The 57,671-nt window shown below is 52.5% G+C and carries 53 protein-coding genes and 3 riboswitches; of the genes, 14 read left to right on the forward strand and 39 right to left on the reverse strand.

Annotated elements, in window-relative coordinates; all coding sequences use genetic code 11:
* Positions 1–347: 347 nt before the first annotated feature.
* The 3 genes from WBG83_RS12695 to WBG83_RS12705 form a co-directional block, all read right to left on the reverse strand.
* Positions 348–1,235, reverse strand: coding sequence for a GIY-YIG nuclease family protein (locus WBG83_RS12695; RefSeq protein ID WP_336745439.1), 888 nt, complete (start codon positions 1,233–1,235; stop codon positions 348–350).
* A gap of 115 nt (positions 1,236–1,350) precedes the next feature.
* On the reverse strand, positions 1,351–1,803 hold the full coding sequence (locus WBG83_RS12700) for a hypothetical protein (RefSeq protein ID WP_336745440.1): 453 nt from the start codon (positions 1,801–1,803) through the stop codon (positions 1,351–1,353).
* Positions 1,804–1,974: 171 nt separating this feature from the next.
* Positions 1,975–2,208: a helix-turn-helix domain-containing protein gene (locus WBG83_RS12705; RefSeq protein WP_336745441.1), complete on the reverse strand. Its 234-nt coding sequence runs from the start codon at positions 2,206–2,208 to the stop codon at positions 1,975–1,977.
* Positions 2,209–2,368: 160 nt separating this feature from the next.
* Between WBG83_RS12705 and WBG83_RS12710 the strand changes: the two genes are divergently transcribed.
* Positions 2,369–2,647: a hypothetical protein gene (locus WBG83_RS12710; RefSeq protein ID WP_336745442.1), complete on the forward strand. Its 279-nt coding sequence runs from the start codon at positions 2,369–2,371 to the stop codon at positions 2,645–2,647.
* Between the two features lie 109 nt (positions 2,648–2,756).
* Here WBG83_RS12710 and WBG83_RS12715 read toward each other — a convergent pair whose 3' ends face one another.
* The 8 genes from WBG83_RS12715 to WBG83_RS12750 form a co-directional block, all read right to left on the reverse strand.
* Positions 2,757–3,125, reverse strand: coding sequence for a GNAT family N-acetyltransferase (locus WBG83_RS12715; RefSeq protein WP_336745443.1), 369 nt, complete (start codon positions 3,123–3,125; stop codon positions 2,757–2,759).
* Positions 3,126–3,236: 111 nt separating this feature from the next.
* Entirely contained in the window at positions 3,237–3,806 is a 570-nt protein-coding gene (locus WBG83_RS12720) for a hypothetical protein (protein ID WP_336745444.1), read from the reverse strand.
* Positions 3,807–4,061: 255 nt separating this feature from the next.
* Positions 4,062–4,769, reverse strand: a complete 708-nt coding sequence (locus tag WBG83_RS12725) for a class I SAM-dependent methyltransferase (protein ID WP_336745445.1) — start codon at positions 4,767–4,769, stop codon at positions 4,062–4,064.
* Positions 4,770–4,784: 15 nt separating this feature from the next.
* The gene (locus WBG83_RS12730; protein WP_336745446.1) at positions 4,785–5,567 is read right to left on the reverse strand and encodes an ABC transporter ATP-binding protein; all 783 of its coding nucleotides are present in this window, start codon (positions 5,565–5,567) and stop codon (positions 4,785–4,787) included.
* Complete coding sequence (locus WBG83_RS12735; protein ID WP_336745448.1) at positions 5,564–6,499, reverse strand: ABC transporter ATP-binding protein; 936 nt, start codon at positions 6,497–6,499, stop codon at positions 5,564–5,566. Before WBG83_RS12735 ends, WBG83_RS12730 begins: the two co-directional genes overlap by 4 nt.
* 27 nt (positions 6,500–6,526) lie before the next feature.
* On the reverse strand, positions 6,527–7,414 hold the full coding sequence (locus WBG83_RS12740; protein ID WP_336745449.1) for an ABC transporter permease: 888 nt from the start codon (positions 7,412–7,414) through the stop codon (positions 6,527–6,529).
* Complete coding sequence (gene nikB / locus WBG83_RS12745) at positions 7,411–8,352, reverse strand: nickel ABC transporter permease (RefSeq protein ID WP_336745450.1); 942 nt, start codon at positions 8,350–8,352, stop codon at positions 7,411–7,413. Before nikB ends, WBG83_RS12740 begins: the two co-directional genes overlap by 4 nt.
* A 1-nt stretch (position 8,353) precedes the next feature.
* Entirely contained in the window at positions 8,354–9,955 is a 1,602-nt protein-coding gene (locus WBG83_RS12750) for an ABC transporter substrate-binding protein (protein ID WP_336745451.1), read from the reverse strand.
* Between the two features lie 329 nt (positions 9,956–10,284).
* A riboswitch (cobalamin riboswitch) is annotated at positions 10,285–10,489 on the reverse strand.
* 222 nt (positions 10,490–10,711) lie between these two features.
* On the opposite strand from WBG83_RS12750, the gene WBG83_RS12755 reads away from it, so the two are divergent.
* The 7 genes from WBG83_RS12755 (at position 10,712) to WBG83_RS12785 (ending at position 16,232) form a co-directional block, all read left to right on the forward strand.
* Positions 10,712–11,962, forward strand: coding sequence for a DUF445 domain-containing protein (locus tag WBG83_RS12755; protein ID WP_336745452.1), 1,251 nt, complete (start codon positions 10,712–10,714; stop codon positions 11,960–11,962).
* Between the two features lie 418 nt (positions 11,963–12,380).
* Positions 12,381–12,950, forward strand: coding sequence for a sulfurtransferase TusA family protein (locus WBG83_RS12760; RefSeq protein ID WP_336745453.1), 570 nt, complete (start codon positions 12,381–12,383; stop codon positions 12,948–12,950).
* A gap of 58 nt (positions 12,951–13,008) precedes the next feature.
* Entirely contained in the window at positions 13,009–14,154 is a 1,146-nt protein-coding gene (locus WBG83_RS12765) for an MBL fold metallo-hydrolase (protein WP_336745454.1), read from the forward strand.
* A gap of 16 nt (positions 14,155–14,170) precedes the next feature.
* Positions 14,171–14,398, forward strand: coding sequence for a sulfurtransferase TusA family protein (locus tag WBG83_RS12770; protein WP_336745455.1), 228 nt, complete (start codon positions 14,171–14,173; stop codon positions 14,396–14,398).
* Between the two features lie 132 nt (positions 14,399–14,530).
* Positions 14,531–15,322 carry a sulfite exporter TauE/SafE family protein gene (locus tag WBG83_RS12775; RefSeq protein WP_336745456.1) on the forward strand — a complete coding sequence of 264 codons (792 nt, stop codon included), beginning with the start codon at positions 14,531–14,533 and terminating at the stop codon, positions 15,320–15,322.
* Positions 15,323–15,416: 94 nt separating this feature from the next.
* Positions 15,417–15,899 (forward strand): DsrE/DsrF/DrsH-like family protein, encoded by a 483-nt coding sequence (locus WBG83_RS12780; RefSeq protein ID WP_336745457.1) that lies wholly within the window; start codon positions 15,417–15,419, stop codon positions 15,897–15,899.
* A 66-nt stretch (positions 15,900–15,965) separates the two neighbouring features.
* Positions 15,966–16,232: a metal-sensitive transcriptional regulator gene (locus tag WBG83_RS12785; protein ID WP_336745458.1), complete on the forward strand. Its 267-nt coding sequence runs from the start codon at positions 15,966–15,968 to the stop codon at positions 16,230–16,232.
* 85 nt (positions 16,233–16,317) lie between these two features.
* Here the strand turns inward: WBG83_RS12785 and WBG83_RS12790 are convergent, their stop codons facing one another.
* On the reverse strand, positions 16,318–16,599 hold the full coding sequence (locus WBG83_RS12790) for a serine aminopeptidase domain-containing protein (RefSeq protein ID WP_336745546.1): 282 nt from the start codon (positions 16,597–16,599) through the stop codon (positions 16,318–16,320).
* A 399-nt stretch (positions 16,600–16,998) separates the two neighbouring features.
* On the opposite strand from WBG83_RS12790, the gene WBG83_RS12795 reads away from it, so the two are divergent.
* The gene (locus WBG83_RS12795; protein ID WP_336745459.1) at positions 16,999–18,876 is read left to right on the forward strand and encodes an ABC transporter ATP-binding protein; all 1,878 of its coding nucleotides are present in this window, start codon (positions 16,999–17,001) and stop codon (positions 18,874–18,876) included.
* A gap of 243 nt (positions 18,877–19,119) precedes the next feature.
* Here the strand turns inward: WBG83_RS12795 and WBG83_RS12800 are convergent, their stop codons facing one another.
* Complete coding sequence (locus WBG83_RS12800; RefSeq protein ID WP_336745460.1) at positions 19,120–19,908, reverse strand: DUF1836 domain-containing protein; 789 nt, start codon at positions 19,906–19,908, stop codon at positions 19,120–19,122.
* A gap of 236 nt (positions 19,909–20,144) precedes the next feature.
* Here WBG83_RS12800 and WBG83_RS12805 point away from each other — a divergent pair, with 236 nt between their 5' ends.
* Positions 20,145–21,464: a hemolysin family protein gene (locus WBG83_RS12805; protein WP_336745461.1), complete on the forward strand. Its 1,320-nt coding sequence runs from the start codon at positions 20,145–20,147 to the stop codon at positions 21,462–21,464.
* Between the two features lie 379 nt (positions 21,465–21,843).
* On the opposite strand, the gene lpdA is transcribed toward WBG83_RS12805, so the two are convergent.
* From lpdA to pdhA, 4 genes are read right to left on the reverse strand one after another with little or no spacing between them, the layout of a single operon-like run.
* The gene (lpdA, locus tag WBG83_RS12810; RefSeq protein WP_336745463.1) at positions 21,844–23,256 is read right to left on the reverse strand and encodes a dihydrolipoyl dehydrogenase; all 1,413 of its coding nucleotides are present in this window, start codon (positions 23,254–23,256) and stop codon (positions 21,844–21,846) included.
* A gap of 3 nt (positions 23,257–23,259) precedes the next feature.
* Positions 23,260–24,573, reverse strand: a complete 1,314-nt coding sequence (locus WBG83_RS12815) for a dihydrolipoamide acetyltransferase family protein (protein WP_336745464.1) — start codon at positions 24,571–24,573, stop codon at positions 23,260–23,262.
* Between the two features lie 18 nt (positions 24,574–24,591).
* A complete protein-coding gene (locus tag WBG83_RS12820) occupies positions 24,592–25,572 on the reverse strand; it encodes an alpha-ketoacid dehydrogenase subunit beta (protein ID WP_336745465.1) in 981 nt (326 codons plus the stop codon).
* 3 nt (positions 25,573–25,575) lie between these two features.
* Positions 25,576–26,661 carry a pyruvate dehydrogenase (acetyl-transferring) E1 component subunit alpha gene (gene pdhA / locus WBG83_RS12825; protein ID WP_336745548.1) on the reverse strand — a complete coding sequence of 362 codons (1,086 nt, stop codon included), beginning with the start codon at positions 26,659–26,661 and terminating at the stop codon, positions 25,576–25,578.
* A gap of 384 nt (positions 26,662–27,045) precedes the next feature.
* Between pdhA and WBG83_RS12830 the strand changes: the two genes are divergently transcribed.
* Positions 27,046–27,783, forward strand: coding sequence for an alpha/beta hydrolase (locus tag WBG83_RS12830; protein WP_336745467.1), 738 nt, complete (start codon positions 27,046–27,048; stop codon positions 27,781–27,783).
* A 142-nt stretch (positions 27,784–27,925) separates the two neighbouring features.
* Here the strand turns inward: WBG83_RS12830 and WBG83_RS12835 are convergent, their stop codons facing one another.
* From WBG83_RS12835 to WBG83_RS12870, 8 genes are all read right to left on the reverse strand, one after another.
* Entirely contained in the window at positions 27,926–28,960 is a 1,035-nt protein-coding gene (locus WBG83_RS12835; protein WP_336745468.1) for a lipoate--protein ligase family protein, read from the reverse strand.
* Positions 28,961–28,976: 16 nt separating this feature from the next.
* Complete coding sequence (locus WBG83_RS12840; RefSeq protein WP_336745469.1) at positions 28,977–30,383, reverse strand: molybdopterin-dependent oxidoreductase; 1,407 nt, start codon at positions 30,381–30,383, stop codon at positions 28,977–28,979.
* 202 nt (positions 30,384–30,585) lie between these two features.
* Complete coding sequence (locus WBG83_RS12845) at positions 30,586–31,491, reverse strand: AEC family transporter (RefSeq protein ID WP_336745470.1); 906 nt, start codon at positions 31,489–31,491, stop codon at positions 30,586–30,588.
* A 197-nt stretch (positions 31,492–31,688) separates the two neighbouring features.
* Positions 31,689–32,198, reverse strand: a complete 510-nt coding sequence (locus tag WBG83_RS12850; RefSeq protein WP_336745549.1) for a ferritin — start codon at positions 32,196–32,198, stop codon at positions 31,689–31,691.
* 91 nt (positions 32,199–32,289) lie between these two features.
* Positions 32,290–34,671, reverse strand: coding sequence for an S-layer homology domain-containing protein (locus WBG83_RS12855; protein ID WP_336745471.1), 2,382 nt, complete (start codon positions 34,669–34,671; stop codon positions 32,290–32,292).
* Between the two features lie 246 nt (positions 34,672–34,917).
* The gene (locus tag WBG83_RS12860) at positions 34,918–35,400 is read right to left on the reverse strand and encodes a glutathione peroxidase (RefSeq protein WP_336745472.1); all 483 of its coding nucleotides are present in this window, start codon (positions 35,398–35,400) and stop codon (positions 34,918–34,920) included.
* Positions 35,401–35,459: 59 nt separating this feature from the next.
* Positions 35,460–36,557, reverse strand: a complete 1,098-nt coding sequence (locus WBG83_RS12865) for a DNA alkylation repair protein (RefSeq protein ID WP_442955836.1) — start codon at positions 36,555–36,557, stop codon at positions 35,460–35,462.
* 61 nt (positions 36,558–36,618) lie between these two features.
* A complete protein-coding gene (locus tag WBG83_RS12870) occupies positions 36,619–37,083 on the reverse strand; it encodes a hypothetical protein (protein ID WP_336745474.1) in 465 nt (154 codons plus the stop codon).
* A gap of 180 nt (positions 37,084–37,263) precedes the next feature.
* Between WBG83_RS12870 and WBG83_RS12875 the strand changes: the two genes are divergently transcribed.
* Together WBG83_RS12875 and WBG83_RS12880 are read left to right on the forward strand one after the other, a co-directional pair.
* Entirely contained in the window at positions 37,264–39,396 is a 2,133-nt protein-coding gene (locus tag WBG83_RS12875; protein ID WP_336745476.1) for an ATP-binding protein, read from the forward strand.
* Between the two features lie 385 nt (positions 39,397–39,781).
* Positions 39,782–39,874: riboswitch (cyclic di-GMP riboswitch) on the reverse strand.
* A 294-nt stretch (positions 39,875–40,168) separates the two neighbouring features.
* Positions 40,169–40,543: a c-type cytochrome gene (locus WBG83_RS12880; RefSeq protein ID WP_336745477.1), complete on the forward strand. Its 375-nt coding sequence runs from the start codon at positions 40,169–40,171 to the stop codon at positions 40,541–40,543.
* Positions 40,544–40,831: 288 nt separating this feature from the next.
* On the opposite strand, the gene tenA is transcribed toward WBG83_RS12880, so the two are convergent.
* The 4 genes from tenA to WBG83_RS12900 are packed head-to-tail and all read right to left on the reverse strand — an operon-like array spanning position 40,832 to position 44,547.
* Complete coding sequence (tenA, locus tag WBG83_RS12885) at positions 40,832–41,530, reverse strand: thiaminase II (protein ID WP_336745478.1); 699 nt, start codon at positions 41,528–41,530, stop codon at positions 40,832–40,834.
* A 55-nt stretch (positions 41,531–41,585) separates the two neighbouring features.
* The gene (locus WBG83_RS12890; protein WP_336745479.1) at positions 41,586–42,383 is read right to left on the reverse strand and encodes an energy-coupling factor transporter transmembrane component T family protein; all 798 of its coding nucleotides are present in this window, start codon (positions 42,381–42,383) and stop codon (positions 41,586–41,588) included.
* A complete protein-coding gene (locus WBG83_RS12895) occupies positions 42,380–43,948 on the reverse strand; it encodes an ABC transporter ATP-binding protein (RefSeq protein ID WP_336745480.1) in 1,569 nt (522 codons plus the stop codon). The genes WBG83_RS12890 and WBG83_RS12895 overlap by 4 nt, the downstream gene beginning before the upstream one ends.
* Positions 43,949–43,968: 20 nt before the next feature.
* Positions 43,969–44,547: an ECF transporter S component gene (locus WBG83_RS12900; protein ID WP_336745481.1), complete on the reverse strand. Its 579-nt coding sequence runs from the start codon at positions 44,545–44,547 to the stop codon at positions 43,969–43,971.
* Between the two features lie 102 nt (positions 44,548–44,649).
* A riboswitch (TPP riboswitch) is annotated at positions 44,650–44,761 on the reverse strand.
* Positions 44,762–44,929: 168 nt separating this feature from the next.
* On the opposite strand from WBG83_RS12900, the gene asd reads away from it, so the two are divergent.
* Positions 44,930–45,715 carry an archaetidylserine decarboxylase gene (asd, locus tag WBG83_RS12905; RefSeq protein ID WP_336745482.1) on the forward strand — a complete coding sequence of 262 codons (786 nt, stop codon included), beginning with the start codon at positions 44,930–44,932 and terminating at the stop codon, positions 45,713–45,715.
* Positions 45,716–45,833: 118 nt separating this feature from the next.
* On the opposite strand, the gene WBG83_RS12910 is transcribed toward asd, so the two are convergent.
* The 10 genes from WBG83_RS12910 to WBG83_RS12955 form a co-directional block, all read right to left on the reverse strand.
* The gene (locus tag WBG83_RS12910; RefSeq protein ID WP_336745483.1) at positions 45,834–46,619 is read right to left on the reverse strand and encodes an AraC family transcriptional regulator; all 786 of its coding nucleotides are present in this window, start codon (positions 46,617–46,619) and stop codon (positions 45,834–45,836) included.
* A 142-nt stretch (positions 46,620–46,761) separates the two neighbouring features.
* Positions 46,762–47,148 (reverse strand): VOC family protein, encoded by a 387-nt coding sequence (locus WBG83_RS12915; protein ID WP_336745484.1) that lies wholly within the window; start codon positions 47,146–47,148, stop codon positions 46,762–46,764.
* 384 nt (positions 47,149–47,532) lie between these two features.
* Positions 47,533–48,258, reverse strand: coding sequence for a GntR family transcriptional regulator (locus tag WBG83_RS12920; protein ID WP_336745485.1), 726 nt, complete (start codon positions 48,256–48,258; stop codon positions 47,533–47,535).
* 376 nt (positions 48,259–48,634) lie between these two features.
* On the reverse strand, positions 48,635–49,804 hold the full coding sequence (locus WBG83_RS12925; RefSeq protein ID WP_336745486.1) for a mandelate racemase/muconate lactonizing enzyme family protein: 1,170 nt from the start codon (positions 49,802–49,804) through the stop codon (positions 48,635–48,637).
* An 80-nt stretch (positions 49,805–49,884) separates the two neighbouring features.
* Positions 49,885–50,799 carry a dihydrodipicolinate synthase family protein gene (locus tag WBG83_RS12930; protein WP_336745487.1) on the reverse strand — a complete coding sequence of 305 codons (915 nt, stop codon included), beginning with the start codon at positions 50,797–50,799 and terminating at the stop codon, positions 49,885–49,887.
* 79 nt (positions 50,800–50,878) lie between these two features.
* Entirely contained in the window at positions 50,879–52,330 is a 1,452-nt protein-coding gene (gene gucD, locus WBG83_RS12935) for an alpha-ketoglutaric semialdehyde dehydrogenase GucD (RefSeq protein ID WP_336745550.1), read from the reverse strand.
* Positions 52,331–52,680: 350 nt separating this feature from the next.
* Positions 52,681–54,459 carry a hypothetical protein gene (locus tag WBG83_RS12940; RefSeq protein WP_336745488.1) on the reverse strand — a complete coding sequence of 593 codons (1,779 nt, stop codon included), beginning with the start codon at positions 54,457–54,459 and terminating at the stop codon, positions 52,681–52,683.
* Between the two features lie 38 nt (positions 54,460–54,497).
* Positions 54,498–55,739 (reverse strand): ABC transporter permease, encoded by a 1,242-nt coding sequence (locus tag WBG83_RS12945; RefSeq protein WP_336745489.1) that lies wholly within the window; start codon positions 55,737–55,739, stop codon positions 54,498–54,500.
* Complete coding sequence (locus tag WBG83_RS12950; RefSeq protein ID WP_336745490.1) at positions 55,720–56,937, reverse strand: HlyD family secretion protein; 1,218 nt, start codon at positions 56,935–56,937, stop codon at positions 55,720–55,722. The genes WBG83_RS12945 and WBG83_RS12950 overlap by 20 nt, the downstream gene beginning before the upstream one ends.
* A gap of 103 nt (positions 56,938–57,040) precedes the next feature.
* Positions 57,041–57,661, reverse strand: coding sequence for a TetR/AcrR family transcriptional regulator (locus WBG83_RS12955; RefSeq protein WP_336745491.1), 621 nt, complete (start codon positions 57,659–57,661; stop codon positions 57,041–57,043).
* Between the last annotated feature and the right edge of the window lie 10 nt (positions 57,662–57,671).

Raw genomic sequence — 57,671 nt, forward strand, 5'->3', positions numbered from 1 at the left:
CAATTCGCCCGCCCCTTGAGTAAAGAGGAGAAGCGCGTGTTGGCCAGTCTCGGTTTGGATGAATCGGTTTACCTCGGTTTGGATGAATCGGTTTACCTCGGCTAACTGAATCGACTTGCCTCAGCGATGGTGTTGCTTCTGAAGCCATCGCTACACGCGTTTAACGGCTTGCTGACCCCCAAAAAAGCCATTCGCTACCACATGATCAGGGTGCGGAATGTGAGTTTTCATGTTTTCCTCTTTCGGGCGCTTGTCATCGTTATCAAAAACAAATATACCACTACCTGTAATTTTTGGCAGTGGCAAAGTAGTTTTTATTCATTTTCTCCTCGTCGTGTACATGTCAGTTATAATTTATTTTCATATTCATCAAGACTAGATCCATTTTTCAACTTCCATTCTTTTCTTCCATTCATGGAACTATTTCGTACAATTGCTGCAGCAGCTGACGGAGATTTAAAGTCAATATTTTTAACAAGTTCATAGAAACTTTCGCTATCAGTCGATTTAAAATAGTCAGCCTTTTCAAGTTCTTTTCTTAGCTTAGAATAATTATGAGAACTAAAACTAGTAACCTTTTCAGTTTTCACAAAAGAGCCTTCTAATAGTGTGTATACATTCTCTGTTATTGCTAATTTCGCTTCTCTACTTTTTTCTCCCTTCATTCCGGGGACACTTAAATAAAAAATATCTTGGTCATTTGTTACAGAAGAATGGTCTTGAGTTGTTCTCGTTTTAGTAAAATCGATAATACCTAGCTGATTTAACATAAAAATCATGTTATCCATAAAATCAAGCATGTCATCACGATCTGAAACGGGTAATTTAGAACCGGTTGGGGTCTGAAAATTATCTAAATCTATAGTGGTTTGATTTTTCTTTAATAATTCATACAGTCCTTTTTCAAGAAATCTAACATGCGACTTTGTTAAGTTTGAATCCTTACTGATAAAGATTACAAGATCGCTCCACCAGTCTTTTGTTTTTATATGTTCGGTTATTCGTTTATTAACTTCATCTGCCTCACCAACATATATTCGTTTTTGTAAAGAATCTTCAACTTCAGATATTAAGAAATATACTCCCGGAACCGATAGTTCTTCTATTTCTTGAATCAATTTTACATGCTTTCGTGTACCTATAAATGATTTTCCTGTCCAATTACTTAATTCTGCTGTCTTTAGATTCTTATACATTTCTCCCATTATGTATAACTTAATGGTTTTTCCCCTCATAATATCTCCTTTACTTGTAACAGTTAGATCTTTTATGACAAGAGGCTTAATAACTGGGGGCCTAAGTAAATATCGCTTATCTTTCCTATGTGTTACCAATACAACTCCAAGAAAATCATTCTAATGGTAAAGTGAAAGCATATAGCTCTCCTTGCTGGTCTAAATATTCCAAAGTCTTCGTAATATCAACTTCGCTTAGCGTTTGATTAATAATGAGATGACGTATATTCATTCCAGGCGGTTCCAAATTCGAACAGTTAAAATGGTGGACTAATTTCTCCGGGGTCGTTAGCAGACACCATCGTCTTTCATCATTGCTGAACGTAATGGTGATTTCCAATAAATCAAATTTCGCGGGATTTTCATCATCAAACTGCCATTTGACCATGACAGGCTCTACTTGACCGTCCAGATTAAACAACCGTTGGTTTACCCAGATGAGCCTTCCATGGTTTCCTTTTATCCTGATGTTATGGCCATTGTAATCCACAACTTCATATTGTTTTCCTCTGGATATTGCATGTCCATACACACCAACACTGGAACAAGTCACTATGGTTCCCTTCATGTGTTCTCCTGTTCATTTGAACAATAAACAATCTATCTTACTTTAATATTATTGGCAATAATCCCCAATAACACTTTCCGCACCGTGCGCAGCTCCCAGCGCGCGGTGTTTCGCTGCATGACGGCGGTCGGTCGACCAAAGCTGGGTCTTGTGTTATCTGGGCTTTTTCTTCTATGCGTTCTTCATTATTTTTTCATGATCAGGTTCATATTCAATCAAGTCAGAGAGCTTGCAGTTAAATGTATCGCAAAGTTTAAATAATGTTTCCAGCTTTGTCGTTTCTATATTCGTTTCTCGATATAACTTATTGATTGAATTTCTACTTAGTCCTGAGCGGTTCATTAGTTCTGTAATATCATCAATTCGATGTTGAGCCATCAATGTTCTGATATTGCATTTTAACAAATTGTTTCCCTCCTAAGGCTACTATACTATCCTGCAAACAGAAATATATTTCAAACATCCGTAAATTAACCCTATAAGGTTAAAAAAATAACTTTATAAATGAACTCAAGAAGGTATAAAATAACCCTGTAAGGTTAAATAAGGGGGTGAGTAAAAAATTATGATTAATTCTATTGAAGTCTTGATAGAACCTCTTGTTCGCACACGATTAAAATCACTTTATAATGAACTTTTGAAAAGCAACCCCCACTATGCACAACTAGCAATCGAACGTGACCAATATTTTAAACAATTACTTGATTCGATTCCCGGGGACCTGGAACATACTTTATTTCTACATAAAGATGCTCAAATATCCCTGCAAAATATCCAGGAAGTCAAACTATACTTACAAGGCTTTAAAGATGCTTTGTATCTTAATAGTGAAATAAATCTATGAAACACAATTTATAAGATCCAGATGGCTCTTTCTATCTAGCTCTTTTATATCAAGAGTATCGCATGATTGTCTACTATATGATGTTCGCGAATCGTATATAAGTAATAGCTCATTTCAACCTCTTTGCCATAAATACGATGTTATCGATTTCCTGAAATCCATTCTTCAGATAAAATTGCTCGGCTGGAATTCCCCGGCTTGTCAGTAGGGCAATGTTTTGAATCCCTTCCTCCGCTAAAATCTGATCCAAATAGGCAAACATATTTGTTCCGATTCCGGTCCGTTCTGTATCCGCTCGCACGCACATTTCATGGATAAAAAATTCAGTACCCTTCCACCACTGCCTGCTTGCTCCAAAAATAAACCCGTGAATGACGCTATCCTTTTCCGCTACAACACCTTTAAAGCCAGGGGTATGAATAAAGTCCTTCAAGTAGAATTCAGCCCAGCCCTCTCCTTCGTCCATTGATCGTGCCAAGGCGGGCCATTAAAAACATCAACAAACAAACTCAGGCACTGCTCCAAATTGTGAGGATGAAAAACTTTTATATCCATTTGAATCATCTCTTTCATTTGCCAGATGTATTCATTATCGGTCTATCTCTTGCAATGGACTTTTCTTCCATGGAAAATAGGTCAGTATTTTATGTTCATTCTCGTCCAGTCCCTCATGAAACATATGCATATGCGGGTCTGGCTGAATTAAAGGCTTGTCGTATTCCTCAAACCCAAGTGGGTGAAGCAGAGCTTTGAACGCGTCTACATTTCCATAAGCCAAAATAAAATTGTCTTCATCAAACAAAAAATACGTCAGCTTCTCATCCGACGAACGAATTACAAGTCTATGCCGGCTATCATATTCCAAAAAGGTTTGAAAGGACTCCAGAAACACTTGTAACTCATTAAAAGACAGGCCTTCCATTTTGTAACGCGCTTCTTCATGATTGCATCTGGAACTTCTCAAAATATAAAACATTGCATACGGGGCTGTGCTTGACTGCAACAGCACTTTCAATACTTCGATTGCCTGATCATTGGGCCAAATTACGAGTCTGGAGAACTTTTCGAAGTCCTGCTGGATATATACGAATTTCTCGGCATAATCGATAAATTCCCCGATACATTCAGAATCATCGAAAAAAACGAATTTTTGATTCATTGTTCCATCCCCTTCAAGCTTATTGCTTCCAACTCATGGATATATTGCTGCGTATTAAAATAAAACGGTCCGATATGAGTTAATTTCACATCATCATTAACCATACTAATGTGTTGACTGTCACCTTGAATGATCCAAATCTATCCCCCTATCTTATCACGCTCCTCCAAATCATGGTAAATAAAATAAAAAAGTCCGGCGAAGTTCATTACCTTCACCGGACTTTCAATCGTGCTCTGAATAGTTTGATTGAGTCTATCTCTCCTGCGGACACCAATGAATCAGAGCCACCGGATGGGTCATTCCGTTTTTGCGTGTTACCGGGAACGTCCGGAATTCATGGGCAATTCCCAGCTCATGCAAAATATCCGACATCACGACTGCGCGTTCCCGCTCCGTCGTAACCCCTTCAGTCGTAACCGACAGCGGGCCGGCAAAAGGCCGTTCCATCGATTGCACGAGAAAAATATGGCGCTTCGCGGCCCCGTTCATTTTCAGCAGGCTTTCCTTCATGTCCCGGATACGGTATACCGCATTGGCACTGAACAGAACGTCCGCCTGGGGCGGCTCAGCCGTCTCCCATTTGGAATGGATATGCGCCGGCAGCGGATACCCGGTTGCCGACCAATTGTGCCGGAATTCCTGGAACATGGCCGCCGACGGTTCGACGAGGGTAATCGTCTTCACATGCGGGGCAAGCAGCACAGTAAAGCCGCCGGTGCCCGGCCCCATCTCCAGAAGCCGATCCGCCGGATCCAGCTTCGATATCATTTGCTGCATTAATTCACCGGTGTACGGCGCCAGAGGATTACGCTCGTCGTAGAAGGATGCGTTCTCCTGCCAATAGTTCTCTTCCTCGGCATCGCTGCCGGTCCGTGCATCCCGCACCCCCGCCTGCTCCCAGGCTTGTATCCAGAACTCGGACGCTGTGAGCGCGGAGCCTGTCACAGGTTGACTGGTCATCGCCGATCCCTCCCTTCATTTGTTCGCTTCTAGCGGATACGCCCTGAAAGCCCGAACCAGCCGCTTCGTATAGGCATGCTTCGGCGCCTCCATTATCGCCTCACTGGAGCCAAGCTCCACAATTCGGCCCTGATGCATGACGGCGGTCTGCTGGCTGAAATGCCGTACCAGCTCCATATCGTGAGAAATTAGCAGAAACGAGATGCCCCGCTGCCGCTGAATTTGCTTGAGCACCTCCATCACCTGAGCCTGTACGGACACATCCAGCATGGAGGTCGGCTCATCCAGCACAAGCAATTTCGGATTCATCGTCAGCGCGCGGGCGATCACGACACGCTGTATTTGCCCCCCGCTAACCTGATGCGGATACCGGTGCAAAATATCCGTGCTCAGGCCCACCTGCTCCAGAAGCGCAGCCGCCAGCTCGGTCCCCGCTTCCTTATCCGCCAGTCGGTGCAGCAGAAGCGGCTCGATCAGGCTCTGAAGCATCGTCATCCGGGGATGCAATGCGGCATCGGGATGCTGGAATATAAGCTGCAGCTGTGGCCGAAGCGGGCGCAGCTGTGCGGTGGTGTAGGCGGTGATATCCTGACCGCCGAACCAGATTTTACCGGCATCGGCCGGGATCAGCTTCAGGACAAGCCGGGACAGCGTAGACTTCCCGCAGCCGCTCTCGCCTACCAAACCAAGCGTCCTGCCTTCCGGAATGGCAAACGAAACGTCCTGCACCGCCTCGGTCCGGCTGCGGTTCAGCCAGCCGCCGCGAAATGTTTTGCTCAAGCCCTCCACCCGAATCATGAAACGATGCACCTCACAGTCCGTTCGTCCGCTTGCTGCAGGGGCGGCTTCTGAACCGCGCATACCGCCTGCCGCTTCGTACAGCGGGGATAGAAGCTGCAGCCGGTCTGTTCCTCCAGCAGGCTTGGCGCTGAGCCTGGAATCGGGATCATTCCCGCCCCCGGCATAGAGCGCAGCAAGCCTTGGGTATACGGATGCTTCGGATCGCCCAGCACCAGGCTCGCCGGACCGAGCTCCACCAGCTGTCCCGCATACATGACACCGATTATATCGCACAGAGCCCGGGCAACATGGAGATCATGGGTAATCACGATCATGCCCGCTCCCGTCTGCTTGGCCGCCCGGTGCAGCAGCCCGATCACCTGATTGCGCACGAGAGCGTCAAGCCCCTTCGTCGGCTCATCGGCAATCAGCAGCGAAGGCGTTCCAGCAGTGCCGATGGCCGTCAAGATACGCTGCTTCATTCCGCCGCTCAGCTCGAAGGGATACTTGCGCAGCTTCTCTTCCGGCTCCGGCATATCCATCCGCCTGAGCAGCTCCGCCGCCTTGGCGCGCCTGGCCTTGGGCGAAACCAGCCCTTGAACGGCTTCAGCAATCTGATAGCCGACACGCAGCACCGGATTGAGCGATGTCGCCGGATTTTGCGGGATAAAGGCAATTTCCCGGCCGCGCAAGCGCCGCATCGCTTCGTCATCCAGTCCGGTCAGCTGCTCGCCCTTGAACAAAATAGATCCGGAAACCTTGGCATTGGAAGGCAGCAGCCGCGGAATAGACAGACCCAGTACGGATTTGCCGCTGCCCGTCTCTCCGATAAGGCCTGCAATTTGACCCTCCTCCACATCCAGAGCCGCATCGTCAACGGCCCGTACAACGCCGTTCCCGGTCCGAAACTGCACACTGACGTGCTGAATGGATAAAAGCTTGCCTGGCACAGGCTGTCCCTCCTTCCGTCTGCTTGGTCACGACAGCCAGGTTTTGTCCTGGGTCAGCTTGGAATCGAACGCGTCCCGCAGCGCATCCCCAAGTAAATTCATGGACAAGGCTACTGCAGCAATGCACAGCCCCGGCGCCACAATGAGATGAAGATGGCTTCGAAAATAAGATCGCGCATCGCTGACCATCACCCCCCAATCGGGTGCGGGCGGCTGCAAGCCGAGCCCGAGAAAGCTAAGAGAGGCGATAGACAAAATAACCCGGCCCAGCCGAATCGTAAACAAAACAAGAAGCGGTCCGATCATATTCGGGAGCACATATTTGCAAATAATATACGGATGCCCGGCACCGACAGCGCGAATGCCCTCGATATAGCTCTCCTCGCGAATTTTCATCGCTTCGCCGCGCACAACCCGGGAGAAATCCGCCCAGGAGGTGAAGATAAGCGCGATAAACAAGCTTTTGGTGCCCGGGCCAAGCGTGCCGGCAATCGCCAGCATCAAGCTTAAGCTCGGCAGGCCTTGAAACATGCTGATAAAGCTCTGCAGCCATTCATCGACTCGGCCGCCGAAATAACCGGCCGCCGTTCCAATAACGATGCCTATCAGCATCGTTGTCGCCGTTACAGCCGCCGCCAGTACAATGGATATACGGCCGCCGTACAGCAGCCTGCTGAACACATCTCGCCCGAGTGTATCTGTCCCCAGCAGATGGGTAGCCGACATCGGGGCAAGCCGCTCGGACATCTTCACCTGCACCGGATCATAGGGAGCAAGCCATGGTGCCAGCAGGCTGCAGAATAGAACAACCGCCAGCACTCCCACAGCAATACAGCCCGAAATATTCAGCGCCCGCCCCAGTCCTCTCAGCCGATCGGTGAGGGGAAGCCGTTCTCCCGTACGACGCACGATCATTTCAGCTTCCCTCCCAGCTTCATCTGCGGATGTATAAAACGGTAGGAGATGTCTGTCAGCAGATTAAACAGCACATACACCGCTCCTGTAAAAACAACGTAGCCTTGAATCACCGGATAATCCCGGCGGTAAATGCCTTCCACGGCGAATCTGCCAATCCCCGGCAGCGCAAAAATAACCTCGACAATTACAGAACCGCCGAGAATCGAACCGAAATACGTCCCGATCACTGTTACAAGCGGAATAAGCGCATTACGGATCGCATGGCGCAGCACAATGCTCCGCTCTCGCAGGCCTTTGGCTTTGGCGGTCAACATATAGCTCTGGTTCATGACCTCCAGCAGGGATGCCCGGGTCAAGCGCATCAGAATCGCGCTCGTTCCGGCGGCCAGCACGATAGCGGGCATAATCAGATGCTTCCAGGTGCCGTAGCCGCTCGTGGGCAGCAGTTGGAGCTTCTCCGAGAACAGCGTAATCAGCATAATAGCCAGCCAGAAGCCGGGAATGGAGACAACGGTCAATGCTATGGCCCTGCCCGCATGATCCAGCCAGCTGCTGCGCCTCAGCGCCATCAGCATCCCGAGCGGAATGCCCGTCCCTGCAGCGAAAACAACCGCCAATACCGCCACCGAAAGTGTAACCGGCAGGCGGCGGGCAATCTCGCCGCTTACCGAGTCCTTTGTCATATAAGAGGTGCCAAGGTCACCCTGTACCGCCCGGAGAAGCCAGCGGCCGTATTGAACCGGCAGCGGATCGTTCAGGCCGAGCTCGGCCCGCTTGGCATCAATCTCTTCCTGCGTCGGCTCTCTGACCCCGCTCATGCTTAGCGACTCTACCGCCGGATCGCCTGGGGAGATGACGCTTAAAACAAATGCAATCATCGAGATGCCCAGCAGAACCGGAATCGCAGCGGCAATTCTGCGGAGGAGGTACGCCATTTTACTTCGCCCACTCCAGCTGCGAAAGGGTTGTTCCGTAAATCGTCGCCTGATAGCCTTTAATTTTTTTGTTATACGCAATCAGGCTGGCATCGTTAAACAGTGCAATTGTCGGCAAATCGTCGGCCGAAATTTGCTGCAGCTCATCGTACAGTTTCTTGCGCTCGTCCATGTCCAGCACGCCCGCAAGCTGCTTCACCAGCTCATCGGCATGCGGATTGCTATAGCCAAGGCCGTACGTTTTGTTGCTGGAGCCTTCACTGGACAAATAGTTGGTCAAAATCGTGTACGGATCGCCGTTCGGCAAGCCTTGAGTGCTCAGCGCCAGATTGTAATGGCCCTTGGCCTGCGCGTCCTTGAAGGCGGCGCTGTCCAAAATCCGAATCTCTACATCCAGACCAAGCTCCTTGAATTCCGCCTGCAGCAGCTCAGCCTGCGCCTTGTACGGATAACGGTCCAGACCATAGGTAGGCACGAGCAGATCGACCTTTTCCCGTTTGCCGCCCAGCACCTCGGCCGCCAGACGCTTCGCCTCCGTCACATTGTATTCGACCGGAATATCTTTATAAAAAGGCGACGTAACGTTCAGCAGATTCACTGTCGGCGTCGGATAACCAAGATACAGCTCCTTCACCAGCTGCTGGCGGTCAATAGCGAGACTGAGTGCTCTGCGCATCCTCACATCGTCAAAAGGAGCTTTTCGCCCGTTAACCTGAATATAGTGGGAAATCGTAGATTTGGTCGCTGACAGCTCAAAGCTCGGGTCCTTAACCAGCTCCTTGGCCAGAGCCGGAGGAATAGCCCCAATATCCATAACCCCCATAATTTCACCGGATTTCAGCGCAGACAAGCGGGTATCCGGATCAGGAATGACACGGACGCGGATACGCTTCGTTTTCGCTTTTTCCCCGTAATAGCCGTCGTAGGCTTCCAGCAAGGAATATTGGTCCTTTTGGTGCTCGATCAGCTTGAACGGTCCCGTGCCCTGCGGCAGCCCGTTGAAGTCGCCTTGGGCGTCAAAGTTTTTCGGGCTGTACATCGGGCTTGCAAAATTGACCATCGAATACGGCAGCGTCGGCTGCGGATTATCGAATACAAGCTGGAACGTCAAATCATCGACCTTCACCACATCCTTCAGGCTCGGATAGGTGCTTTTCATGTTCAATGTATAAAAAGGCGAGGTTTTCGGGCTGACCTGCTTGTACCGGTTGAAGTTCGCAAGGACCGCGTCCGCGTTGAATTTCTCCCCGTCATGGAACGTGACATGTTCCTGCAGCTTGAAGGTCCAGGTTTTGCCGTCCTCCGACATGCTCCAGGACTTGGCCAGCTTCGGCGCCGGCTTGCCGTCTTCGCCGGATGTAATCAGCGGCTCCCATACGTACAGAATCGAGCTTGTATAATAAGCGTCCTTCGGCCCTGGGGCGAGATCGCGGTGAGCAGCCAGAACAACCTCCTCCGGCTGCCGGGACGCCGTTCCCGTCTGCTGCGGATCACCCGCCTGCGGAGCAGCGCTGCTGCAGCCGAAGACAATCATCATTATGCACGTCCATAGAACAACCAGCGCCGCCGGTTTCAAAATGTGTGACATGACCAGATTTCTCATGTTTCCCTCTCTCTTGTCCGTTGCTCGAACATATTATTCGTAATTATTACGATTAACAATATACCAAATTGGGCTTGCTTTGAAAAGCACCTTTGCTCTTATTGCTCTTATTGCTCTATTGCTTATTGCTCTCTTTCTTTATTTCAATTCGTTTGATTCGTGCCGCGTTCATCTCTTCCGCTTAATCCCCGTCAAATTGCAGGACAGCTTCGCTTCTGGCGGCAGCAAAAAAGACATCTCTCCCCCTCCGCATGAAAAAGGTAAAGATGCCCATAGGTTTACTATGCCCCTGTGGCCGTCCTAACACCTCCCTATCTCCCGTAGGTAACGCAGTGCTGTCGAAACAGGCAGGTCTCCTGACTTAAGCGTCATCATTGCAGGCTGTCTTCCCGGCCGCTCAGGCCAGTGACGTCTATTGCTGCAACTCTGCTAATACAGTGGCGGGACCGTGTCGGCATTGCACCGAGCTTCCCTTTTAAGCTTGTGCCGAAGCAGCCCTTCGGCGAAACAAGCACCTGTTTCCGTTATTCGATTGTCCTACATCCTTCGTTAATCATAAACGAACCTCCAGGATTCGGCAAGAAATTACAGCCGAAAATGTGATTTTCGGTGGAATTCGGCAAAATAACAAGATATTATTTACCTGAATGTACTAATTTGACCCTCGAACGAGCTATACTAGAGCTGGACACTTTTTTTTGCAGAAGCAGCATTGCTGCTCTAACCATTACTTGTATGATTAAAGGTGGAACTGTCATGGCCAAAAAAGAAACAAAGCATATCGCCACCCTGTCCTTAGGTGTCATGGCCGCGGGGTTCGCGGCAACCATTCCGCTGCAGGATGCAGCTTGGGGAAGGCTGCTGCAGAGCGGCTTTGAGGCCGGACTGGTCGGCGGGCTGGCCGACTGGTTCGCCGTCACCGCCCTGTTCCGCCACCCGCTGAACATTCCGATCCCGCATACCCGCCTGCTGCCCAAGAACCGGGACAAGCTCACGGATGCGCTCGTCTCCGCGCTGGAGACCCATCTGCTCAACAAGACAAGCATCGAGGACAAAATCCGCCAGCTTCAGCTTACGTCCCGCTTGCTGGATACAGCCGAGACGGAGCTGCAGAAGGACAGCGTGAAGGCCGGTATCCGGTCTTTTCTGAAGCATACTGTGGACAGCATCTCAGCGGATGCTTGTGCGGGCTGGCTGCAGAAAGAGCTCGCGGCGCTTATCCGGTCTGTAGAGCTGAGCGGCACCGTCGATTGGATGGCCAGGGAGCTGGTGAACCGCCGGGTCGAGGAATCCGTCCTGGACTTTGCAGCCGATAAGGCGGCGCAGTGGGTGCTTCGCGAGCAGGTTCGCTTGTCGCTGGGCCGGATGGCGATCCAGGCCATTGAGCGGCTGGAGCTGAGCGGGATGATGGCATTTGCCGTGAACGCGTTTGTCGGCTTTATGAACGAGGAGAAGCTGGGCGGCATCCTGCAAAATCTGATTCTCTCCACCCTGAATGATCTCCGAACACCCGGTCATCCCGGGAGAACCCACATGCTGGATGCGATTCGGACCGAGCTTGCGGCGCTGGGCTCCAATCCGAACGTAAACAGCCACCTGGAGCAATGGCGGGAGAAGCTGATTGAGAGCTTCATTACGGAAGAGAAGCTTGCCCGTGTTCTAAACGTGATCAAGGAACTGCTGATGGAGTGGATTGAGCAGCCGGAATTTGCGGACACAATCATCGTCCCTTTCTTATCCGGGCTTATCGAGAAGGCTAGAAACAACCCGGAACGGCTGCAAGCCGCGGATCAATGGCTCGTCGCCAAAATCATGGGCTTTATGGAGCGCAATTATTCCAAAATCGGCGATTTGGCCCGCGAGAACATTTCCAAGCTGGATGATGAAGCATTAATCGAGCTGATTGAAGACAAGGCCGGCAAGGATTTGCAGTGGATTCGGGTAAACGGAGCGATCTGCGGCTTCCTGATTGGTCTGGTGCTCTACGGGGTGAAGGCGCTCTTCTAGGAACCGGTTGCATCCGGGATTTCGAGCTCGCTCCATTCATAAGTAAATGAAACGCACAGCTTCCCTTCTTTGGGTCAGCTGTGCGTTTTATTGTTACTGAAGCGCGTGCGCGCGCCAACTCTAACAGCGATTCGCCTAAGCAACATTGGCGCTTGACGTTTAATCAACATTGATTTATATTATTTACATACCCATACGGGTATATGTACAATGAGGCTGATTGGAGGTCTATGGATGGAAATTGGCAGCAGCTACTGCCGTATGAAGCAAAAGAGTTGATGAATACTAGTTACTGAGCGAAATAATGAGCTGGATTACAATAATTCTTACATTCAACAGGATACGTAAAAACATTAATTTGGCGGAATGAATCATCGGGCTGAAGAACTGAAGAAATTGCTCAAGGAGGGGTTAGTTCATGGCTATCAAAGTAGACAAAGTGTTGGACGCAAAGGGTCTTGCTTGTCCGATGCCCATTGTCAAGACAAAGAAAGCTCTAGAAGAACTTGCAGCTGGTCAAGTTCTTGAAGTTGAGGCTACGGACAAAGGCTCGTTAGCCGACATTCAAAGCTGGGCCAAAACAACGGGGCATCAATATCTTGGCTCCAATCAAGAGGGAAACGTGCTTCATCATTTTGTACGGAAATCCGATCCTTCCGAGGTTAAAGAGGAGCGCAAATACCCTCATACGATAACAAATGAAGAGCTGGAGCAACAAATAAAGGAAAATCCTGCTATGAAGCTTCTTGATGTGCGGGAACCCGCGGAATTTGCCTTTTCTAGAATACCAGGTGCTGTTTCTATACCGCTTGGAGAGCTGGAGCAACGTGTAAATGAACTGAATCACGAAGATGATATTCACGTTATTTGCCGTACTGGAAATAGAAGTGATATGGCTGCTCAGCTTTTAAGCCGCAAAGGCTTTAAGAATGTTAAAAACGTTGTCGCCGGAATGTCCGAATGGAAAGGTCCCATTGAAAAAGAATAAAAGTTTTTGTTGAGGGTTCAGATTCTGAAGCATCTACTATCCGGGGAGGGAAATCCTAATGACAGCAGCCGAACTAAAGGGAATTACTGCAGGGGAATTAACCAAAAAAATAATTAATAAGAATGAACTGTTTATCCTGGATGTGCGCAATGACAGCGATTTTCAAGATTGGAGGATTGAAGGTACGAATATTGAGATGATCAATGCTCCTTATTTTGACCTTATTGACGGTGTAGATGCCATTATAGATAAAATCCCGGATGATAAAGAAGTAGTGGTTGTTTGTGCAAAAGAAGGTTCATCCCTATTTGTAGCAGAACAGCTGGTTGAACAGGGAAAGCATCATGTTTCCTACCTTGTCGGAGGCATGAAGGCCTGGAGCGAGCATTTGGAGCCAGTTCTGGCGGGCGATTTAAAGGACAGCGGCGCGATTTACCAATTTGTACGCATTGGCAAAGGTTGTCTGTCTTATATGATAGTCTCCGGCGGTGAAGCCGCCGTTATTGATACATTGCGTATGACAGAAGTCATGGAGGATTTTGCAAGAGAGAAAAACGCGGTTATTAAGCACACACTCGATACCCATCTTCACGCTGATCATATATCTGGTGGTTTAAAATTAGCCCAACGCACAGGTGCAGCGTATTGGCTTCCACCAAAAGACGCTGATGAAGTTGTCTTTAGCTATAACAAGCTGGAGGAACATGCAGAGATTACTGTTGGCAATACCAGTATTCATATTCAACCGATTTATTCACCAGGACACACAATCGGCAGTACTTCATTGCTTGTAGACAATCAGTATTTGCTCTCTGGCGATATTCTGTTTGTTCAGTCCATTGGAAGACCCGATTTAGCTGGAAAAGCCGAGGACTGGGTAAGCGACCTTCGCGATACGTTATACAACCGGTATAAGCAATTGCCTGAAGATTTAATTGTCCTTCCTGCTCACTTTGGCAAAGCGACAGAATTAGGGGAAGGCGGTAAAGTGTCTGCACGATTGGGTGATTTGTTTAAAGAAAATCCAGGCTTGAATATGGAGAATGAGCTGGAGTTTAGAAAAGCTGTAACCGAGAATTTGCCTCCTCAGCCAAATGCATATCAGGAAATAAGACAAGTGAATATGGGCAAAATGACACCAACCGATGAGGAGCAGCGTGATATGGAAATAGGTCCTAACCGTTGTGCCATTCACGATAAATAATAAGGGGGTTTCTTAAATGCAAAGCCATATTACTGTAGATACCAAGGGAATGGCATGTCCTATGCCAATTGTAAAAGCAAAGAAGGCGCTGGATTCATTGGAATCAGGCCAACTGATGGAGGTTTTATCAACCGATAAAGGCTCGGTGAACGACTTTCAAGCATGGGTAAAGCAAACAAACCACGAGCTTATTAAGCACGAAGAAGACAATGGCGTATACAAATTTTTAGTAAGAAAGAAATAATGCATAGGAGCGAACACTTCGCGTGTTCGCTTAGTAATTTTGTGTATAGATTATTCCGGCACCAAGATCACAGCAGGCTTCTTCTTCATGATTTGCTTCAATTGGAATTCTGCCAAGGAGGAGGAGGATTTTATGGAGGCATTACTAGAGGTAACAATGCTTGTTCTTGGATTAACCGGCTCATTCTTTTCGGGTTTACTCGGAATTGGAGGAGCAATCATAAATTACCCGCTATTATTATTCGTACCGTCTAATCTTGGGGTTGCTTCGTTCACAGCGCAAGAAGTGTCAGCGATAAGTATGTTTCAAGTATTTTTTGCATCCCTGGCGGGAATGCTAGCCTATCGTAAGAAACAGCAATCGGGCTCCTCTTCCATTCATAAAGGACTCGTTATCTATATGGGCAGCAGTATTTTGTTCGGCAGCTTGATTGGCGGTATCGGTTCAAACTATATTTCAAGCCAGGCCATTAATATATTGTACGGTGTTCTAGCTATTGCTGCAGTCATTTTGATGCTTATACCGAATCGTGAAGAAAAGAAAGAAGAGCGTGGAGAGCTTCATTTTAATAGATGGATCGCTGTTTCATCCTCGTTTGTTGTTGGAATTGTATCGGGTATTGTCGGTGCTGGCGGTGCTTTCATTTTAATTCCATTGATGTTGACAGTTTTGAAAATACCGATAAGAACAACGATTGCCTCGTCTCTTGCCATCGTTTTTATATCCGCCGTTGGCGGTGTGGCCGGCAAGGTATCTGCAGGACCGATTCCTCTCGTACCTACGCTATTTGTCATTCTGGGCAGCCTGATCGGCGCGCCATTAGGCTCAAACATAAGTTCAAGAATCCATACAGGCGTATTACGTTATGGTTTAGTGATCCTCATTGCAGCAACAGCAGTGAAGATTTGGTCTTCCGTATTGTAAGAAATGGATGAATTTGAATCATTGTCGTATATATTTTTTTGTCTTATGATATACCCATACACGTATGGGTAAAAAAGATGGGAGAGATGATCCTATGGAAAATCAAAAGCAAAAAACAACAATCGTTTTATTTAGCGGTGAGATGGATAAAGCAATAGCTGCTTTTATTATTGCAAACGGGGCAGCTGCTTATGACCACGAAGTAACCATTTTCTTTACGTTCTGGGGTCTGAATACCATGAGAAAGGATGAAGTGGTTAAAGTAAAAAAAGGATTCCTCGAAAAAGCGTTTGGTTGGATGATGCCGCGGGGACCTAAAAAGCTAGGCTTATCCAAGATGAATTTTATGGGAATGGGTCCTAAAATGATTCAGCACGTAATGAAAAAGCACAATGCGCTTACCTTGCCGCAACTGATCGAGTTAGCCCAAGAGCAAGGAGTAAAGCTTGTCGCCTGCACAATGACAATGGACTTATTGGGATTACAGCAGGAAGAGCTTATAGATGGTCTCGAATATGCAGGGGTAGCTGGATATTTGGGCGATGCTACAGATGCAAAAGTTAATTTATTTATCTAATATCGGTTTTTGTCTATAATACCTGTATACTGTATAGGTAATCAAAATGAAAGGACGTCGATTTCAATGGGATACCATTACAATGATGATATAAAAAAACGTTTGAAACGTATTGAAGGACAAGCCCGTGGAGTTCTCCGATTAATGGATGAAGAGAAGCCGTGTAAGGAAGTTATTGCTCAACTCTCGGCAATCCGCAATGCAGCTGATAAGGCCATTGCTCAAATTGTGGCAGAAAATCTTCAACAATGTATTATCGAAGCGCAGGCATCTGGCGAAGATTCAAATAAACTTGTTCAAGAAGCCATCGAATTGTTAGTCAAAAGCCGTTAATCATAAGGAAAATGATAACAATGGCTTCAAAGCTGGATTGCAAGGTTTCCCTTCCAGCGAGCAAGATAGCCGGATTTGTTCCCCATTACTTCACATAACGGGAAACAAATCCGGCTACCTCTCGATCGTACCCCTCCCGGTCAACCCTACGGGCCAAGCCGTGCCCCGCCCCCGGCACGATAAATAGCTGCTTGTGGCGGGGACCGTTCTCGAGCAGCTCATACACCATACTCGTCGGCACGAACGTATCTGCGCCGCCATGAATAAACAGCATGGGAAGCTTCGTTTTCCTCACCTGCTTCAGCGCCGAAGCTTCTCCAAAGAAATACCCCGCGCGAATTTTGGCGAGCAGGCTTGTAACTTGAATGAGCGGAAACGGCGGAAAACGGGGGAAATCATGGTGCTGACGACAATTATGCTGCTGCTTGCTGCTGTGCTAATCCTGGCGATAATCTCAGCCAGCTTTTATTTCTATTGCTATTGCAAAGCCCCCTGACTTCCAAATGAATCCGCCCCTTTTAAGCTTCGCTGTCGCTTAATAAATTTTACAAGATCTGTATTCTTATCGTTCCGCATCGAGCCGGTATCTATCCGAAAAACGGTCTATGAAGGCGCGAATCGAAGCATTTCGCCCATGATAAAATGTGCTGCTATACCTGCATTTCCGGTGTGTAAAAGGTTGCGCTTGATTTAAATACGATATATCGTTTATATTAACGATATATCGTATTTGTATTTTTTATCAATCATTACAGGGGTGAGGCTTATGAAATTTAATGGAGGCACCAACCCGCTCCGCTCGGAAGTTCCTCCGCTGCGCAAGGACAGCATGAAGGCGATGTATGCCCATCTGTTCTCGCTGGTCCGTTCCCGCTGGCTGCTGATGGCGGCGGCGGTTGCAAGCATGTCTGTCATTTCCCTTTTGGAATTCGCCATTCCCCAGCTGACGCAATATACCATTGACCAGGTCATTCCCCAGAAGCAGTATTCCAGCCTGGTTTGGATCGGACTCGGCATTATCGGCGTAGCCGGGCTGCTCGGGCTGTTTAATTTCATCAGCGGCTATTGCATGACCTGGCTGGGGCAGAGCGCTATCTTCACCCTGCGCAACGATTTGTTCCGTCATATTCAATCGCTGGATATGAAATTTTTCGATCGGAACCGGACCGGCGATTTAATGTCCCGGGTCACCAATGACGTCAATATGCTCCAGCAGCTCGTGACCTCGGGTATGGTGCAAATCGTGACCGAGCTGTTCACTTTTTTAGCGATTGCCTCCTACATGCTCTATGTAGATTGGCAAATGACACTGCTCCTGCTGTGTACGCTGCCGGTGACGTACTATGTATCCCGTTCCTTCGGCAAAAGGATGCGTTCCAATTTCAAGGCTGTGCAGGAATCCGTCGCGGAGGTCAGTAATCACCTTCAGGATTCCCTCTCCGGAATCCGCCTTATCAAGTCCTTCGGGAACGAGGAAGGCTCCAGCGAGCAGTTCCTGACCCGCAGCCGCAAAAATATGCGCGCCAGTCTCAAAGCCTTCCGGCTGCGTTCGATTTTTGAGCCCGTTGTCGATTTGCTGAACTATTTGGGCATGGTCATTGTGCTCGTATTCGGCGCATGGAAGGCCATTCAGGGGGAATTCACGGTCGGGGCGATTGCCGCCTTTCTTGCCTATCTGCGTCTATTGCAAAGCCCAATCCGCCAGTTCAGCCGCACGATGACGTTAATCCAGCAGTCCTCGGCCGCCTACGAACGGATTAGTGAAATTCTCCATACGAAGCCGGAAATTACAGAGCACCCGGATGCAGTTGAGCTTTCATCGGTTCAAGGGCATTTGAAGTTTCACGGTGTCGATTTTGCCTATCAGGACGATGCCCCCGTACTGCGAAACCTTGATTTGGACATCAGCCCGGGGAAAATTACCGCTCTTGTCGGCTCCTCCGGCGCGGGCAAATCGACCGTCACGCATCTGATTGCCCGGTTTTATGAGCCGCAGGCGGGACATATTACACTCGACGGCATTGATGTAAGGGATATTTCGTTCGCTTCCCTGCGCGGGAATATGGGAATCGTCTCGCAGGATGTCATTCTGCTGAACGGCACCATTCGTGAAAATATCGCTTTCGGCAAGCCCGAAGCCACGGAGGCGGAAATCGAGGCGGCTGCAAGGGCCGCGAACGCCCACAGCTTCATCCTCCAGCTTCCGGACAGCTACGATGCCCAAGTCGGCGAGCGGGGTGTCAAGCTGTCCGGCGGGCAAAAGCAGCGGCTGTCCATTGCCCGCGCCCTGCTATGCAGCCCCCGGATCATCATTCTGGATGAGGCCACCTCAGCCCTGGATACCGAATCCGAGCATCTCATTCAGGAAGCGCTTTCCGCTCTGCTGACCGGACGGACCTGTATCGTGATTGCCCATCGCCTCTCCACTATCCAGAAAGCCGACCGGATTGTCGTTATGGAGCAGGGCACGGTGCTGGAGCAGGGCACGCATGAACAGCTGCTGGCGATTAACGGCCGCTACAAGCAGCTTCATGACCTGCAGTTCCCTCAATCCGGGCCAAGCGAAGCATCGGAGCCGCCGCAGCGGCAGGCAGCGGGCGTCCGGCACAAGCCCGGAGCCGGGCGGATGATGGAGCTGACTTAAAACACTTAACAGGCAAGCTTAAGTGGCGGCTGTAATTCGTAACCCGCATCGGTTCAAAAACTATTCACGCCAGCTGACTGATGAACCGGCGATATGGCGCCATTCACACACGAGCCCCCGCTGCCGCGGAGCAACCGCGGAACAGCAGGGGCTTATTTTTACAAAACCTATACTGCCTGCCGGCACCGGACCACCCGCTTGTGAGATAATGCTTCATCAAGAATAAAGCATCACACAGCCGCTTCATGAATCCGTCGTCTGGGGGATCGGCTTAAAAAACAACGTGGCATTGAAGTATTTTTTGGCCAGTGCATGGAAAAAGGCGGTCTGAATCGAAATCGTGGCGATTACAAGCACATTCCGCAGCGCTTCGGCCTGCTCCTTCGACAAATGCGGCAGCTTCTCCGCAGCCCGGTCGGCGAACGCCCGAATCACATTCTCCGTCACATTATCCTGCTTCCGGCCGCCGATGACATGGCCGACCGTATCCATCAGCTGGTCGTTATTTGCATCCAGCTCCTCGAACATGAAGGAATACGATGCATACAGCTCCATCGGCCCAATCAGATCATCGTGATCGGTTTCCGGCTTGTTGAACAAAATTTCAAACAGCTTCCCAATTGAATGGAAATCCAGGTTGGATTTCAAATCATTTATAATGTACAGCAGGGCCGCTTGATTCAGCGAATACTTCTTCCCCAGCTTCGGACAATCGAAATACGGCTTGAAATCCCGTTTGACCCAGTTCTGCATCGAAGTAATAGACAGGTTGGAATATTCAATCAGCTGTCCCAAAGCGGCAATCTCCTGTAAGGAGAAGCCCTTGACTTCAATGCCCTTCATCAATTTCTCCAGTATCGGCGGCACATCGGTAGCCAAAAATACCGGCAGCGTCGTCCCGGCCTCACACGCCTGGCGATGCGATTTGTTCCAGGCTTCCTGCAAAACCTGCAGCGGCTTCTGGCTGTGGCGCCCATCCAGGGCCAGCAGCAGACAGGCCATTTCCTTACGGGTAAGTGTAAAAGATTCCATACACGCTACCTCCTTCCAACACAAGACCAATTCATATGAACACATCATACGCTCTCGATATGACGTTGTAAAGACAAGATATCCGGTAATAACAGGCTTCCAGCGTTCATTTTCCCGTCATAATCGCGCTTGTCAGCCGCTATGCTTAGAATAGGAGCATTGCAATTCATCAGTCAGGTTCATTATAATAGTTCATAAGAACTTAAAATCCAAAAAGAAGGATCGTGAGATGCCCAATGGGTATAGGCTTAAGTCTGTTTATGATTGCTGTATTAATTGCATTAACCGCTTTTTTCGTGGCGACGGAGTTTGCCATTATCCGGCTTCGTTCCAGCCGTGTCGATCAGTTAGTGCTCGAAGGCAGGAAGAACGCTCTGGCCGTTCAAAAAGTAACCAGCAATCTGGACGGATATTTGTCTGCATGTCAGCTTGGAATTACCATCACCGCGCTCGGACTCGGTTGGCTTGGCGAACCGACGGTAGAGCTGCTGCTTTTGCCCTTATTTGAGAAATTCGGCGTAAACAGCGACATCAGTCATATTTTATCCTTTGTGCTTGCCTTTGTTTCCGTTACTTTTCTACATGTCGTCGTAGGTGAGCTGGCCCCGAAATCATGGGCAATTCAAAAAGCGGAATTTCTCAGCTTCCTGACTGCCAAACCGATTATCGCGTTTTACAAAATCATGTATCCGTTCATCTGGCTGTTAAACGGGTCGGCCAATGCCTTAATCCGGCTGTTCGGCCTGAAGCCCGCTACTGAGCATGAAGAAGCCCACTCGGAGGAAGAAATCCGCATTATTCTGAATGAAAGCTACCAGAGCGGAAAAATCAACAACACGGAATATGGCTACGTGAGCCGGATTTTTGCCTTTGACGAGATGCATGCAAAGGAAATCATGGTTCCCCGGACAGATATGATTTGCTTATATACAACGAAATCACTGCAAGAAAACATGGACATTATCCGTAAAGAACAATATACACGCTTCCCGGTCGCCGCTGACAGCAAAGACAACATCGTCGGCATGATCAACACGAAGCAGCTATTTCTGGAATACCAGGACAACCGCGAGTTTGACTTCAAAAAGCTGATCCACCCGGTATTGACGGTCCCTGAAGGAATGCCAGTCAAGTCCTTGCTCAAGCGGATGCAGCAGGAACGGGTTCATATCGCCATTCTGGTCGATGAATACGGCGGTACGTCCGGTCTGTTGACCATCGAGGATATTCTTGAAGAGATTGTCGGTGAAATCCGTGACGAATTCGATGCCGATGAACGCAAAGACGTCGAGAAGCTGGCGGAAAACTGCTATCTGCTTAACGGTAAGGTTTCCCTGCATGAAGTCAGTGACTTAACCGGTATCGATTTCCAAGACATTGAAGTGGATACGGTTGGAGGCTGGTTATACAGCCAAATCCAGGAACCGAAGAACGGCAAGGAATTCGTTCATGAGAATTTACGCTTCATCGTGCGCGATGTCAGCAAGCACCGGATTAAATCGGTTGAATTGATTTTAGAAACACAGGAGCAAGCCTTAGAGATTGAAAGTGCGTAGCTCCCCTTCAGGCTCCACGTGGCACGTGGCGCCTGAATTTTTTGTTTCGTCGGCAAGTGCTCGTCTGCCTTCTGCACTGCGGCCCGATGGCGACATGCCTGCGCATGTGGCCATCGGGCCGCCGTCATGCAGTGAACCACCGCGCGCTGGAGCTGCGCGCGGTGCGGAAAGGAGGCGTCGTCTGCCAGCGCGCGAATCCCAAGCGCGCGTGGCGACACTGCGTGGCGGGCGGTCGAACCTCAACACTTCAACTGCTGCCGCTGACAATCCTGCATCATCCCGCTAAGGGTAACTGGACATTAAAAGCCGCCGGACGCGCTATTCAAGCGCAGCCGGCGGCTTTGTTGTTTTTAGATATAGGGGAAAGACGTGTCTTTCCTTATTTCACGATGCTGTGTACAGGGTGGCCGAGCGCCACTTCAGCAGCTTCCATGACGATTTCGCCCAAGGTCGGATGACCGTGAATAGTCAATGCGATATCTTCCAGCGTTGCGCCCATCTCGATACCAAGACCAAGCTCCGCGATCAGGTTCGATGCTTCCGCGCCAACGATTTGGCAGCCGATAACCAGGTTCGTCTCTTTGTCCGCAACAAGCTTCACGAACCCGTCTCCGGCGTTCAGGGAAACCGCACGGCCGTTCACCGCATAGTTGAACTTGCCTGTAACGACCTCGCGGCCTTGTGCTTTCGCTTCTGTCTCGCTGAGGCCTACGCTTGCGATCTCCGGATCGGAGAATACGACAGCCGGCATCACTTTGTAATCGACAGCGCTAGGCAGGCCCGCGATTGCTTCTGCAGCAACCTTACCTTCGTACGAAGCCTTGTGCGCGAGCGCAAGACCTGGAACAATGTCGCCGATAGCATAAATGTTCGGTACGCTTGTGCGTCCTTGATGATCCACTTCGATCAGGCCGCGATCCGTCATTTTGACTCCGGCTGCTTCCAGTCCCAGCTCATCCGTATTCGGACGGCGTCCGACGGTTACAAGCACATAATCGGCTGTAACCTTCTTCTCTTCGCCTTTGACGGTGTAAGTGACAGTTACGCTGTCTTCGGTTTGCTCAGCGCCTTGAGCCAGTGCCTCTGTCTCGATATCAACATCCGTTTTCTTCAGGTTGCGTGTTACGAAACGGGTCAGTTCCGCCTCAAAGCCCGGCAGGATGGAAGCCGAACCTTCGAGAATTGTAACCTTGGTACCGAATTTGGAGAACGTTTGACCAAGCTCGACACCGATGTAGCCGCCGCCGATAACGACCATGCTCTTCGGAATTTCCTGCAGCGCCAGCGCGCCGGTCGAAGAAATGATACGTTTGCCGAACGGGAATGCTTTCAGCTCAATCGGACGGGAGCCTGTAGCGATAATGCAGTGATTGAATTTGTAGCCAACGCCTTCTGTTTCCGTCATGACGCGGACTTCGTTCTCCGAGGTGAAAATCGCCTCGCCCACTGCGCGGGTTACTTTATTGCCTTTGAGCAGCTGGGCCACGCCGCCGGACATTTTGCTGACGACGGTGCCTTTCCACTCTTGAACCTTGCTGAAATCAACCGAAACATTGTCAGCGGAAATCCCGATAGCGGAAGCATGCTGAACCGTTTCATATTGATGCGCGGCCGAGATCAGGGCTTTGGACGGGATGCAGCCTACGTTCAAGCATACGCCGCCGATGTCGCCCTTCTCTACGATAACGACCGATTTGCCGAGCTGTGCGGCCCGGATAGCGGCAACGTAGCCGCCGGGACCGGAGCCGATAACGATAACATCAACCTCTTGCGTCAAACTTCCTACGACCATGTGTTACACCTCCATGACGAGAAGCTGCGGGTCAGCCAGCAGTTCTTTGATGTAGTTCAGGGCGTTTTGTGCTGTTGCTCCGTCGATGAGACGGTGATCGAAGCTGAGAGACAGGCTCATTACGTTGCCAATTACGATTTCGCCGTTTTTGACAACCGGCTTTTGTGTGATGCGGCCAGTTCCGAGAATCGCAACTTCCGGGAAGTTGATGACCGGAGTGAAGAACATACCGCCGGCGGAACCGATGTTGGTAATGGAAATCGTGCTGCCCTTCAGCTCGTTAGGCGCCAGCTTGCCGTCGCGGCCGCGGGTAGCCAGGTCTTTAATTTCCGAAGCGATGCTCCAGATGCTCTTGCGGTCTGCGTCGAACACAACCGGCACGATGAGGCCGTTATCTGTGTCGGCAGCGATACCGATATTGTAGTACTTTTTGTACACGATTTCGTTGTTTGCTTCATCCAGCATTGCGTTGAGAATCGGGTATTGACGAACCGCTGCGATCAGCGCTTTTACGATGAACGGCAGGTAGGTCAGCTTGATGCCCTTTTTGTCCATCATCGGCTTGGACTTCTCGCGCAGCTTGATGAGGTCAGTAACGTCCACTTCGTCCATCAAGGTCACGTGCGGTGCAGTGTAGACCGATTTAACCATCGCATTGGCAATCGCTTTGCGGATGCCTTTGAACGGCACGCGCTCTTCTACGCGGTCGCCGGAAACGACGGCCTTCGCTGCAGGAGCTGCAGTTGCAGCCGGTGCTGCCGCTTCAGCCGGAGCCGCTGCTTGTCCGCCGCCAGCCAGGAATGCCAGCACGTCATCACGGGTAACCTGACCATGACGGCCGGTTCCAGACACGAGCGAGATGGCAACGCCTTTGTCGCGGGCCAGCTTGCGCACGCTTGGCGTAGCAAGCACCTTGCGGTCTGCTGCTGCAGTCGACGCGCTTGCGCCTGCCGCTTCAGCGGCAGGCTGTGCCGCCGGGGCCGCTTGCGCCGCTGCAGGCGCAGCTTGCGCAGGAGCGGCCGGCGCTGCGGCCGGTGCTTCCGCATGGCCATGCGAAGCCTGCTCCGGCATGTCGCCTTCCACTTCGAAGCTGACGAGCGGCTGGTCCACGTGACATACGGTTCCTTCCGCTACAGCAAGCTCCAATACTTTGCCGTTGACCGGAGATGGAATCTCCACGACGGCTTTATCATTTTGAACCTCCATGATGATTTGGTCTTCCTTGACCACATCACCCGGTTTAATATGCCATTTGACGACTTCCCCTTCGTGCATGCCCTCGCCAAGCTCGGGGAGTCCGAATACGAATTTGCCCACGCTGTTCACGCTCCTCGATTAAAAGTCCAGCACTTTGTTCAGTGCGGCAACGATTTTGGTCGTGTTCGGAATCCACTCATGCTCGATGAGCGGGAATGCAACGACGGTATCCGGTCCGGTTACGCGCAGCACCGGCGCTTCCAGGCTAAGAATCGCGTGCTCGTTGATTTGAGCGATGACTTCCGCGGCAACGCCTGCGGATTTTTGCGCTTCTTGTACGACAATTGCACGGTTTGTTTTCTCAACCGAAGCGACAACGGTGTTGATATCAATCGGGCTGATGGTACGCAGGTCAATCACTTCAACCTGTACGCCGCGTGCTTTCTCAAGCTCTTCGGCAGCTTTCAGGGACGCATGAACCATAGCGCCGTAAGTAATAATCGTGACATCTTTACCTTCGCGGACGACGTTGGCTTTGCCCAGCGGAATCGTATAGTCGCCTTCCGGTACTTCTTGACGGAATGCACGGTATAAATTCAGGTGTTCCATGAAGAACACAGGGTCATTATCACGAATGGAGGACAACAGCAGGCCCTTTGCATCGTATGGATTGGACGGAACGACAACCTTGATCCCCGGAGTTTGGCACATCAGGCCCTCCAGCGGGTCAGAGTGAAGCTCGGGCGCTTTTACGCCGCCGCCGAACGGGGTGCGGAACGTAATCGGGCTGTTGTAGCGCCCGCCGGAACGCCAGCGCATACGAGGCGCTTGAATGGCGATGGAATCAAGTGCTTCAAAGATGAAGCCGACGAATTGAATCTCTGCAATCGGACGGTAGCCTGTCAGGCCAAGACCAATTGCCAAACCGCCGATACCGGACTCCGCCAGCGGTGTATCGAATACGCGGTCAACGCCGAATTCCTTTTGCAGTCCTTCGGTAATCCGGAATACCCCGCCGTTGTTACCTACGTCTTCACCAAAAATAAGAACGTTCTCGTCACGCTTGAGCTCCAGACGCATTGCGTCGGTCAGCGCTTGAGCCATGGTCCACTGTGCCATCGTTTATTTCCCCTCCTGGTTCAGGTACGCTTGTTTTTGCTCTTCCAAATGATGAGGCGTAACCTCAAACATGCTGTCGATCAGCTCCGGAATCGTCATCTTCTGATACGTGTCCGCTTTTTTAATCGCGTCAGCAACGTGCTGCTTCGCTTCTTCAACCACTTTCTCTTCCTCTGCCTCACTCCAAAGCTTCTTCTTCACGAGATAATTGCGGAAACGGGTCAGCGGATCTTTTTCCAGCCACTGTGCTTCCTCATCCTTCGTACGGTAACGGGTCGGATCGTCGCCGGACATGGAATGCGGGTTGAAGCGGTAGGTCAAAGCCTCGATGAGTGTTGCGCCTTCTCCGTTACGGCCGCGCTCAGCAGCATCGGATACAGCTTTGTAAACAGCCAGAATATCATTGCCGTCCACTTGCACGCAGCGGATACCGGCTGCAATCCCTTTTTGTGCAATGGTCTCTGCGGCAGTTTGCAGCTCGACTGGTGTGGAAATGGCATAACGGTTATTTTGAACAACGAAAATATTCGGAAGCTTGAATGCTCCGGCAAAGTTCATCGCTTCGTAGAAGTCCCCTTGGGAAGAGCCGCCGTCTCCGGTGTAGGTGATTGCGACATTTTTCTTGCCGCGTTTTTTTAGACCCATGGCTACGCCTGTTGCCTGCACATATTGCGCGCCGATGATGATTTGCGGCATCAATACGTTTACGCCCTCAGGAATTTGACCGCCATGCTGGTGACCACGCGAGTAAAGAAAGCCTTGGTACATCGGATAACCATGCCAAAAAATTTGCGGAATATCACGGTAGCCCGGCAAAATCCAGTCTTCCTTATCCAGTGCGGACTGACTTCCGATCATCGTTGCTTCTTGTCCGGATACCGGAGCGTAGAAGCCCAGGCGTCCTTGACGGCCGAGACTCACGGCACGTTGGTCCCATGCGCGGGTAAATACCATTTTGTACATGAGCTCTTTCAGCTTCTCATCGGAAATGGCCGGCATTTCTTTCTCATTGACGACTGTGCCGTCGAGAGCGAGAATCGTCAATGGCTCCACTTTTTCAACACGAACCTCGTACAGCGGCTTGCTCATTTCTTTCACCTCGTTGGTCATTATCTTCACCTCGTGAATGAATGTAGTGCTCTTCCACATGGGACAGCAAGTGCATCTGTTATAGTATATCTAAACCTCTGTATCATAACATCCAAAACGCTCTTCGCTTGCTCCATATGGACTTTCAATAAACATGAGTATATAACAGGATGACTTTATTATATAGTACAGTTCACAAAAAATCCATATTCATGTTAGTATTATTTTGTTCAAATAAATAGAAAATCATCCTGTAAACCATGATATAGGCGGTTTTCCCTCTTTCGACAAAGGAATGCCGTCCGGGGCTTGAAACCGATTCCATTCAAACAGCCGGATTATCGGGTTTCAGGACAACGATTTTGCTGCGGGAGTGACGAAGCGATGACAACAGGCGACGCCCAATATTATCAACGAACCGTGCTGAAAGAATGTGTGGTGTCAGATTTTCTGGGCGAATCCCGGAACCTGCGTGTTTTTTTGCCGCCGGGCTATAATGAGCTGCTGTCCTATCCGGTGTTATACTGCCAGGATGGCGAGGATTTCTTCAACTTCGGACGGGCGGCGACGACCGCTACAAGGCTGATATTAGATGAAAATATGTCTCCCTTCCTTATCGTCGGGGTGGATGTGGACAAAAAGGTCCGCACGGAAGAGTATGCTCCCGACGGCAGCCGCTTTCAGGCGTACTGCGGCTTCTTCGCGGAGGAGCTGATTCCGTGGGTGGAGCAGCGCTTTGCCGCGCGGCCGTCAAGGGATGAACGGCTGCTGGCCGGAGATTCGCTGGGCGGCACCGTCTCCCTTCATCTGGCGCTGGATTATCCGGAGCTGTTCAATCAGGTCATTGCGCTGTCCGGCGCGTTCCTGCCCTCCTCCTCTGCCCGGGTAGCCCGGGAAACAGATTTGTCCTGGCTCAAGCTGTATCAGCTGATCGGCCTGGATGAAGACGAGGTCAAAACAGACCGCGGGAGGTTTGACTTCTTGTCCCTCAACCGGGAAATGAAGGTGCTGCTTGAAGCGCGCGGCACGCAGCTTGTGTATGAAGAGAAGCCGGGCAAGCACGTCTGGGGGCTGTGGCAGGCCGCGCTGCCTGAGGCGCTGAAGAAATTTTGGGAAATCTAACCGGAGGATGCAGCAGCCGCAAGGGATGAATCCCTGGAGAAAAACAAAAACCAGTCGGGCTCTGCGCTCGACTGGTTTTGCTTTTCAATACATAGACCATGGGACGATTCAGGCTTACGCCGCTTTCTTGCTGGCGCAGGCCTTATCTCCGATCATAGCGCTGATGAAGCTGCCTGACCATCTCCTGCACTTCAGCAGCCGGCAGCTCCTGGCTGCCGCCATTCTGTCTCTCCGGCTGTGATTTCCCTCCAAGCTGCTCCAGAAAGCTAACAATCCGTCTGGACAGGTCCGCCGCGGTAAGCGGTACACCCAGCTCTGTCAAGCTTGCCATTTGCTGTGGGCTCACACGCGGATAATGAGCCTCCTTGTGCAAGGCAGCTTCCTTCTCGGGAGTCGCAGCCCGCACAGTGCCGCCCGCTTGCGGGTGACTGCCGTCCTGCTTCTCGGCACCGCTGGCAAGCAGCGGCTGGACTTGAGAGCCTGATCCTGATCCTGCGCCCGTCCCGGAAGCTGCAGCCGTCCGGGATTGCGGACCGCCCTCCCGTGCATCTTCTCCGCTGCTACAGGCCTGCGCGGCCTGATCGTAGAAGCGCCGGGCAGTACGCCCGCGCTGCTCCCCGCTGCCTTCGGTCACGATAAAAGCCTGGACCACGAAGGCGCGAATTTGACGGCGCTGGGCAATCCCGCAAAACTTGCGGCCCCCGATGCTAAGGTCATAGTCTCCCGGGCAGTAAGAGCCCGCGATTTCCCCAGCCTTCACCGCACCGGTATAGGGAGCCAGCACTTCCCCTAGCAGTGCCGCCATAAGCGCGAAATCCTGATGGTGCTCCATCCGGCCCGCCGGATTCGGCAAAATGAGCGAAACATTCAGCACGCCGGAATCCAGCGGAACCGCCGCGCCGCCTGAATTGCGCACCGCCACCGCCCAGCCTTCCTCACGCAGCGCGGCCATCGCCGCTTCCGCCTGCGGCAGGCGCCGATCCCGAAGACCGACCACCAGCGCCTTCTCATGACGCCACAGGTGCACAATCGGGGTCATGCCTTGACCAACCTGTCTGCACCACAGTTCTTCCTGTGCGAATGGCTGCAGCACATCTCCGGTCCACATGGCTGCGCTGTTGTCGATAATATGAAATGCTTGAGGCAACGCCGAACGAATCCTGCTGCCTTGGTTCATGTCGGTTCCATTCCTTTCACTGCCATTCCGTCGGCTTTTTGCCCGGCACCCACGCGTCCACATCATAGCCGCGTACCTGCCAGTAGCCGTTGTGAGGCGTGTCGATTAGCTCTATGCGCTGAAGCCATTTCACCGATTTGTAAGCGTACATTCGCGGTACAATAAGCCGGACCGGTCCGCCCAGCTGCTGCGGAAGCGGCCTCCCGTCCAGCAGCACAGCTACCAGCACATCGTCCAGCTGCGCCTGATCCAAGCTAAGCGCATCCGTATACACGCCGTCACCGGAATAAAATTTGACATACCCTGCCGACCGCTTCACACCGGCTGCTGCCAGCAGCGTCGACAACGGGATGCCTTCCCATGTACATTGAAACACAGTCCAGCCGGTCACACAATAGAAATCGCTCACCTGAACAACGCGGGGCAGCGCCAGCAACTGCCCCCACGTCAGCCGGAGCCGCTGCTCCACAAGCCCGTCGACCTGGAATTCCCAATCGTCAGAATGAAAGACTGGCATTTCCGTCACGGTATACACCCTGAACCGGCCGTCGATTCCGCCCCCAACCGGAGGAAGTGAATCGGGCAGCGGTTGGGGGGACGGAAGCATCCGGTTTTGGTCGCTGGCGGCATACTGCTCCAGCAGCTCGCCGCCGGTATCTCCAAGCTGCTTGACCCACCGGTAAAAATATGGACCGACCGCCAGCAGCAGACCGGCTCCAATAGCTCCCCGCAAAAAACGGCGCCGGGTGTAGAATGGACCGCTGCCGGCAGGAAGCCGTTCAGCAGGCCGCTCGCTTGCCGTGGGGCTGTCCGAAGGGCTCTGGCCCGCTTCACCCGGCCCGGCCTCCCGGTCTGCCGCTGAGAGCAGGCCGGGAGGTCCACCGCTTGCCGCTCCGCCTGCGGGCTGCTGCGCCGGCCCTTGACGGCCAGACTGCCGGGCATGGACGCCGCCGGCCTCACGGCGCAGCCAGCGGCTGCGTGACAGCGAATGATACAGCAGCCACGGAACACCGAGCCATGTCAGCAAATCATGGACAATGAGCATCGCATTGCTTAGCTCCTGAGGCATGTCCCGCTGCAGCCAAAGCACGGCGCCGGACCCGATCCAGCCCGCAAGCAGCGTAAGCACAAGGCCCAGATTCCAGCGCTGCCCCCTCTTGGCCGGTCCGCGCAGCTGCTTGAGGTGCTTGCGCACCCGCGGCAGGTACAAGACCAACACGACGGCAGAGAGCAGCCCCAAAATAACATGCAGCTGCTTAAGCCCAACCCGCACATTCAACCCGGCCAAATCGCCCCGCAGCCACGGCCAATACAGCAGCAGGCCCGTACAGGCAAGCAGCAGCACAAGCCATCCGTTCCAGGCGTGCAGACGTTTTAACGCTTTGCCAAGCGGCTCTTTAAGCCAAGCACCAACCCGGTTCATTCGTCCCCCTCCATTCGTTCCAGGCTTCCGGTAAATACGCTTATTTTACCATAAGAAGCTTAAAATCCGATGAAGAGACGCACCTCACAGCGACCGGAGGCCAGAAATGTCATCCATCCGGCTCAAACAGGGTGGAAGCCGAATTACAACCCGCCTGACCAATCAATCAGCAGCGGCAAATATAGGAAGCTGGCAGCCGTTGTCACCGCGACGTTGACGGCCACCAAATCTTGGTCGCGCCGTATTTTTCCATCAACATAACCGAGTTAATGGCGGACGGCATGCTGGATTGCACAAACAGCACCGAAGCCGTCAAGCCGTGCAGCCCGATAAGCCGAATCGTAATCCATGACAGCAGCGGGACGATCACGATCCGCAGCCCGAGCGAAATCCAGATTTCTTTGCGCCAGCTATGGCGCCAATTTGTTTTTCGAAGCTGCATCCCCAGGATTAGCAGCACAAGAGCGGGATAGGCCGATCCAACCAGCTTCAGCCCTTCCATCAGATCGGAAGGCAGCCGTATCTGCAGCACAAAAATGATCACGCCGGCAATCGAAGCATAGAGAAGCGGCGTTTTGGCAATTTGCCGGATCGCCTGCTTCGGCTGAAAAGCGGTGCGTGAAGCCAAATACATGCCCAGCGTGTTGACCAGCACGATATGAAGCACCACGTTGGTCACCCCGATAGCAAGCCCGGTCGTACCAAAGGCCAGCAGCAGCAGCGGCAAACCGTAATTATTGGAGTTGGCGAATAGGGTTGTTAAATCCATGGCTCGCCTCGACGCCAGGTCAAACCGGAACAAACGCCCTATCCCCGCAGATGCGGCCCAGCACAAAGCAGTCTGAATAAGTGTAAACACCAGAATATCAAGAAATATCGAGCCCTGCAGCTCACTTTCAGCCAGAGCCGAGACGATAAGGCAGGGCGACAGCACGAACAGGCTAACATCTGCCATAGTGCGGGCATCGGGCTTTTTATAATGCTGATACAGAAATCCGAGCAGGCAGGCAAGTAATATCGGCGCACTGACCTGCCCGAATAAAGACACATAAGAACCCATAGCTATCCTTCCTTCCGTCCGTTCAATAAACGTTATCCGGATCATCATACAAGCACACATCCGGTTGACCGTATACTCATCATACTCGCCCCGCACTCATTACTGAAATATATAAATTCTATGAATTTAATAGTTAATACCTATAACACCAAGACATAGCTCCTACTGGAAAAAGAAAAAAGCCGTCCTGAAAGCACAAGCTCTGCTTTCAGGACAGCTCCCGTATGATGCGTCAATACTCCGAATTATTCGTTCGCAGGGGGCGTGAAGACACGGGTCAACAGCTCATTATCCAGCATGAAGAAGGCGTTGCTGTCCGTGTCGATACGCTTCAATTTTTGAATCAGGCTGTCAAACAAGTCTTCTTCTTCGACCTGCTCGTCAATAAACCATTTCAGGAAGCCGATGGTTGCGTGCTCCCGTTCAGCGATGGCAATATCCATCAAGTCGTAGAAGCGGCGGGTTACAAACTGCTCGTGGTTATAACCGGCTTCGAACGTTTCCAGAATCGATTTAAATTCATTGCGCGGCGATTCAAAGCCGGTAATCGTAGCGCGTTTCCCCATTGTATTAATAAAGTTGAAAATTTTCATCGCATGGAACCGTTCTTCTTCGGCTTGAACAATAAAGAAGTTTGCAAAGCCATCCAGGTTTTCCGCTTTGCAGTAAGCTCCCATCGCCAGATACATTTGGGCCGAGAAAAATTCTAGGTTGATTTGTTTGTTAAGTTCTGCAAGCAGATTGTCGCTCAGCATCATGAACAGCCCCTTTCAATTTAGAATGATTATAATTATAACAGAAAGGACCTGTCAAATGCTATATTGCGACAAAATTGTTTGGCATATTTTAGTATCTGTAGTAATTAGTCAAGGAATTCTCCAGCAGCTCGGAGCGAACTTGCAGGAAGTGATAGAAGGTGGTCGCCGCCTGAGCACGGGTAATCGATTGCTCCGGACCGAAGTTTCCGTCCGCGTCCACATTCAGCAAGCCCAGTCCGACGGTAATGGCCGCGTCGCCTTTTTGCTTCAGCTTATCCGCATCGTTAAAGCTGATTGCGAACAATTTATCTACAGATGCCAGCTTATGGTAACCCAGCGCGCGCACCAGCAGCTCCGCCATATCTTCGCGGGTCATCAGAGCTTCCGGATTAAATACCGCCGAGTTCCGGTCGATCAAATTATTTTGGGCCGCAAACTCAACATAAGAGAAATACGCATTGTCCGTAGCCACGTCTCTAAACGATGATTTAGCCGCCCCTGCTGCAAACATCGGATAAATCGGCCCGCCGCCGTTTAAGGAAATAACAAGCATCTTGATCATTTCGCCGCGGGTCATTTGCTGCTCCGGATTAACCTTGCCGTCCTTCACGTCCAGCGCCTTGTAATCAACCATAAGCTGAAGCTCGTTTTGAGCGGCATGGCCGACAATATCCGTAACGACAACTTTCTCAAGCGATACTGGCGCACCGGTCTCACGGCTTTGCCATGTTCCATGCTCCGCGTCCAGATAGTAGCCCTCGTTGCTCGTATATTTCGGCACCAGCTGGTAAACCAGCTTCGCCTTCGGTGTTGCCGTGGCCGCCGGCGCCTCCTCGGTCGGCGCAATTTCTCCGGACGCAACCATCAGCCGGTATTTCTCAATCGGAATACCGCCGTAATATTGCTGGCTCTCAAGCACATAACGCTGCTCCACATTGTAGGTGCCAAGCAGCAAATCCAGCGCCTTGCTATCCCCAATAGTTTGCGGCAGGGAAGCAGGATAGTCATAGTCGGAAATGCTGGACCAGTAGCTTGTCACTTCTCCGGTCTTCCGGTCAACATTGACAGTGACACGGTCGTTTTCCGTTTCCACCCCGTTCACTTGACGGCTGAATATATACGACCATCCCGAAACATAGGCAAGCTTCTGCTGGCCTAAATCGGTTTGCGGCTGCAGCACCAGCTCATGCGCATAATGAGGCAGCAGCTGTTTCACAAGAGCAACGGCAGTATTTTTCCCTTCATCATAGCTGACCTTGTACTCGCTGGCCTGCTTCTCGGCGTCTTTGGCCGAATAATAAATGTTGTGCTCATTGCGGCTAAAGCTGCGAACCTCGCCGGTGTGACTGTTAACCGCGGCGTACGCGCTGGACGGATTCTCCTCATCCGTGCTGTTCCAGCTCAAATTCCAGCTTGCATCGACGGTACCGTCAGCAGCTGTGTTCTCATAGTAGGACGCATCCTGCAGCTTGTTCGAAGCCGGGATCGTGAAGTTCTTTGTAATGAGCTCCAGTGCCTGCTCTTTGGTCAGGTTTTGGTTAGCGGAAGGCTTGGCGGCAAGCGGCTGCGAAGCCAATGGCTCGCCTCCCTGCACAACCGGAGCGGAGTTCCACGATTTCCCTGTCTTCGCATCCAGCTGAAGCGTGTTCATTTGGTACGAAAGAGCAATTTGCTTCGTTTTGGTATTATAAGGAACCAGGTATTTCAGCTGCGGCTTCAGCTGATCGCGGAATGCCGCTACAGCCGCTTCCTTGCTGATGGCGCCGTCTGCAGCTTCGAACTCAAGCTTGTCGTCCCAGCGGAAATTGTAGCCGACGACGTGGCCTTCCCCGTCTACCTGAACCGAGATGGCATTGCTAGTGAATACAGCGCCGTTCACGACACGGTAATAGTTGAAGCTGTATTGTACGTAGCCGTTTAGCGGCGTTCTAAACGCTTTTTCAAAGGAATCGTCATACTGGATTTGGCCTGCTTCACCTGAATTCAAATCCCCGATGAAGCTGTCTGCTACGGTTTTGGCTTGAGACAAATCATACTTCGGCGGATAAGACGGCTTCTTGTCCGGATCGTTCTCGCTGAAATAATAACCGGTCAGCCGTCCATTCTCGGCATCAATGCTCACGGAAATCGTATTGATGGCACGCTCGGTTACCTTTTTCTCAAAATACATGGACCATGCGCCGCGTCCGCCGGACAATTCGTAATAGGCTTTGTTGTAGCTAATATTGCGCAGCTCGTAGCCGTCCGGGATTTTAACCAGCTGCTTGGCCAGGCTGACCGCCTGATCCTTGGAAATTTTGGCGTCCGCCGGCGCTTCCGTCTGCCCGACGGCCGAATCCACCGCTATACTGGTTGCGGCTATCGCCCTGGTTGCATCTACCGTCTCCATCGCCCATGCCGGAGCCGAAGCGGACAGCAGCAGCACCGATGAAATTCCCCCAATTGCTACCTGTTTCAAAAACCTTTTCACCGTAAGTTCCTCCTTCATTTAGATGGTACGACCTTTAGACGGAGCCCTTATGGAAAATGTTGCAGGTTTTAGCAGCAATCTAAATGATTCGAGTGATGATGCCTGTTCGTGGGGGCCGGGCATAAAAAAAAGCGTACCTCCCATCAGGAAAGCGTACGCTTCTTCCTTTCATTCCTCCGCAAGCCAAGCGGCCTACAGTAAGCTGAACAACGTCAGCAAGTTTCAGCAAGGGCCGTAAGCGGCACTTTATTTGTTCAGCAGCGCTTGAATATCCGCTTCAAGCGCAGACGGCTCGGTGCGGGCGCCAAACTGCTTCACGACCTGGCCTTCCCGGTCAACGAGGAACTTCACAAAGTTCCACTCTATATCTCCCGTCCGGTAGGGGGCAGGAACATGCTCCACCAGGTACGTATAAAGCGGATGCGCATTCTCGCCTTTTACATCGATCTTAGCAAACATGGGGAAAGAAACGCTGTAATTCAGCTCGCAAAACTGCTTAATGTCTTCCTCTGTGCCCGGCTCCTGCGCGCCGAATTGGTTGCATGGAAAGCCCAGCACTGTTAATCCTTCGCTGCGGTATTTCTGGTACAGCTCCTCCAGCCCCTTATAATGCGGAGTGAGACCGCAAGCGCTGGCCGTATTCACGATAAGCAGCACCTGTCCCTTGTAATCCGCCAGCGACTTCTCGGCACCGTCAATCGTTGCCGCTTGGAATGAATAAACCGACATGTCTATACCTCCTATATGCGTGAGTAACTTGCGCTTTCTCTTCTATTATACCTTGTCCGTCACCGTAATGAAAAACGTTCCTCCGCAGCCGGCTGCCCGTTGACCAATAGCGTAATCCGGTGCGCTCCGGGATAATGCTTCCGAGTCGACAGGTCGGCAAAAGCATGCTTCCGGCTTACATGCAGCGACCTGCCGGGAGCGCAGATCGTTTCGGAGATACGAAACTGCTTCCTTGACGTCTTGCCGCTTAACCGGGCGAATTCGACCGCGTACTCCAGCCGCAGCTTCAGCGGCTCCTCCGTACGGTTCGTCAGCTGAAACGAAAAGCCAAGCGTTCCTCCAAGCTCCAGCTCCTTGGCAGAGATGTCCCAATTCCGCACTTCCCAGCCGCCCTCGGCGCCGAAGCCGAACAGCGTCAGCACCTCCGGGTGCGCCTGCTTCAGAAGGGTGCGGCAGCCATGCTTCAGGAGCTTGTCCGTCAGCGGATGCCGCCCATGCCAGGCACGGGCCAGCTCCAACACCAGGTCAGGGTGATCTTTGGAAATATCGTTTAAATTGTTGGCCACGCTGCGCCTCACATACTCGGACGGGTCCTCCTTCAGCCGTTCCAGAACAGGAACAATCGGCTGCGGGTTCCGCTTCAAAGAAGGCAGTCCCATTGCCCAAGGCAGACGCGGCCGGCAGCCCTCGCTGGCCAAACGTCGGACATGCTCGCTATCATGCTCCGCCCACCTCGACATCTGCGCCATCATCCGATCCTGATCCTGCACAAAGAAAGGCCGTACCGCGAACTCCGCCGTGGAGCTGCGGGTAAAGGTCTCTAACGCGGGCAGAGACGCTTCCCAATCCTCCAGCCCGTACAGCTCTACAAACTCGGGAAACACGACATATTCCAGACTCGTTTCCTTGATCGCGCCGAAGGCCGCCAGCAGAACAGCCAGCGCCTCCCGGTAATCGGGCGGCAAGCAGCCGCGTAAGCAAACCGCGATATGGCGGATGCGCTCCTTCAGCTCCCGGCCCTCCCACTGCGCATCAAACACAGCACGAACAAACGGCTGCACAGGAAAAGCGGCATATTCCCGCCTGCAGCCATTTGCAATAAATTCAACCAGCGCTTCGTTCATCATTTTTTTTAACGGCTCAGCCAATCCGGACACCTGCTCTCGTGGACGTCGTTCGCATTTTGTTCGCATGTCCATTATACCACGAGACCGGCAATTATACCAAAACAGCGCCCCCCGGCTGCGCAGGCTCCGCCCTGCCTCTTCGCGGGAGAAGGTCCGACGGCTCCCCGGCCATGACCGCGCGCAGCCAGGCAAGGTATATATCAAGCTCATGCAGCATCTCATTTATGGCTTCGTCCGGCTCCGTCTTCCCCCCTAATGCGCACTGCTTATCCGTCCGGTTGACCAGATGCTCCCGCAGCAGCTGCAGCATAAAAGCCCGGAACTGCCGCGTGGTCTCGAAGGCCAGCAGATTCAACTGGCTCATGGCGCTTGCGCTAAGCCCCCGCTTCGCCTGCTCCAGCAATCCGCCGTACACCATACTGAAATGCCCTGCAGTATCGCGCTCCACACTATCCTGATCCAGCAGGCCAAGGATACACCGCGCCTGGCCCTCCGCCATCTCAAGCCATTCCCGCTGACGAATCAGCGCTCCATTCACCGCTTGTTCCCGGTTCAAATTTTGTTCCTCCTTTCGCCCGTATACAGGCACCTCCTACTAAAATATGTGCATCCGCCCATTTTAGTGCTTGTCCTGAATAAAAGGACGTTGTATTTTTAAAAAGAGGTAAATTTTCACATCCCCATTTTCCGATATATGGAATAAACAGGTTATTGAAGCCGGACAGGAGATGACAGCTTGGACGAGTTCTGGATTGGTCCCCCCATTCACAATATGGTCTTACAATCCTTATTCGTTTTGTTTAGTGTGGTTCTGTATCAATTCTGGGCCAAAGAGCCGGGGCGGCTTCATTCCTCCGGCGCCAAATTACGGCTGGCCGCCATTTTCGCGTTCTCCATGACCCTGTGCATGCTGTTCAGCTACCCGTTTGATGACTGGAGCATGAGTCTCCGGCTTGTGCCCTACATCATCGGAACGCTGTATGGAGGCTACCTCATCGGAGCCGGGCTCGGACTGCTCTATATCTTGCTTCGCATTACGGTGTCCGGGCTGGACAATATCGAATATTTCCTATTGTCGTACCTGCTGGTTACCCCCTTCCTATTCCTCTGCATCAAGAAATTTCAACGTGCCGGTATGAAGGGACGCTTGAAGCTGATTCTGTTGCTGTATTCCCAAATTACACTGGCCGCCATGGCTGTGTACGGGGCCATTCATTTTATCAACCCGCCGCAATTTAGCCTGGTCTCGCTCCATACCCTGCTCGTAAATGTCCTTCTATTCACTGCCAAAATGCTCTGTCTGCTGCTCGTGGTTTACCTGCTTGAAGCTCTTCATGAAAAATCGCTGCTGCATGAGAAGCTGGCACGCAAAAGCAATATTTTCCACTGGATGATTGATAAAATCCCGGGCGGCTTCATCTTGATCGACAAGGATGAAACGATTACCATGAGCAACCCGAACGGGCTTCGGTTTCTCAAATCCTCCCTGTCTGCAGGCGAAGAAGAGAGCGCAAATCCCGACCACCGTCACGGCGAGCAAGCTCCGCAGCAGCATCCGCTGATGCATGCGCTGCAAACAGGGAAGGTTACAAGCAAAGGGAAGCTGTTTATGGACGGGAGCGTCTACCAGTGTGACGCGGCACCGATTAAATCGCCGGAGACACGGGAAATCATCGGGGCCGTGGCATATGTGCTGGACATGACAGAGGAAGAGCAGAATAACCTCCGTTTGCAGGAAATGACGGGGCAGTATTTGAACGAGTGGAAAAAGCAGCAGCAGCTCATAGACGCAATGCCCATGTTGTTCGTTGCCTATGACCGTTACGGGAGAGTCACGCAGGTTAACCGGACCTTCAAAAAGTTTTTCAATCTGGAGGAAGAAGGAGAAATGATCGGCAAGCCCATCAAAGAGATGATGAGCCGGTTTGTTACATCAATCGACAGTGACCTGTTTGAACGAGCCCTGCGGGGAGAGTCTATCGATAAAGCCGTCATTCAGGCAGGCCCTTACGTGCTGGTCTACAGCACATATCCGATCCGTGACGTGCAGTCCGACCATATTATCGGCGCAGTTGCCATCGGGCAGGATTTGACGGAGCTTCATCAGCTGCGCCTCGAAATCGTGAATATGGAGCGGCTTAATCTGGTTGGGCAAATGGCGGCAAGCATCACGCACGAAATCCGTAATCCGATCGCCGTTATCCGCGGCTTCATCCAATTGCTGATGAAACAAAACGACGGGGAGGATCTGACGTATTACCGCATTATATTAGAGGAGATTGACCGGGCAAACGACATTATCAATGATTTCTTATCGCTGGCCCAGAACCGGATTGTGAAAAAAGAAGAACGGAACCTGAACGACATCATCCGGCTGTTGATGCCGCTATTGCTGGCAGACGCCAATTTACGGGGGCTTACGGTGGAGCTGAGGCTGGCCGACGAGCTGCCGAACCTGATTGTGAATGAAAAAGAAATCAAACAGCTCATCCTGAACCTCGCCCGCAACGGAATGGAGGCGATGAAGGATTACGGCGTGCTGACGATCTCCACCCGCTGGGAGGAGAATCAGGTCATCATGTCCTTTCAAGACACCGGCTGCGGCATTGCCCCAAGCCATCTGGAAAAGCTGTTTGCGCCATTTTTCACAACCAAAAATAAAGGAACGGGACTCGGTCTCCCTGTCTGCCTCAGTATTGTCGAGCAGCATGACGGCAAAATTACAGTGGAGTCCGAACTAGATCAAGGCACTGTCTTTATTTGCTCCTTCCGCATCTCTAGCGCGCAGCTAGACCGCGGTGAGCCGGCAGCAGCCGGTGGAGCCACAAAAAGAAATCCAGATGCTGCTCCGAGCGGAGCCGAACCTTGACCTCACCTTTCCAGTAAAAAATAAACAAGCTTTCCTTCTTGCCGATGACGAGCTCGATATCCCAGCTCGATTCATTGAGGCAGTACCGATCCTTGTTGCAGAAAAAAGTCCACCCCTCCGAGGAAGGATATGCGCCGACAACGTGCTGACCCAGCTTGCAAGAAAAGCCTTGGCGCTCCGCATCAGTATTCGTCGGAATCGAAAGCGGGCTTTGCATTGTAAATCCCCCCTTACCACTGTGAAGCTTTCGGTATGCGCTGCATCGCTTACACCCTACAGGGCCTTGTAATCCTGAACCAGGGACCCGGCCCGTTTACTGCTGGTTCCGAATAAGACGGACAGACACAGCGGTGTGACTGCATCTCAGCAAAAAAACCTTAACACGTTCGGCAGCTGGCTGGCGTGGCAGGCGGATTCCGCGGCTGTAGCCCCTGTAGCTTTGCGTCGCCGGCTTTCGCCGGTTTTGCCCTATGCGAGTGTAGAAGGTATGTTTGTCGAAGAAAGTCCTCTACCAATAAGAATAATGGAAAAGAATGTCGCTTTCATATCAAACTTTAGACCTATTTTTAAATGACAAACCAGTGCTTGAACAACCAAGTTGCTGATTGCGCCTTTCACCCGCATTCCCCCCTTGTAAAAGGTTGTTTTTGTGCGGACAAATGCCTATAATCAGTAATGATAGCTTGGATGCTGATTGTCAAACATCTGACACAAGTCAGATGCGCCACTTACGAGCTGTAATGTTACAATCACAGGGAAAGGGGGGACAGAAATGCATAAATGGGCGATGTCTTTTTTGGTATCGATTGCATGTATCGTCGGCCTTGTTTATCTGTTCGTCCAAGTCGAACCGGGCAAGGAAAAAGGCGGAGAGGGCGAGAAGGTCGAGGTAGCGGCACCGGCAACCATTGATGCTGCAGCAGCCGAGGCAGCCTTCAAAACCTCCTGCGTAGCCTGCCACGGCGGTAACCTGGAAGGCGGAATGGGCGGTAAAGCCCCGGCACTGAAGCAAGTCGGCGGCAAATTGAGCTATGCGCAAATCCACAAGAAGCTGGAGAATGGCGGCGGCGGGATGCCTGGCTTTAAGGGCACCTTGAAGGATGATGAGCTGGCCAACCTATCCGGATGGCTCTCAACCTTGAAATAGCTCCCGTATTCCCCGGATAACGGCTTGGACCCGGTTCAGGCGAAAGGCGCAAGAACGTTGATACGCTGAATAAGAATCCGGCAGCATCAACAAAGCTCTTATTCGGAAATCGTTAAGCGGCTTCCCTATCCTGGCCGGGGACAACATCCGTTGACCCGCTATATTAGACCGTATGAAAGGATATGTGGCTTTCCAAATCTAATATAGCCGAAAAAACCGCATGCCTGTTCGGGCAATGCGGTTTTTACATTTTTCATTCGTTGGGCCGAGGGGCTGCGTTGAAGGAAGCTAGGCTATGCCCGCCCCTGCCTGCTCGGGGGCCACCGGAAACGGCCATTTCTCCTGGCGATAGGCCATCTCCCAAAATTGCAGCTCATATACGCTGCTGATAAGGAAATGCTGCTGCATCCGCTCGCGATCCGCAGCGGTTACCTGCTCCGCCAGCTCGTCCAGCCGGTCAATCTGCTCCCGTACGCTCTTCTCAAACCATTCCCCGCCGTAAGCGGCAATCCATTCCTGATAAATCGGCTCCTTCGGCGTTGAACCCTGCAGACGAACACCAATCTCGTAATATAGCCAGTAGCACGGCAAAATCGCGGCAATAACATCGCCGAGGTGCCCGCTCCATGCTGCGCGGTACATGTGCGAGGTGTACGCGTAAGCGGTTGGAGACGGCTGGAAGCCGGCCTTCTCCTCCTCGGTAATGCCGAGCAGCGTGCTGAACTTCTCATGCAGGCTGAGCTCCGCCTGATAGGTGCTCTGTACATGAGCAGCCATTCTGCCGGACGTATGCAAATCAGCGGCCTTGGCAGCGCCCAGCGCTTGAATCCGGGCGAAATGAGACAAGTAATAAGCATCCTGCTTCACATAATACCGGAAGCTCTCCAGCGGCAGTGTGCCGTCGGCAATCCCGGTTACGAACGGATGATTGAAGCTTGCCTGCCAGGATGCATCTGCGGCCCGCCGCAGCTGTTCGGAAAATTTCATAGATAAGACCTCCCCTGAAATGAAATAAGCGTTGAAATGAAATTGCAGCGGCTGGCTACAGCCGCACATCCAGCGAATCGATATACGGGAAAAACAATCCCGCCATATGCGCCGCTGTCAGGGCAATCAGAAAATAGAGCACAAGCACCAGATCAGCGGCAGAGAAGCCGACTTTATAATAGTAGGTTCGCTTTGACGATTTCGAGAAACGCTTCGCTTCCATGGCTACAGCCATACGCTGGGCGCGGCGAATGCTCTGGGCCAGAAGGGGCACCGTCAGCCGCCTCATCAGCACGGCCATCCCCCGTAACCCGCCAGCTTGATCCGCGCCGCGGACCTTGAGAGCCATCCGCAATGTCCGAAGCTCCTCCGCCATCATCGGCAGAAGACGTATGGCAGCCATGAAGCTGTAGGCGAATTTCGCTGGAAGGCGCGCCTGCTGCATGAGCGAATAAAACAGCTGCACAGGCCGCGTGGTTAGAGCGAGCACAAGCCCTACCAGAGCGAAGCTAATCGATTTGAAGCCGATATGCAGTCCTCTCAGGAAGCTTTCGGCTGTTATATGCACCGGCCCCCAGCGAACCCAGGTGGTCTCCCCTTTGCCGAAAAAAACCATCGACGTGCCGGAGGATAAAAAGAGCAATACAAACGGCACCAGCAGCAGAAGCAGCACGCGCCAGGAGTGACCTGTAAAAGCCGCATATAAAATCAGGGTCACAGCCGTCACATTCACCATCACATTCACGTTGTGAATAAGCAGAATGTAAAGGAAGATAACCAAAAATACGATCAGCTTTAATGTCGGATTGGCGCGGTGCAGCCATGTCGGGCGGGCGGTATCAAACCAATTCATAGGACGGACACCTCCTGTGCTTCCCCGGCAGCAGCTCTCGGCGCAGGGGTGTCGCTGACAAGCCGTCCTCCCTGCACCGTCCAAACCCGGGTGGCGAAGTGGCGGACAATCTCCATGTCATGGGTCACCATCAGCACGGTCACGCCTTCGGCCCGCAAGCGTTCCAGCTGCTCAAGCATAGCGAAGGTGTTCCGGGCATCCTGACCGAAGGTCGGCTCGTCAAGAAGCAGCACCGGCTGCCCGCCCACAATGGCGGATGCTACGCTTAACCGCCGCTTCTGCCCCATCGACAGCTGATATGGATGCTTGCCGCGCTGGGCACTGAGCGCGAAGCGTTCCAGCTCCGCCTCCGTGAGCCGCTTGATTTCTTGCGGCGGAATCTGCTGTCTGCGCAGTGTAAACGCGATTTCATCCTCCACCGAGTCCGTGACGAACTGAAACTCGGGATTTTGAAACACATAAGCCAGATGAGGATACAGCGGCGTTTTGGCCGTCACCCGTTGACCGGCAAGCTCATAGCTCCCCCGGGTCGGCACCAGCTGCATCAGCGACAGCAGCAGGGTGCTTTTGCCAGCCCCGTTCTCCCCCACCATGGTGATCCATTCACCGGCCCCGAACGATGCTGAGTTCACCTCAATGGCAGGCTGCTTGCCGCGAAGGCCCTCGAACCTCTCCAGCAAGACGATAGGCGAAGCTTCGCCGCGCGCCCCCACGGACCCGCATGTACGCAGCCCGGCCGCATCATCGCCAACAAGCAGCGCCGCCGCATCCAGCTCAGCATATCCGCCGCTTAGGGGATTGCCGCTCTCTTTGCGCGACGGCAGGCTTCTGCCCGCTGCATAATCCTCCCATACCCCGGGATACCAGATTCCGTATTCCATCAGCTGCTCCCGGTACCGGGAGAATAGCTCTGCCGGCGGACCGTCAGCCCAGATCCGGCCCTCCCCATTCATCAAAATCACCCGGTCCACCCAGTCCAGTACACGCTCCAGCTTATGCTCCACGATGATGACCGTCAGGCGGCTTGCCGCTTTCTCCAGCGTATCCCAAACCTGCCGTGTCCCTTCCGGGTCCAGCATCGAGGTCGGCTCGTCCAGAAACAGCACCTGAGGCTCCAGGGCCAAGACGGAAGCGACAGCCAGCCGTTGCTTCATCCCCTGGGACAAGGCGCGAATCGGAGTATGCACGTCCTCCAAATCGAGTCCCACCCGCTCCAGCAAGCCGCGGATGCGCTCCGGCATCTCCTCGCGGGGCACCTGAATATTTTCCAGTACAAATGCAAGCTCTTCATCTACATAAGGCATGCAGAACTGGCTGTCCGGGTCCTGAAACACATACCCCCATGACTCCGGCGTCTGCACGCGATCGGCCTTCATCGGCACCTCCACAGTCTCGGGAATAAGCCCGCTGGCCACCTGAAGCAGGGTGGATTTGCCGCAGCCGCTCGGACCGAGCAGCAGCACTTTCTCCCCCCGGTTAATCGTAAGCGACAGCTCCTGAAACAGCAGGCCCGGATCGCCGGGAAATTTCAGACGCAGGCCGCTAATCTCCACTACGGTATTCATTGCATTCTCTCCGATTCGTTTTATCGGTCAAGCGCGGAATAGTCGTCCTTGGACACCGGGCGCAGCAGATGCGTAACCCCTGTTTTTTCCAGCGCCTTGACTAAATAGTAAGCAAATACGCCCGTAATCAGAGCGGCCCCGATAAAGCGGAACGCAACATACAGCACAACCGCCCACGTCTGCAGCTCGGTGAAATAGCTTTTGTATACATCAAATAGAAGGGAGCCCGCCGCAGCCGCCAGGCCGGACAGTACCGCCACCGCCAAATCAAACCGTTTGTAGCGGAACAGCGCAAACACCATCTCGCAGGCCAGCCCTTGAACAACGCCGTACAAAAACGCATCCAGCCCGTATTGTGAACCGGCGATAAGCTCGCCGGAGGCGGCGGCCATCTCGGCCAGCAGGGCAATTCCCGGCTTGCGGATTAGAAGAAATGCGACTGTGGCGGCGATAAACCACATGCCATACGTCAGCTGCTCCAATTGAATCCCCGCCAGGGCCACCACATTATACAGCGGCCCCCAAATCCGGTACACCAACGCAAAAATAACCGCAATCACAACGGTCACCAAAATGTCTGCCAACTTCAAGCGATTCATCCCAAACCTCTCCCTTTGCCCATATGTTTCCTTGAAGAGCCTGATACAAACATAAAAGGCCTGCTGGCATGACCCAGCAGACCGAAAAATACACGCAATTCGTGCACTAATTGCATACATTCTCTACGCTGGCATTACCCAGATCAGATTGACGGTCAGCGGCATAATGGCCGCAATCTCAGCCCGACTTCATCGAGCCCCCGTTGTTGCTTCTTCAATTGCCCCTATTATACAAGTGCTCCATCGAATACGCAACAGCAAATTTTCGCGTTCTTTTGTTGCAGAACCGCAGGTTATGTGTCAATATGGATCGGAAGAATAATAACGACTACATAATGGCGTATGCTATTCAGGCTGATAAACAGAAAGGTGATAACAATTCATGTGGAAACCGTTTTTTCGACTATTAACAGAGCTGTCTTCACGCAAGTTCGTCTCGCGCCTGACCGGGCGGTTCGCCCAATCGGCCTTTAGCCGCAGGTTCATTCCGAAATTCGCCCAAACCTACGGCATTCGCATCGAGGATGCAGAGAAGCCGCTGCACGAGTATGAGTCGCTGAACGCATTTTTTACCCGCCGGCTGAAGCCGGGCCTGCGTCCGATTCACGAGGAAGCCGGTTCACTCGTCAGTCCGGTGGATGCCGTTATTACAGGCATGGGCACGATCCAGTCCGGCCAACTGCTGAACGTGAAGGGACAGGATTATACACTGGAGGAGCTGCTTAACCGTTCTCCCCGGTCGGTCAATTATAAGGAAGGCTTCTTTTTTGTACTGTACCTGAGCCCGACGGATTACCATCGTATCCATTCGCCAGTATCAGGAACGATTGTAGAAAAGGAGCATATCCCGGGCAAGGTGTACCCGGTCAATGAATTCGGCTTGCGCCATATGCGCCGCGTGCTGAGCCGCAATGAACGGCTTATTACTTACATGCAGCATGAGGCCGGCGAAGTGGCTGTGGTCAAGGTCGGCGCGCTGAATGTAAGCAGCATCCAGTATGTGAAGCCGCTGCCGGACAAGCTCGAACGCGGAGATGAGCTCGCTTATTTCGAGTTCGGCTCCACGGTTGTTCTGCTGACTGAGAACGATATCCTGTCGCCGCGGCCGGACCTGACCGTCGGCAGCAAGGTCAAGATGGGCGATCCGCTCGGCATATTGCTGGATTAAGCGCCTGCGGCGGATTCCCCCGTTCGAGCAGCATACAAACGCTCGCTTCCATATCATCCTAATAAAACAAGCCTCACAAGCCGTGCAGTCCGCCCGTGCTTGTAAGGCTTGTTTTATTTTACCGGACCTCGGACGGACTAACGCCGGTATACTGCTTAAATTGACGGCTGAAGAAGAATACGTCCCGGTAGCCGAGCGCATCCGCCACTTCCGTGACAGACATGCCCGCATAGTGGAGCAGGTGCTTGGCCCGTTCAATCTTGGCCTGAATCATATAGGTTTGAACCGACTGCCCAATCAGCTCCTTAAATTTCAGGGAAAAATACCGCGGGGACAGATGGGCCCTGGCAGCCAGCTCCTCCACCCGGTTGATCTCGCCCGGATGCTGCTTGATGTAGTTGGCGACCTCGTGAATAACCTCCTGCAGGTTATGGGTATGGCTGCGCAGCTCAGGCTTGTCCTGATCATCCCGCAGCAAATGGATCATAAGCTGCTTCAGAAGCAGGCGGGCTTCTTCCTCCGCCCCGTAGGTTTGCACCAGGAACAGCCGGACATAACGCGTCAGCAGGGCTTCGAAATCCGTCGTTTCCTTCATCACCCGGTATCGGTCGGGAATGAGATGATAGGGCGGATCGACGTCAAAATGAATATAAGTCAGCACAAGCGGCTTTTGCGGATGGTGTGTCGCGCTTGTCATATCACCGGGGCGAAACAGAAAACAGCTGCCCTTCCCGACCTGAAACGGTTCGTCGTTGACGATAACCTCCCCAGCCCCGCTCCAAACATAAAATAAATCAAAATTAGCAAGCGGCTTCTCCCGCTTCGCCCATTTCCAGTTGGGCTCACAATAAATTTTGGCAAAGGCCGTCTTCAGCTCGAATTGTCCGGGCAGCGCCTTTAGCATAATGCTACACCTCACCGCTTGATTACGGGTATGATTAGGAATGGATGTCTTGCGGAATACGGCACCAATGCGCCATGACCAAGAATGGGGCACATCGTTATTTTAGCGCATCTTTCAGTTCAGGCACAAGCCATATCCCGGCTTATGCGCTGTAATTGGAAATTTCGACCAGATTCTGATCCGGGTCCCGCACATAGACGGACACAATGGGACCGACTGCTCCCGTACGGCTTACCGGCCCTTCCTCAATGGCAATTCCGCACGCCTCCAAATGCCGGACAACCTGGTCTATCGGCGTCGTTGTCAGCAAGCAAAAATCGGCTGAACCCGGCACCGGTGTTTTGGCCTTGGGCTCAAATTCCTTGCCGGCCTCGTGCAAATTAAATTTCTGCCGGCCAAAGACCAACGCCTTCCGGTTTTGGCCGAACTCAATCACTTCCATATTCAAGGCCGTCTGATAAAACTGAATGGTCCGCTCTATATGTTGCACAGTGAGCACCAGATGATCCAAAGCTTCGATCCGAAACAAAGCTACCCCTCCTACCCCGAGTGTAAAAAACAGTCTGTAATAACCACTATAACAGGTTTTGTCCGAATGAACGAATATGTTCATCATCGCTCATCATCAAAAAAAGAAGGACGGCCTTCGTCAGGCAGTCCCTCCTCCCGTTAGTTGCCATCCGCTGCGCGGCTGAAGATTACTTCTTGGTTCTGGCGCAGGCTTCCTCATATTCTTTCATTCATGCATCGCCGCCCGCTTTTCTCCATTTGTTAATTTCATCCTGGAAGCCGTTGTCGTCGATTTTGCCCGTCATCCTCCTTGGAAATGAATTGTAATCGTTTACAAAAATTACAAATACCCTGCTAAAGTCCGCCGTCTGGCCGCTACAGGGCATGCCTGAATCATCACTCTTTACTGCAACTTGTCCTCATCTCTTGCCAATGCCTGGTTGTTCCGGATGTCCTGAATGTTCTCTACCTTCAAGCTGTTGGTAACGAAAGAAGCGGTTCGGCGTATATGCCGCACCATCGCCTGTTCCGCCGCGTCCGGGTCACGCCGGATAATGCATTCATATATGAGCCGGTGCTCGCCAATCGCCCGTTCCAGCTCTTCCCGGTCTGACAGCGCCTGCTTTCGCACCGCTTTATCGAACGCCCGTACGGCATGGATTTGCTGTACGATATAGTCGTTCTGGGAAACGGTGAGAATGAAGCGGTGAAACGCCTCATTCAGCTCGTACAGAAGCTCGCCATTGCCCGCGGCCGTCGCCTGCTCCATCCTGCCAATCTGCGCTTCGAGCCTGCGGCATTCCTCATCCGTAATCTTAATGGCCGCCAGTCTGGCCGCTACTCCTTCCAGAGCCGAGCGCGCCCAGCTGATTTCCTCCACGGAGCGCATAATGTTACTCGATACGAAGGTGCCGATACGAGGCTTTGTGAGAACCAGCCCTTCTTGATCCAGCCGGCGCAGCGCCTCCTTAACCGGAGTTGTGCTGATACCGAAATTATGGGCGATGTCCCGTTCCTTCAGATGAGCGCCTTGCGGCAAGCTCCCGTTCAGGATCGCTTCCTTTAAGGTCTCATATACCTTCTCCCGTATCGATACCACTTGAGCGCTTATATCAATTTGCAGCGTCATGCGGCTCACCCCTCTGTATGATTTTAAAAATATGATATATCAGATTTTATAAAATCATATCAACGTTCGTGGCTTATTGTCAATTTTGATTTTTGGGGCAACGCTTTTGGGGCAACGCTTTTGGGGCAACGCTTTTGGGGCAACGCCAGTATCAAGGGTGCGCGCCGCTCCCTGCACGCCGTGCTTCAGCCCGGCTCATGGACATCCGGTGAAAAAGCAGCCGCCTGCGGGCAGGCTGGGAACCCGCCCGCCGAAGGCGTCCGGATTTTTTCCATGAAAAGCCTCAGGTTGATCATAAACATCCGTCTGCAGAGGCCGCCGCTAGCGCTGCTTCACCCCATCCTCCTGCTCTCGGGCTATGCTTTTCATCGTACTTCTAAGCTTTCGTCTGAGAGGTCCGGTCCTGCAGCTGATGCACCGACACATCGCCCCAGCTCAAATCCTCGACCTGATAACGTGCGATCAAGTCGCGATCCAGCTCCATCCCGAAGCCCGGCTTGTCCCGGCCCGGAACAATCAGATAACCATCCTCATAACGGACACCCTGCTTCACGACATCCCCGGTATACAGCTCCGGTCCTGTCGGATCGGACGTGTAGTTCAGGTTCACAAGCGATGCTCCCAAATGGGCCATAGCCGCTGTACCGATGGATAGCTCCTGCGTCGTTCCAAGCAAGCAGCCTTTTCCCGCAACCTCTGCCGCCGCCGCTGCCTTCCGCGCTGCTGTCAGGCCGCCAATGAAGATAGGCGAAATGTTGAAAATATCGACCGAATCATGCTTGATCATCTCCGACAGCTGACGGAAGCTCCATACATGCTCGCTTACCAGGTGGTCCATTTTCATCCGAAATTGGTGCAGGCCCTCGAAATCATTCTGCAAGGCCGGGCTTTCGACCATCTGGAAATCATAAGCAGATAACCGCTTCACCGCCTGCACCGCTTCCTTCCAGCCAAGCAGATGGCTCAAATCCAGCGACTTGATTTTCACTTTGCCGCCGAATTCACGCTTTACGCCGTCGAGGAATGCTTCATCCGCATCCAGATTTTTGCCGACGTACAGCCGGAATACATCGAAGCCCTGAGCAAGCCGTTTACGGACGACCTCCAGATTCTCCTCCACTTCCTCCATGAAGCGGTGCCGGAAAATCGGGAAGCACACCTTGATTTTGTCCTGCATGCGCCCGCCAATCAAATCCGCAACCGAGATGTTCAGAGCCTTGGCACACAGGTCATGCAGCGCAGCATCCACGCCGTTGCGGACAAAGTTCCCTTTTTCATAATAGAACATCATTTCCGGGTAATTGCTTACCAGCTCTTTGTTAATCAGGGAAATATCGAACGGATTTTTGCCAACCAGAATCATTTTGAGCGACGCCGTCAAATCAACGACATCCAGAGAATAGCGCGGCAGATGGGAAAAATCGGACATTTCCCCGATCCCCGTAATACCGTCATCGGTGAACAGCTCGACAATAACGTGCTTGCTTACAAAGCCCGTTGTTCTCGGAATGCCGACGACGGTCAGCTTTACGTCTGTAATTTTCATTATGAGAGGTCCTCCGCTTCGTGATATAGGTTCCGGATCATATTCGGTACTCAGGAATGATTCAATAGTCAGTGCTTGAACTACGCCAATGCATCGGGAATGGCATGGCCCCAGGCCCGCAGCAGCTGGCCTACCTGCGCCTTCTCATCGTCCTTCAGCTCGCTAATCGGCGGACGCACCTTGTTTGTCGCAATCAGTCCGAGCTGATACATGGCCTCCTTCACAACACTGACGTTATTGCCTGTGCCGTATTTGGCCCGCAGCTCTTCGAACGGAACGATATCGCGCCATACGTCCATCGCCTCGTCGAACTTGCCGCTTTGAAGCGCTTTCATCATTCGCACGGAGCGCTCTGTTTCCAGATTCACCAGTCCGGACGTAAAGCCCTGCGCCCCGGCGGCATAAAAGTAAGGCGCCCACATCTCGGCTGTGCCGCAAATCCAGACAATATCTTCGTTAATCGCCTGCACGGTCTTCGTAAACAGCGGCAGGTTATTGATGGCATATTTGACGCCGACAACGTTCGGAAGCTTCACCGTTTCCTGAATCGCCTCCAGCGTTATTTGTTCACTGCGGATGTACAGCAAGAGCGGCAGCGAGGTTGCGCAAGCAATATGCTTATAATAATGAATAAGGCCTTCTGTGAGCAAATAAGGATGAACCGGCTGGTGGACCATAATCCCGTCAGCCCCGCAGTTTTCCGCATGGCGGGCCAAATCAGCCGCTGTAGCCGCATCATAGCCGACCCCTGCGATAACAAGCGCCCGTCCAGCGACGTGCTTGGTGACAAACCGGGTGACCTCCTTCGCCTCTTCAATCGTCAGCGCATAAAATTCACCGGTGTTCCCGCACGGATAAATCGCCTCGATGCCTTGATCCAGCAAAAAATCGATGTTCTGCTGCAGAGACGCCCAATCAATCTCCAGATTGGAATGAAATGGCGTCACATTGATTGCGTTGATACCTTTTATTGTTTGTCTCACCTGCTCGTACATGCTACTCCACCTTTCTGTCGGACTTACAGTGCCCCGGCAGCGGAGGAACCGGCCTACACCGGCTCTCATCCGGTTCTGCCTAGGACTTCACAAATACGGTTTTAATGGAAGTATAAAATTCAATGGCCGCCTGCCCCTGCTCGCGCGAATGGGAGCTCGACTGCTTCATGCCGCCGAACGGGGCCTGGAGCTCGACACCGGCGCTCTCGGCATTAATCCGCACGAGCCCGGCGTCCATGTCTTGAATGAAGGTCAGCATGTATCCGATATTTTTGGTAAAAATGGAGGCGCTCAAGCCGAACTCCGTGTCGTTGGCCAGCGCCAGCGCATCGGCAATGGAGTCTACCTTCAGTAAGGCGAGCACCGGACCGAAAATCTCCTCTCTGGCGATGACCATGTCCGGGGAAACATTTTCGAACACAGCCGGCTTGACATAATACCCGTTGCCGCCGTTGTCCGGCACATCACCGCCGTAAAGCAGCGTGGCTCCTTCTTCCTGGCCTTTGCGGATGTAGGAAAGAACGGTTTCATATTGTCCTTCGCTTGCGCAAGGCCCCATCCACGTCTGCGGATCCATTCCGTCCCCGATGCGCAGCTGCTTCACACGATCCAGCAGCTTTGCTTTGAAAGCCTCGTATACGCCGGACTGAACAATGACCCGGCTGGTCGCGGTACATTTTTGCCCTGTCGAACGCAAGCCGCCGCTTACGGTAGCTTCCACCGCAAGGTCCAGATCTGCGTCATCAGCGACGATGACCGGGTTCTTGCCGCCCATCTCCAGCTGGTATTTCGCCCCTCGGGCCAGCGCGCCAAGGGCGACTCTTTTGCCGACCTGGTTGGAGCCGGTAAAGGTAATGCCGTGTATGGAAGGATGGTCGATAATCGCTTGTCCGATTTCGCTTCCTCTGCCCGTCACCATATTGATGACGCCGGGAGGCAGCTTGGCATCATGGAAGCAGGACATCAGCTTCGCCGCTGTGACAGCCGTCTCGCTGGCCGGCTTAAAGACAACCGTATTCCCGTAAATAAGTGCAGGAGCAATTTTCCAGACCGGGATAGCCACCGGGAAATTCCACGGCGCAATGACACCGACGACGCCGAGCGGAACCCGCGTGGTGAACATCAGCGCCTCGCTGTCGCTGGACGGGATGACGTCCCCGACCTTCCTCATGCCTTCCCCGGCATAATACCGTAGAATGGCAACCCCTCTGGCGGTTTCGCCTTTGGCCTCCTCGAAGGTTTTGCCCATTTCCAGCGTCATCGCCTCAGCGACTTCGGCCAGCCGCTGCTCCAGCAAATCGGCAACCTTATACAAATAGCTGCCCCGCGCTGTGCCGGACAATTTCCGCCATGCATGACGAGCCTGATCGGCGGCTTCGGCGGCACGGTTCAAATCCTCCTTGGAGGAGCGTTGAATGTAGCCGACCACCTGTCCTTTGTTGGCGGGATTCAGACTGCTGTCAACCTCCTTGGAAGAAGAAGGCATCCACTCGCCGTTGACATAATTCAGAACGGTTTCACCTATTGTCATGCCCACGAATGATCACATCCTTAACCATAGTTTGTTGTGTAATATAAAACTTAATATATGATATATCAGATATTGCCACAAGTTTACACCGCCGTCAACAAAAAAATCGTTGGGCATTCGCACCCGGTCATCCCGGCTGACTGCGCGCTTATCCAGCATTCGAAATTTGCGGGCCGATCTTCACTCCCCGCATCCGGGAACACATGAAGGGCTCCTAATAAAAAAGCCCTCCAATCCCGCTTGTGCTATGCTCCTCCTTGTAGTAACAGTTTTGTAATTCAGCTGTCTGCCACAAGGGGAGCATATCGTTGTGCTGCGGTCTTGGAGGCCTCTATTTCGTGCGGCTTGATTTACTTCAAGGTGTACAGCAGGCGCTTGGCTTCTCCCGCCGCCGTTGTGATCGTCTCGTACACATGGACGGTCAAATTGCCTTCCAGCTGATCGTCCTTCAAGGAGTCGAACGTGATGATCTGCTTGCCGCTGATAAGCTTGTTCTTGCCGGTCAGCGGCACCGATTTGGAGGACAGCTTGCGTCCAAGCCCATCGACCAGCTCCAGCTGCAGGGACGAGAACGTACTATCCACAATCACTTCCTCCTGCCGGAGCAGATCGACATCCAGCTCCAGCTTATACGCATACACGGGAATCAGATTGGCAAAATTGGCCGTATACGACAGCTGCCAGCGGTTCAGCTTCATCTCAAACGGATATAAGCGGAGCCGCGTGTTCTTCAGATTTACCGTTCCCGATTCATCGCTGCGCCCCGCTTCCGCCCGAATCTGGGCCAGCGCGGATTTGTATGCGCCGCCTTCCAGCGGCTCCGACAGGCGCACACCGAATTGCGCGCTGTTCTCCGCAAGTGGAACCGTGAAGGCATACGCGACCGCATAAGCTGTATGCGGCATGACCTGCACAGCCGCTGCGCTTTGACGTGAACCGGGATATACCGCTCCGGCGCCGCCGATTAAGTCAGCGGCAAAAGCCGGTACCGGCACGGGCAGGTCGCTGTTATTATACAGCTTGAACTTGGCAATTGCGGTTTGATAGCCCTCATCATCATTCTCATGCAGATTCAGCTCTACGAGCGACACCTGCAGGCTCGGATGAACAAAGCGGATTAGCGGATCAAAGGCGATGCTTGCGCCGGAGATATACAGCGGGACCTGCGCCGCAGACTGCTCCCCGCTACCGCTGCCTCCGCCCGCCGAAGCCGACGGAAGTGTGACAGACAGCCGGCCGACGGAATACGAAACAGCCTGATCCGAGCTTTTAAACGTTTCCGATGTCAGCACATTCAGCGCGTCCAGCTTCACCCCCGGCTCGGTGGAAATCGCGTAATGAATATATTTTTTCTCCTGCGGCTCCAGGGTTACCTCCCCCTGCTCCACACGCTTGCCGCTGTAAAATTTGCGCTCTCCCTCCAGTCCCGACACGCCTTCGAGCTGGAATGCAGGCACCTTCTCCCGCTTGTTCCCCGGGTTATCTACCAGCACCTTCACGGTTGTCACCGGACCAGATTGCAAATTATCCTCTGTCACGGTGACAGGCGTGTAGCTTAGGGGGGAATCGAGAGCCGTCAGCCGAAAGGAAGAACCCCACGCTTGAATCCGGCTCTCCTCCGCAAAACCGGCCACACTGCCGCGCCATACGTCCTGCACCGGGATATCCGCGATTAGCGTTTCCGCCTTCGGGTACACGTACCAGTCCACATCCAGCAGCTGAATGCTGACGATGTTCATTTCATCACTGCTGTCCAGCAGGTAGTAAAAGCTTAATTCCTCCTTCGTTTGCGGGCGAATGACCGAAGCATTGGCCGCGCTCGCTTGCAAATAATACGAAATCCCCTGGTCTGTCGTCATTTTCACCTCATACGAGGGCAGCTTTACGATGCGCTGGCCGGTATTGCGCAGATTCAATACGACACCTACACGAACGCCGTCGTTGGTCCACTCATTCAATACGCTTTTGACACCGACATTCAGTTCATCCGATATTTGGTACACTGCCGCAGGCGCGTCTTCGGCCCGCACAGTGTTGACAGGCAGCAGCGGGAAGGCCCCGAACAGCAAAGCGCTAACCGCCGTCCCGGCCACCCATGGCTTTATATTTCGATGCGATAATCGAATCATTTCTTTTTCTCTCCTCTCGTCCTGTTGCCTCCCGGATGCTAGATGCCGACTGAAGCCGGCGCAGGGACCGCAGGCTGTGCTTCCGGCAATGCCGATGCCGCCTGCGCGCTGCCTGGTTCCTTATCCGCCGCAAGCGCTCCCCCCACCGGGCTGCTTTGTTTGATTTTCCGCGTTTCCCGAAGCATCAAAAGCGCGATGATAATGCATAGCACCGCCGTCATCATCAGATAATAGCCGATCTCCACCCAAAAATAACCGATGCTGCCTCCCCGGAAGCCCATACCCCGGATGAACCGGAACAGCCATGTAATCGGGAGCATATTGCTGACCACCTGAAGCGGACCCGGCAGCAAGAGCACCGCCACCTGTGTGCCCGAGAGCAGAAAGCTCGGGATGACAATCCCCATGATGCGTCCGCTTACTTTATCCGGACCGGTGGCGCTCCAGCCGACCAGCATGCCGAGCAGGGCTGAATTCACACTAAACAGCAGCAGAGGGATAAAAAACTCATGCGGCATCGCCTCAAACCGCATTCCGCCGACCTGCTTCAGCAGGCTCAAGGCCAGCAGCATGGAGGAGCTTGCCACAAAGGCATACGGCAGCAGCCGTAGCAGCAAGCCGACCGGGTGCGACAGCTCCCGCTGCAGCAGTCCTTCCTGGCGCAGCCTCGGTACCACGGATCCGGCCATCGAGGACAAGGTGCTGATAATCATCGAACAGACAAAGCCGATGACACTTACAGGAAGAAAATCGTTTGTCGGATTATACAATATCCGCTGTTGGAGATTAATCGGCAAGGCTGTGCCGCCGGCCGCATCATCGCCCAGCCCCATCGCCTTCAGCTTGCCCAGTGTTACAGCGGTGTTCTCTGTTGTAATGACCTCTGTAATCCCTGTCCTTAAGCCCGTTGTGGCGGAAGCGACCGTATTGTCGATGAAGAAGCCGATATTGCTCTGCTTCCCCTGATACCGGTTCTGCTCCAGCCCCTGCGGCAGATACAATACCGCCAAATAATGCTCATTATACAAAAGCGTATCCGGGCTTACCGCTGTATGGAAGACGTCCTTCACCTTCATGTACTGTGAAGCTTCGACATTCATGATCAGCTGCCGGCTGTAAACACTGTTGTCCTGATCAATGACGGCAATCGGAGCCTCATTAATCTGATTGTTGCTGAACACATAACCGAAAATAAGCGAGCCAATAATCGGCAGCAAAATCAACACTGCAATTTGCTTTCCCTTCGCCAAAAAGCGCCATTCATCGAGAAATGAATTCATTTACGTTCACCTCGGCCGTCATTCCCGGCAGCAGCTGCGGCTGCGAGCTGTCCGCATCCACATAGACGCGCACCTGGAACATATTCAAATCGCTGAGCCCTTTATCCCGGCTCATCCGAAGACTGGCGAATTGCGGAGCCGCCGTGACATATTTAATCGTCCCGGGCACCTGTTGATCCAGCGATACGATCCGCGTCGGTACCTCGCCGCCGGCCTGGAACGCATGGACCTGTGCTTCGCTGACATAGATGTCATAGTACACCTGACCGGTTTGGAGCAGCACGACCGGCGTGCCGGCCGAAACGTTCTCCCCCGCTTTGAGCGTTACCTTAATCACTTTGCCGTCCGCAGGAGCCTTCAGCGTCATACGTTCCTTCTGGTTTCGCAGGGCCTGGAGAGCAATTTGCTGCTGCTCCAGCTGCTTGTTTAAGGTCTCCAGTCCGATTTCCTGATTACGGATGTCCTCTCCGCCGAGCAGGGCTTGCTCCAGCCCCGCCTGGGCCTTCTCTGCGGTCAGCACAGCCTGCTGCTTCTCCTGCACGGTCGCCCCGTTAATCATTTTGTCGATCGCGACCTGCTGTTGATTTTTCGCGTTTTCCAATGTGTTTAGTTGGTTTTTTGCCGCTTCCATGGCGTCGCGCTGGTCCTTGGCCGACTTATTGCCGCCGTTCTGGTACGTTTCTTCCATGTTCAGCATCTGATTGTACAGCCTGAGCTGATGCGCGTAGGAATCCTCCGCGGCGGCCAGCGCCAGCTTCTGCTTGGCAATGTCCTCATCCCTTGCCCCTTGCAGCACCAGGTCCCGCGAAGCCTGCGCCTGCTCCACTGAAAGCTGCGCCTGCCTGGTGGCATTGCCAAGCTTATCCTTGGCAATTTGAATCGCATCGGCTGTTTGCCGGATCTTCACCTGAGCCAGCGCCAAATCCGCCTCCGACTTCGCAATTTGCAAATCCAGATCCGTCATATCCAATACCATTAGCGGATCGCCCTTTTTTACCTGCGTTTCTTCGGTAACAAGCGCCTGCACAACCTTGCCGGCCACCCCTTGGAAGGAGACATTCACCTGCTCCGCGGTCAAAATGCTGCTTTTTACCTCCGCGGCCTGTGTAACCGCATCCTTGCCCCCCAGGGCCATTAGCGTTCCGCCGGCCGCCAGCGTTATCAAGACGACCAGCAGCATGATTCTGCTCCGTTTCATCCCTCGTTCCCCTCTCTCCACTCCAAACATTCTCCGGCATCTTCTGCCGAAGCAGCCCGTTTCTCTAGCTCTTGTTTCAATTGCCCGGCCGGCGGATGACCGCTTAGCCGGACTGCTCAGCCGGGTAGGCTTCATACACATCCTGCTTATAGCCAATCCCCCGGAAAATAAACCGCACGACATTGACCACCTGCTCCTCGGGAGGGTTCAATGGAATATTGGTCAAAATGGCGATTTGCTGAATTTTGGGCAGCGCCATCAGATTAATAATAAACCGGCATGTATCATCCATCGTATCAATCTCGAAAACGCCCTGCTTCACTCCCGCTTCCAAAATAACCCGCAAATTCCGGCGCAGGCACATAATGAGCGGAATCATTTTTTCAAGGCGCGGGCTGTTCATCATCACTTCCTGCTGAAAAATCCGCATCAAATCCTGATTAGACAGAAAAAAACGGGATTGCTTTTCCACAAAGCGCTTCAGCTCCAGTACCGGCTCCTCTACCGGCTCGGGAATAATATCCTGGGTGAAATAAGTATCCACCAGCGCATAAAATACATTTTCCTTGCCTCCAAAATGATACGAGACAAGCGCCAGCGCCACCCCGGCCTCCTCGCAAATTTGCCGGACACTTGTGCCCTCATAACCGACCTCGGAAAACAGCTTCCGCGCCGCCTCCAAAATCTTCAGCTTGACATCTCTGGCTTCTGTTTGCTTTTTCACTTGCTCCGTC

This window comes from Paenibacillus sp. y28, assembly GCF_037137075.1.
GTDB lineage: Bacteria > Bacillota > Bacilli > Paenibacillales > NBRC-103111 > JBBBNV01.

What these genes read in the sequence shown, in the direction of transcription:
- WBG83_RS12695 (WP_336745439.1), bottom strand. Translation starts at nt 1,235, where the DNA reads ATGAGGGGAAAAACCATTAAGTTATACATAATGGGAGAAATGTATAAG.
- WBG83_RS12700 (WP_336745440.1), bottom strand. Translation starts at nt 1,803, where the DNA reads ATGAAGGGAACCATAGTGACTTGTTCCAGTGTTGGTGTGTATGGACAT.
- WBG83_RS12710 (WP_336745442.1), top strand. Translation starts at nt 2,369, where the DNA reads ATGATTAATTCTATTGAAGTCTTGATAGAACCTCTTGTTCGCACACGA.
- WBG83_RS12720 (WP_336745444.1), bottom strand. Translation starts at nt 3,806, where the DNA reads ATGAATCAAAAATTCGTTTTTTTCGATGATTCTGAATGTATCGGGGAA.
- WBG83_RS12725 (WP_336745445.1), bottom strand. Translation starts at nt 4,769, where the DNA reads ATGACCAGTCAACCTGTGACAGGCTCCGCGCTCACAGCGTCCGAGTTC.
- WBG83_RS12730 (WP_336745446.1), bottom strand. Translation starts at nt 5,567, where the DNA reads ATGATTCGGGTGGAGGGCTTGAGCAAAACATTTCGCGGCGGCTGGCTG.
- WBG83_RS12740 (WP_336745449.1), bottom strand. Translation starts at nt 7,414, where the DNA reads ATGATCGTGCGTCGTACGGGAGAACGGCTTCCCCTCACCGATCGGCTG.
- nikB (WP_336745450.1), bottom strand. Translation starts at nt 8,352, where the DNA reads ATGGCGTACCTCCTCCGCAGAATTGCCGCTGCGATTCCGGTTCTGCTG.
- WBG83_RS12750 (WP_336745451.1), bottom strand. Translation starts at nt 9,955, where the DNA reads ATGAGAAATCTGGTCATGTCACACATTTTGAAACCGGCGGCGCTGGTT.
- WBG83_RS12755 (WP_336745452.1), top strand. Translation starts at nt 10,712, where the DNA reads ATGGCCAAAAAAGAAACAAAGCATATCGCCACCCTGTCCTTAGGTGTC.
- WBG83_RS12760 (WP_336745453.1), top strand. Translation starts at nt 12,381, where the DNA reads ATGGCTATCAAAGTAGACAAAGTGTTGGACGCAAAGGGTCTTGCTTGT.
- WBG83_RS12765 (WP_336745454.1), top strand. Translation starts at nt 13,009, where the DNA reads ATGACAGCAGCCGAACTAAAGGGAATTACTGCAGGGGAATTAACCAAA.
- WBG83_RS12770 (WP_336745455.1), top strand. Translation starts at nt 14,171, where the DNA reads ATGCAAAGCCATATTACTGTAGATACCAAGGGAATGGCATGTCCTATG.
- WBG83_RS12775 (WP_336745456.1), top strand. Translation starts at nt 14,531, where the DNA reads ATGGAGGCATTACTAGAGGTAACAATGCTTGTTCTTGGATTAACCGGC.
- WBG83_RS12780 (WP_336745457.1), top strand. Translation starts at nt 15,417, where the DNA reads ATGGAAAATCAAAAGCAAAAAACAACAATCGTTTTATTTAGCGGTGAG.
- WBG83_RS12785 (WP_336745458.1), top strand. Translation starts at nt 15,966, where the DNA reads ATGGGATACCATTACAATGATGATATAAAAAAACGTTTGAAACGTATT.
- WBG83_RS12795 (WP_336745459.1), top strand. Translation starts at nt 16,999, where the DNA reads ATGAAATTTAATGGAGGCACCAACCCGCTCCGCTCGGAAGTTCCTCCG.
- WBG83_RS12800 (WP_336745460.1), bottom strand. Translation starts at nt 19,908, where the DNA reads ATGGAATCTTTTACACTTACCCGTAAGGAAATGGCCTGTCTGCTGCTG.
- WBG83_RS12805 (WP_336745461.1), top strand. Translation starts at nt 20,145, where the DNA reads ATGGGTATAGGCTTAAGTCTGTTTATGATTGCTGTATTAATTGCATTA.
- lpdA (WP_336745463.1), bottom strand. Translation starts at nt 23,256, where the DNA reads ATGGTCGTAGGAAGTTTGACGCAAGAGGTTGATGTTATCGTTATCGGC.
- WBG83_RS12820 (WP_336745465.1), bottom strand. Translation starts at nt 25,572, where the DNA reads ATGGCACAGTGGACCATGGCTCAAGCGCTGACCGACGCAATGCGTCTG.
- pdhA (WP_336745548.1), bottom strand. Translation starts at nt 26,661, where the DNA reads ATGAGCAAGCCGCTGTACGAGGTTCGTGTTGAAAAAGTGGAGCCATTG.
- WBG83_RS12830 (WP_336745467.1), top strand. Translation starts at nt 27,046, where the DNA reads ATGACAACAGGCGACGCCCAATATTATCAACGAACCGTGCTGAAAGAA.
- WBG83_RS12835 (WP_336745468.1), bottom strand. Translation starts at nt 28,960, where the DNA reads ATGAACCAAGGCAGCAGGATTCGTTCGGCGTTGCCTCAAGCATTTCAT.
- WBG83_RS12840 (WP_336745469.1), bottom strand. Translation starts at nt 30,383, where the DNA reads ATGAACCGGGTTGGTGCTTGGCTTAAAGAGCCGCTTGGCAAAGCGTTA.
- WBG83_RS12845 (WP_336745470.1), bottom strand. Translation starts at nt 31,491, where the DNA reads ATGATGATCCGGATAACGTTTATTGAACGGACGGAAGGAAGGATAGCT.
- WBG83_RS12850 (WP_336745549.1), bottom strand. Translation starts at nt 32,198, where the DNA reads ATGCTGAGCGACAATCTGCTTGCAGAACTTAACAAACAAATCAACCTA.
- WBG83_RS12860 (WP_336745472.1), bottom strand. Translation starts at nt 35,400, where the DNA reads ATGTCGGTTTATTCATTCCAAGCGGCAACGATTGACGGTGCCGAGAAG.
- WBG83_RS12880 (WP_336745477.1), top strand. Translation starts at nt 40,169, where the DNA reads ATGCATAAATGGGCGATGTCTTTTTTGGTATCGATTGCATGTATCGTC.
- tenA (WP_336745478.1), bottom strand. Translation starts at nt 41,530, where the DNA reads ATGAAATTTTCCGAACAGCTGCGGCGGGCCGCAGATGCATCCTGGCAG.
- WBG83_RS12890 (WP_336745479.1), bottom strand. Translation starts at nt 42,383, where the DNA reads ATGAATTGGTTTGATACCGCCCGCCCGACATGGCTGCACCGCGCCAAT.
- WBG83_RS12895 (WP_336745480.1), bottom strand. Translation starts at nt 43,948, where the DNA reads ATGAATACCGTAGTGGAGATTAGCGGCCTGCGTCTGAAATTTCCCGGC.
- WBG83_RS12900 (WP_336745481.1), bottom strand. Translation starts at nt 44,547, where the DNA reads ATGAATCGCTTGAAGTTGGCAGACATTTTGGTGACCGTTGTGATTGCG.
- asd (WP_336745482.1), top strand. Translation starts at nt 44,930, where the DNA reads ATGTGGAAACCGTTTTTTCGACTATTAACAGAGCTGTCTTCACGCAAG.
- WBG83_RS12910 (WP_336745483.1), bottom strand. Translation starts at nt 46,619, where the DNA reads ATGCTAAAGGCGCTGCCCGGACAATTCGAGCTGAAGACGGCCTTTGCC.
- WBG83_RS12920 (WP_336745485.1), bottom strand. Translation starts at nt 48,258, where the DNA reads ATGACGCTGCAAATTGATATAAGCGCTCAAGTGGTATCGATACGGGAG.
- WBG83_RS12925 (WP_336745486.1), bottom strand. Translation starts at nt 49,804, where the DNA reads ATGAAAATTACAGACGTAAAGCTGACCGTCGTCGGCATTCCGAGAACA.
- WBG83_RS12930 (WP_336745487.1), bottom strand. Translation starts at nt 50,799, where the DNA reads ATGTACGAGCAGGTGAGACAAACAATAAAAGGTATCAACGCAATCAAT.
- gucD (WP_336745550.1), bottom strand. Translation starts at nt 52,330, where the DNA reads ATGACAATAGGTGAAACCGTTCTGAATTATGTCAACGGCGAGTGGATG.
- WBG83_RS12940 (WP_336745488.1), bottom strand. Translation starts at nt 54,459, where the DNA reads ATGATTCGATTATCGCATCGAAATATAAAGCCATGGGTGGCCGGGACG.
- WBG83_RS12945 (WP_336745489.1), bottom strand. Translation starts at nt 55,739, where the DNA reads ATGAATTCATTTCTCGATGAATGGCGCTTTTTGGCGAAGGGAAAGCAA.
- WBG83_RS12950 (WP_336745490.1), bottom strand. Translation starts at nt 56,937, where the DNA reads ATGAAACGGAGCAGAATCATGCTGCTGGTCGTCTTGATAACGCTGGCG.